General features: G+C 55.8%; 48 protein-coding genes, 2 tRNA genes and 1 pseudogene (1 of these 51 running past the window's edge). 31 read left to right on the top strand and 20 right to left on the bottom strand.

Translation table 11 applies throughout. The annotated features are described in order from the left end of the window. A protein-coding gene (locus tag AC2FI8_RS15600) for an arylsulfatase (protein WP_496780021.1) crosses the window boundary here: on the bottom strand, positions 1–1,356 show its 5' portion. The gene continues 255 nt to the left of window position 1, outside the view; only the first 1,356 of its 1,611 coding nucleotides appear in the window; the start codon lies at positions 1,354–1,356; its stop codon lies beyond the left edge, outside the window. A 194-nt stretch (positions 1,357–1,550) separates the two neighbouring features. Between AC2FI8_RS15600 and AC2FI8_RS15595 the strand changes: the two genes are divergently transcribed. After that, complete coding sequence (locus AC2FI8_RS15595) at positions 1,551–2,231, top strand: Crp/Fnr family transcriptional regulator (RefSeq protein ID WP_496780019.1); 681 nt, start codon at positions 1,551–1,553, stop codon at positions 2,229–2,231. 2 nt (positions 2,232–2,233) lie between these two features. On the opposite strand, the gene AC2FI8_RS15590 is transcribed toward AC2FI8_RS15595, so the two are convergent. The 8 genes from AC2FI8_RS15590 to AC2FI8_RS15555 all read right to left on the bottom strand — a co-directional run bounded on the left by AC2FI8_RS15590 (position 2,234) and on the right by AC2FI8_RS15555 (position 10,660). Then, a complete protein-coding gene (locus AC2FI8_RS15590) occupies positions 2,234–3,457 on the bottom strand; it encodes a hypothetical protein (RefSeq protein WP_496780018.1) in 1,224 nt (407 codons plus the stop codon). Beyond that, on the bottom strand, positions 3,454–4,959 hold the full coding sequence (locus tag AC2FI8_RS15585; protein WP_496780016.1) for a VWA domain-containing protein: 1,506 nt from the start codon (positions 4,957–4,959) through the stop codon (positions 3,454–3,456). Before AC2FI8_RS15585 ends, AC2FI8_RS15590 begins: the two co-directional genes overlap by 4 nt. After that, complete coding sequence (locus AC2FI8_RS15580) at positions 4,956–5,939, bottom strand: VWA domain-containing protein (RefSeq protein WP_496780014.1); 984 nt, start codon at positions 5,937–5,939, stop codon at positions 4,956–4,958. The genes AC2FI8_RS15585 and AC2FI8_RS15580 overlap by 4 nt, the downstream gene beginning before the upstream one ends. Further along, positions 5,939–6,412, bottom strand: a complete 474-nt coding sequence (locus AC2FI8_RS15575) for a DUF4381 domain-containing protein (protein WP_496780012.1) — start codon at positions 6,410–6,412, stop codon at positions 5,939–5,941. Before AC2FI8_RS15575 ends, AC2FI8_RS15580 begins: the two co-directional genes overlap by 1 nt. Continuing rightward, the gene (locus AC2FI8_RS15570; protein WP_496780010.1) at positions 6,409–7,356 is read right to left on the bottom strand and encodes a DUF58 domain-containing protein; all 948 of its coding nucleotides are present in this window, start codon (positions 7,354–7,356) and stop codon (positions 6,409–6,411) included. The genes AC2FI8_RS15575 and AC2FI8_RS15570 overlap by 4 nt, the downstream gene beginning before the upstream one ends. A 17-nt stretch (positions 7,357–7,373) precedes the next feature. Further along, positions 7,374–8,351, bottom strand: a complete 978-nt coding sequence (locus AC2FI8_RS15565) for an AAA family ATPase (RefSeq protein ID WP_496727110.1) — start codon at positions 8,349–8,351, stop codon at positions 7,374–7,376. A gap of 107 nt (positions 8,352–8,458) precedes the next feature. Continuing rightward, the gene (locus tag AC2FI8_RS15560) at positions 8,459–9,571 is read right to left on the bottom strand and encodes an acetoin utilization protein AcuC (protein ID WP_496780008.1); all 1,113 of its coding nucleotides are present in this window, start codon (positions 9,569–9,571) and stop codon (positions 8,459–8,461) included. A gap of 3 nt (positions 9,572–9,574) precedes the next feature. Beyond that, a complete protein-coding gene (locus AC2FI8_RS15555) occupies positions 9,575–10,660 on the bottom strand; it encodes an AI-2E family transporter (protein WP_496738546.1) in 1,086 nt (361 codons plus the stop codon). A 178-nt stretch (positions 10,661–10,838) separates the two neighbouring features. Between AC2FI8_RS15555 and AC2FI8_RS15550 the strand changes: the two genes are divergently transcribed. The 3 genes from AC2FI8_RS15550 (at position 10,839) to AC2FI8_RS15540 (ending at position 13,889) form a co-directional block, all read left to right on the top strand. Next, positions 10,839–11,705: a YihY/virulence factor BrkB family protein gene (locus AC2FI8_RS15550; protein WP_496764791.1), complete on the top strand. Its 867-nt coding sequence runs from the start codon at positions 10,839–10,841 to the stop codon at positions 11,703–11,705. Continuing rightward, the gene (locus tag AC2FI8_RS15545; RefSeq protein WP_496764793.1) at positions 11,702–13,603 is read left to right on the top strand and encodes a multiheme c-type cytochrome; all 1,902 of its coding nucleotides are present in this window, start codon (positions 11,702–11,704) and stop codon (positions 13,601–13,603) included. Before AC2FI8_RS15550 ends, AC2FI8_RS15545 begins: the two co-directional genes overlap by 4 nt. Positions 13,604–13,700: 97 nt before the next feature. Beyond that, positions 13,701–13,889, top strand: coding sequence for a hypothetical protein (locus AC2FI8_RS15540; RefSeq protein WP_058277992.1), 189 nt, complete (start codon positions 13,701–13,703; stop codon positions 13,887–13,889). Between the two features lies 1 nt (position 13,890). Here the strand turns inward: AC2FI8_RS15540 and AC2FI8_RS15535 are convergent, their stop codons facing one another. Both AC2FI8_RS15535 and AC2FI8_RS15530 read right to left on the bottom strand, forming a co-directional pair. Next, positions 13,891–14,607, bottom strand: coding sequence for an RlmE family RNA methyltransferase (locus tag AC2FI8_RS15535; protein ID WP_058271698.1), 717 nt, complete (start codon positions 14,605–14,607; stop codon positions 13,891–13,893). Next, positions 14,607–15,719: a Ppx/GppA phosphatase family protein gene (locus AC2FI8_RS15530; protein WP_108858582.1), complete on the bottom strand. Its 1,113-nt coding sequence runs from the start codon at positions 15,717–15,719 to the stop codon at positions 14,607–14,609. The genes AC2FI8_RS15535 and AC2FI8_RS15530 overlap by 1 nt, the downstream gene beginning before the upstream one ends. Positions 15,720–15,960: 241 nt before the next feature. On the opposite strand from AC2FI8_RS15530, the gene AC2FI8_RS15525 reads away from it, so the two are divergent. The 4 genes from AC2FI8_RS15525 to AC2FI8_RS15510 all read left to right on the top strand — a co-directional run bounded on the left by AC2FI8_RS15525 (position 15,961) and on the right by AC2FI8_RS15510 (position 18,740). Next, on the top strand, positions 15,961–16,257 hold the full coding sequence (locus AC2FI8_RS15525) for a virulence factor (protein ID WP_058271696.1): 297 nt from the start codon (positions 15,961–15,963) through the stop codon (positions 16,255–16,257). A gap of 26 nt (positions 16,258–16,283) precedes the next feature. After that, positions 16,284–17,210, top strand: coding sequence for a methylenetetrahydrofolate reductase (locus tag AC2FI8_RS15520; protein ID WP_496780099.1), 927 nt, complete (start codon positions 16,284–16,286; stop codon positions 17,208–17,210). 9 nt (positions 17,211–17,219) lie between these two features. After that, on the top strand, positions 17,220–18,281 hold the full coding sequence (locus AC2FI8_RS15515; RefSeq protein WP_496780006.1) for a methyltetrahydrofolate cobalamin methyltransferase: 1,062 nt from the start codon (positions 17,220–17,222) through the stop codon (positions 18,279–18,281). Between the two features lie 385 nt (positions 18,282–18,666). Next, positions 18,667–18,740: transfer RNA gene (locus AC2FI8_RS15510), tRNA-Gly, on the top strand. A 66-nt stretch (positions 18,741–18,806) separates the two neighbouring features. On the opposite strand, the gene AC2FI8_RS15505 is transcribed toward AC2FI8_RS15510, so the two are convergent. Together AC2FI8_RS15505 and AC2FI8_RS15500 are read right to left on the bottom strand one after the other, a co-directional pair. Then, positions 18,807–19,664 (bottom strand): class I SAM-dependent methyltransferase, encoded by an 858-nt coding sequence (locus tag AC2FI8_RS15505; protein ID WP_496780004.1) that lies wholly within the window; start codon positions 19,662–19,664, stop codon positions 18,807–18,809. A gap of 25 nt (positions 19,665–19,689) precedes the next feature. Further along, the gene (locus AC2FI8_RS15500) at positions 19,690–21,732 is read right to left on the bottom strand and encodes an ASKHA domain-containing protein (RefSeq protein WP_496780002.1); all 2,043 of its coding nucleotides are present in this window, start codon (positions 21,730–21,732) and stop codon (positions 19,690–19,692) included. A 218-nt stretch (positions 21,733–21,950) separates the two neighbouring features. Between AC2FI8_RS15500 and guaB the strand changes: the two genes are divergently transcribed. The 3 genes from guaB (at position 21,951) to AC2FI8_RS15485 (ending at position 27,038) form a co-directional block, all read left to right on the top strand. Beyond that, positions 21,951–23,399: an IMP dehydrogenase gene (guaB, locus tag AC2FI8_RS15495; RefSeq protein WP_496727102.1), complete on the top strand. Its 1,449-nt coding sequence runs from the start codon at positions 21,951–21,953 to the stop codon at positions 23,397–23,399. A gap of 82 nt (positions 23,400–23,481) precedes the next feature. After that, the gene (locus AC2FI8_RS15490; RefSeq protein WP_496780000.1) at positions 23,482–24,654 is read left to right on the top strand and encodes an RsmB/NOP family class I SAM-dependent RNA methyltransferase; all 1,173 of its coding nucleotides are present in this window, start codon (positions 23,482–23,484) and stop codon (positions 24,652–24,654) included. 89 nt (positions 24,655–24,743) lie between these two features. Next, entirely contained in the window at positions 24,744–27,038 is a 2,295-nt protein-coding gene (locus tag AC2FI8_RS15485) for an ATP-binding protein (RefSeq protein WP_496779998.1), read from the top strand. Here AC2FI8_RS15485 and AC2FI8_RS15480 read toward each other — a convergent pair whose 3' ends face one another. Then, positions 27,039–27,632: a sulfotransferase family 2 domain-containing protein gene (locus AC2FI8_RS15480; RefSeq protein WP_496779995.1), complete on the bottom strand. Its 594-nt coding sequence runs from the start codon at positions 27,630–27,632 to the stop codon at positions 27,039–27,041. Positions 27,633–27,824: 192 nt separating this feature from the next. On the opposite strand from AC2FI8_RS15480, the gene recA reads away from it, so the two are divergent. The 4 genes from recA to AC2FI8_RS15460 all read left to right on the top strand — a co-directional run bounded on the left by recA (position 27,825) and on the right by AC2FI8_RS15460 (position 33,086). After that, the gene (gene recA / locus AC2FI8_RS15475) at positions 27,825–28,892 is read left to right on the top strand and encodes a recombinase RecA (protein ID WP_108858591.1); all 1,068 of its coding nucleotides are present in this window, start codon (positions 27,825–27,827) and stop codon (positions 28,890–28,892) included. 245 nt (positions 28,893–29,137) lie between these two features. Then, positions 29,138–31,807, top strand: a complete 2,670-nt coding sequence (gene alaS, locus AC2FI8_RS15470; protein ID WP_496779994.1) for an alanine--tRNA ligase — start codon at positions 29,138–29,140, stop codon at positions 31,805–31,807. 1 nt (position 31,808) lies between these two features. Then, on the top strand, positions 31,809–32,096 hold the full coding sequence (locus tag AC2FI8_RS15465) for a DUF1330 domain-containing protein (protein ID WP_472723800.1): 288 nt from the start codon (positions 31,809–31,811) through the stop codon (positions 32,094–32,096). A 366-nt stretch (positions 32,097–32,462) separates the two neighbouring features. Next, positions 32,463–33,086 (top strand): transglutaminase-like cysteine peptidase, encoded by a 624-nt coding sequence (locus AC2FI8_RS15460; protein ID WP_496727097.1) that lies wholly within the window; start codon positions 32,463–32,465, stop codon positions 33,084–33,086. Between the two features lie 145 nt (positions 33,087–33,231). Here AC2FI8_RS15460 and AC2FI8_RS15455 read toward each other — a convergent pair whose 3' ends face one another. The 6 genes from AC2FI8_RS15455 to AC2FI8_RS15430 all read right to left on the bottom strand — a co-directional run bounded on the left by AC2FI8_RS15455 (position 33,232) and on the right by AC2FI8_RS15430 (position 39,115). Further along, on the bottom strand, positions 33,232–34,005 hold the full coding sequence (locus tag AC2FI8_RS15455) for a hypothetical protein (protein WP_496779992.1): 774 nt from the start codon (positions 34,003–34,005) through the stop codon (positions 33,232–33,234). A 437-nt stretch (positions 34,006–34,442) separates the two neighbouring features. Beyond that, complete coding sequence (gene typA, locus AC2FI8_RS15450) at positions 34,443–36,260, bottom strand: translational GTPase TypA (RefSeq protein ID WP_496779991.1); 1,818 nt, start codon at positions 36,258–36,260, stop codon at positions 34,443–34,445. A 76-nt stretch (positions 36,261–36,336) separates the two neighbouring features. Beyond that, the gene (locus AC2FI8_RS15445; protein WP_282151243.1) at positions 36,337–36,672 is read right to left on the bottom strand and encodes a DMT family transporter; all 336 of its coding nucleotides are present in this window, start codon (positions 36,670–36,672) and stop codon (positions 36,337–36,339) included. Between the two features lie 390 nt (positions 36,673–37,062). Then, on the bottom strand, positions 37,063–38,220 hold the full coding sequence (locus AC2FI8_RS15440; protein WP_496779989.1) for an HD domain-containing protein: 1,158 nt from the start codon (positions 38,218–38,220) through the stop codon (positions 37,063–37,065). After that, positions 38,217–38,462, bottom strand: coding sequence for a hypothetical protein (locus AC2FI8_RS15435; RefSeq protein ID WP_058271680.1), 246 nt, complete (start codon positions 38,460–38,462; stop codon positions 38,217–38,219). The genes AC2FI8_RS15440 and AC2FI8_RS15435 overlap by 4 nt, the downstream gene beginning before the upstream one ends. Then, positions 38,462–39,115 carry an alpha/beta hydrolase gene (locus tag AC2FI8_RS15430; protein WP_058271679.1) on the bottom strand — a complete coding sequence of 218 codons (654 nt, stop codon included), beginning with the start codon at positions 39,113–39,115 and terminating at the stop codon, positions 38,462–38,464. Before AC2FI8_RS15430 ends, AC2FI8_RS15435 begins: the two co-directional genes overlap by 1 nt. 177 nt (positions 39,116–39,292) lie before the next feature. On the opposite strand from AC2FI8_RS15430, the gene iscR reads away from it, so the two are divergent. From iscR to AC2FI8_RS15350, 16 genes and pseudogenes are all read left to right on the top strand, one after another. Next, a complete protein-coding gene (gene iscR / locus AC2FI8_RS15425; RefSeq protein ID WP_496764828.1) occupies positions 39,293–39,751 on the top strand; it encodes a Fe-S cluster assembly transcriptional regulator IscR in 459 nt (152 codons plus the stop codon). Between the two features lie 60 nt (positions 39,752–39,811). Then, positions 39,812–40,855 (top strand): cysteine desulfurase family protein, encoded by a 1,044-nt coding sequence (locus tag AC2FI8_RS15420; RefSeq protein ID WP_496764830.1) that lies wholly within the window; start codon positions 39,812–39,814, stop codon positions 40,853–40,855. Between the two features lie 17 nt (positions 40,856–40,872). Further along, positions 40,873–42,393 carry a Fe-S cluster assembly protein SufB gene (gene sufB / locus AC2FI8_RS15415; RefSeq protein ID WP_058271676.1) on the top strand — a complete coding sequence of 507 codons (1,521 nt, stop codon included), beginning with the start codon at positions 40,873–40,875 and terminating at the stop codon, positions 42,391–42,393. Between the two features lie 70 nt (positions 42,394–42,463). Next, a complete protein-coding gene (gene sufC / locus AC2FI8_RS15410) occupies positions 42,464–43,219 on the top strand; it encodes a Fe-S cluster assembly ATPase SufC (RefSeq protein WP_113790584.1) in 756 nt (251 codons plus the stop codon). After that, positions 43,219–44,499: a SufB/SufD family protein gene (locus AC2FI8_RS15405; RefSeq protein ID WP_496779987.1), complete on the top strand. Its 1,281-nt coding sequence runs from the start codon at positions 43,219–43,221 to the stop codon at positions 44,497–44,499. The genes sufC and AC2FI8_RS15405 overlap by 1 nt, the downstream gene beginning before the upstream one ends. Continuing rightward, positions 44,499–44,984 carry a YIP1 family protein gene (locus AC2FI8_RS15400; protein WP_058271673.1) on the top strand — a complete coding sequence of 162 codons (486 nt, stop codon included), beginning with the start codon at positions 44,499–44,501 and terminating at the stop codon, positions 44,982–44,984. Before AC2FI8_RS15405 ends, AC2FI8_RS15400 begins: the two co-directional genes overlap by 1 nt. Next, complete coding sequence (locus tag AC2FI8_RS15395) at positions 44,981–45,547, top strand: Yip1 family protein (RefSeq protein WP_496764834.1); 567 nt, start codon at positions 44,981–44,983, stop codon at positions 45,545–45,547. Before AC2FI8_RS15400 ends, AC2FI8_RS15395 begins: the two co-directional genes overlap by 4 nt. 13 nt (positions 45,548–45,560) lie before the next feature. Then, complete coding sequence (locus tag AC2FI8_RS15390; RefSeq protein ID WP_496764836.1) at positions 45,561–46,781, top strand: cysteine desulfurase; 1,221 nt, start codon at positions 45,561–45,563, stop codon at positions 46,779–46,781. 66 nt (positions 46,782–46,847) lie between these two features. Continuing rightward, a tRNA-Arg gene (locus AC2FI8_RS15385) sits at positions 46,848–46,924 on the top strand. A 77-nt stretch (positions 46,925–47,001) separates the two neighbouring features. Beyond that, a complete protein-coding gene (locus AC2FI8_RS15380) occupies positions 47,002–48,396 on the top strand; it encodes a tyrosine-type recombinase/integrase (protein WP_496779985.1) in 1,395 nt (464 codons plus the stop codon). 19 nt (positions 48,397–48,415) lie between these two features. Then, on the top strand, positions 48,416–49,708 hold the full coding sequence (locus AC2FI8_RS15375; protein ID WP_496779983.1) for a hypothetical protein: 1,293 nt from the start codon (positions 48,416–48,418) through the stop codon (positions 49,706–49,708). A 1,062-nt stretch (positions 49,709–50,770) separates the two neighbouring features. Continuing rightward, positions 50,771–51,982, top strand: a complete 1,212-nt coding sequence (gene gltS / locus AC2FI8_RS15370) for a sodium/glutamate symporter (RefSeq protein WP_282170908.1) — start codon at positions 50,771–50,773, stop codon at positions 51,980–51,982. Between the two features lie 323 nt (positions 51,983–52,305). Next, positions 52,306–53,025 carry an NYN domain-containing protein gene (locus AC2FI8_RS15365; RefSeq protein ID WP_282170906.1) on the top strand — a complete coding sequence of 240 codons (720 nt, stop codon included), beginning with the start codon at positions 52,306–52,308 and terminating at the stop codon, positions 53,023–53,025. 289 nt (positions 53,026–53,314) lie between these two features. Then, the gene (locus AC2FI8_RS15360) at positions 53,315–55,051 is read left to right on the top strand and encodes an adenylate/guanylate cyclase domain-containing protein (protein WP_282168737.1); all 1,737 of its coding nucleotides are present in this window, start codon (positions 53,315–53,317) and stop codon (positions 55,049–55,051) included. A gap of 300 nt (positions 55,052–55,351) precedes the next feature. Next, on the top strand, positions 55,352–56,944 hold the full coding sequence (locus tag AC2FI8_RS15355; RefSeq protein WP_496779980.1) for an adenylate/guanylate cyclase domain-containing protein: 1,593 nt from the start codon (positions 55,352–55,354) through the stop codon (positions 56,942–56,944). Positions 56,945–57,405: 461 nt separating this feature from the next. After that, positions 57,406–57,594 (top strand): annotated as a pseudogene (locus tag AC2FI8_RS15350) (recombinase family protein); the annotation flags it as partial. Positions 57,595–57,671 lie beyond the last annotated feature (77 nt).

The raw sequence follows: 57,671 nt of genomic DNA, 5'->3' as shown, positions 1-57,671 counted from the left end.
ACGCAGGGTCGCCCATGCTTTCTGCTCAAGGAAGATCAGCTTCCAGTCGTCATAGCGCAGAGCCGTCAGGTCACCATCATCCGAGAAATAGAAAATCTCGGCGCGTGGGCTTTCGGTTGTTTCGCCGGTCAGCATGGGCAGGATGTTATATCCATCCAGATGCACCTTGTAGTCACGGCCCATGCCGGACGAGCTATAGCCAGTTTTCAGCTTTTCCTTGATGTCCGGGTCGCCAGCAACCGCCAGGTATGTCGGCAGCCAGTCCATGTGGTGCACGATCTCATTGGTGATCGAGCCCGCTTCGATCTGACCAGGCCAGCGAACCATTGACGGAACGCGCCAACCGCCTTCCCAGTTGGTGTTCTTTTCACCCCAGAACGGCGTCGCAGCAGCATCCGGCCATGTGTTCATGTGCGGACCATTGTCGGTCGAATAGTGCACGATGGTGTTGTCCGCGATGCCAAGCTCGTCCAGCAGGTCCAGCAATTGCCCGACATGCATGTCATGTTCGATCATGCCAGCGGTGTATTCGTCAGCAACGCCACCAAAGATCTCGTTGGCCTGTTGGCGCATTTCATCTTTGACGTGGGTACGGAAGTGCATACGCGTGCCGTTCCACCAGACATAGAAAGGTTGACCTTGCTCGTGTGCCCGCTTGATGAAGTCAATCGCGGCTGCGACGGTTTCATCGTCAACGGTCTCCATGCGCTTCTTGGTCAGCGGGCCGGTGTCTTCGATGGTTCCGTCCGCTTTGGATTTGATCACGCCCCGCGGGCCATAGGCTTCACGGAAGGTGCGACCATCGGCCAGAACCGCATCGCCCGGATAGTCTTCATTCTCTGGTTCTTCTTCGGCGTTCAGGTGGTAGAGATTTCCGAAAAACTCATCAAAACCGTGGTTTGTCGGTAAATGCTCATCTTTGTCGCCAAGGTGGTTCTTACCAAACTGACCGGTCACATAGCCGTGGTCCTTCAGCAATCCCGGAATGGTCGGGTCTTCGACCTGCATTCCCAGATCAGCACCCGGCAGGCCAACTTTCGACAGGCCCGTACGGAAAACAGACTGGCCCATAATGTAAGATGAACGACCGGCGGTGCAGGATTGTTCACCATAATAGTCGGTAAAGATCATGCCTTCTTTCGCGACACGGTCGATGTTCGGCGTCTGGTATCCCATCAGGCCCATCGTATAGGCCGAGATATTGGATTGTCCGATGTCGTCGCCCCAGATCACAAGAATATTGGGCTTTTGATCCTGTGCCCAGGCGGGCAGGGCCAGCGCAACCGCGACGGTAGCTACGGCGAATTTGCGCAATGTGCCGCGCCAACTATCTGCAATCAATAGGGGTGGTGACATGGTCTACTCCTGAATTGGCCGGATCTTAATGATCCGTTGATCTAAAAGAAATTGATGGCGGCGATTATCTTTTCCGCCAACAACGTATTGATTCCCGGTAGGAAAAATTCACATTACGTCGAGAATCGAATAGCCTTACCTTAGGCTATGACAATGCTCGGAAACCTATCATATGATGAGATTGATGAATACTAATGTTTGAAAACCCACGTGACCGACAGATGCTGCTTGCCTCAGGGTGGTTCGGGGCGCGAGGCGCAAGGTTTCAATCGGATTTACTTGCATGCGGGGTCGCAAAATCTTTCGATGAGGGTGAGGCGCTGTATAACTACGGAGATCCCGCCAACGGGGTCTTTGCGGTTCTAGAGGGTTCCGTTCAAATCACTGCACCTGCGGATGATGGACAGGACTTCGTTGTCCACAGACAGGGTGGCGGGTTCTGGATCGGTGATCTTGCGTTGTTAGCCGAGTCCAACCGACTGGTAAGTGTTGTTGCGACACAGAAAACGCGGGCATTGTTTTTTCCATCTCGGCGGCTGGACCGACTTGTTCGTAACAACCCCGAATATGTTCGTGATTTCTATGCTTTATCGCATGAGAACATGCAAACTGCGCTGCGTATCATGGCAAATCTGGCGGTGACCGGGGCGGAAAAACGGTTGGTTCTGCGCCTTTTGCACTTGGATGAAGGGGCCTCAAAATCCGATGGGTGGATCGTCGTGTCACAGGATGAACTGGCCGAAATGGTGGCAGTGTCGTTGCCTACGCTACACCGTAAATTGCACAACTTGGTAGAGCTGGGATTGATCGAACTTGGGTATGGCCGCGTACGGCTTAAGGATAGGCGCAAGTTGATCGCCGCCTGCCAGTGCTGACCCTACGGGTTAAGCGGCGGTAGCGGGTTCCGAGCGCGGTGTTCCGCTCGTTTCATAACCTTGAGTTCGGACAATGCCGCAGCCCAAGCCTCAGGTATTGAGCCGGTGCGGGATGAGTATCTTGCGGCCCCAATCCTAGCCAGTTGCTCTTCCAGGCCAATTGCTTTTTCGGGGGTATCGCTGCGCAGTTTCCACAACTCCAAGGCGGAATAAGACATTGAGATATCATGCGCTTGCAAGGCTTTCCTCAATGCATCTAGCGCAAAGTCCGAAGATTTCTGATATCTGTCCCGCCGCGCTTTTTTCCATTTTTTGACACGCGGACCAAGGAACCGTACCAAGCCCCAAATAACCAGCGTCAACGTGGCCGCCAAGGCGAGCAGCCTGAAAATCGTATCTGCATCCGGCGGTTGCCACTCCGGTGGCGCAAGCGTTAGTTCAACTGCACCGATATCAATGTTCTCAACCTGATTGGTATCCAGATTGTACCACTGGATCGTGACAGGCGGCAGTTGGGTCTGGCCACCTTGCTGCGCAAGGTAGACGATCTCATCAACGCGCTGCCCGGACAGAACGCCCCGGTCTTCGCTTTCGGTAAAACGCGGCTCTTTCGGATAGGCGCTCAGCAGCGGGTCCTTCATGTCGGGGATCAATTCAGGCACCAGAAGGGGCGTCGTGCCGGCAATTTTTGCGGTCAGGCGTCGGGTGATGGCACCCCCGTTTTCCATATCGGTTGATCCGTCGATCTGCTGGTCGACCGTGAATCCCGTTGCTAGGATCAGCGGGTCCAGATCGCGTGCGCCCTCGGGCACCACGGCATTTAACGCGACGTCGGGCAGGGCGATGGTGGCCTTCGTCGGCGCATTCGTATCGGGATCTGCAAAGGTCACAACTACGTCTTGCGTGCCGAATTCGACTGTCCCAACCTGAAGCGGATACAGACGATAACTGCGTTGGACACCGGACCAGGTCTCGCCATCCACAGTTTCACTAATTGGGCCAGAAGCACGCTCAGGCAGGCGCACAAGCAGGTTTTCTTGTTCGAGCGACGGAAACACCGGAGGAGACGGCATGAACGTCGGGACTAGGACTTTGATCCGTACGATTGCTGGTTGTCCGACAGTGACGGGATCCGTGGGTGCCTCGACTGTGACTTGCGGCTGAATGCCAGTTTGCGCCAAAAGCTGCGTTGGAAGGAAAAGAATGAGGAATATGAGGTATCTCATTGCTGTTGTTCCTGATTTTCCAAAAGGAAGCGATTACGCAGAAAGTCCTGCATGTCCGTGTCAATCGTGCTGATCCATTGATCGGCAGACATCGCCTGCGCGTCCTCGGCGGGGGCCTGAATGGTTGTGTCCTCGCCGCGCCCGGCCTCATTGTCAAAGACTGTGTCGTCAGCGCCGATGCCCGCTTCTTCGCCTGTGTCCGACTGCTCTCGGGTTGTTTCAACGAAGTCGAGGATCGCTTTGGAAACGTCCAAGTTGTGTTGCGCTTCGGGCCAATTTGGCCGACGCTCTAAGGCCGTTTCAAATGCTGCTATGGCTGGCCTATACTCGCGGTTTCGAATGCGCGCCATTCCCTCGGAAAATGCAGCCTCGGGCGTGTCCAGTTCGGCAAAGACTGCTGCGGCTTCGGGGTACTGACCTGCTTTCAGTTGCGCATAGCCCTTGTGATACGGGTCTTCAAACAGCTCTGCCGCCTGAGCGTAGCGTTTCTGGTTCATGGCAATTTGGCCCTGTTGATCCGGGGTCAGGAACCAATCCCTCCAACCATCGGCTTTTGCGGGTCCTGATGGAGCTGCAAAAATCACAGCCAGCAACAACAAACGGATCACCCAACCGCGCCGGAACCAAAGCAACGACAATAGCGCGGCGGGCCAGGCCAACATCCACCCTCTGTCCTGCCAGTCCAATCTATCATCGTCGTCCAGCGCCGCAGCGTAGGCAGATTGAATTTGACGCTCTAAGCGGTTGATATCACGCTCGTCGTTTGAGAACGGAACAATCGTTGCGGTCCTCAGGTCGTTTAACTGAGCGATGTTTTGACCGTTCGGCAGCATGGTCAGAAAAAACACGGGCACGGTCGTGTTCTCAAAAGCAGCAAGTTGAGACGGGTCGAGGTCGTCCAGAACGAACAGGACTGCACCGGGTGTATCACTGTCGTTCAGGATCGTTTCGGCAAGGGCCAGTGCGTCTGCGGCTGCGTCCCCCTGTTTTGGCATGATTGCTGGCGCGAGGCCCTCCAAAAGCGGGCGCAGGATGTTGGCGTCTTCAGTCAGGGGCGCGACGCGGTGCGGGGTTCCGGCGTAAGCGATCAATGCTGTCCGAGCACCGACGCGCGCATTGATCAGATCAGTCACCTTAAATTTAGCCCGGTCCAGACGGGATGGCGGCAGGTCCGGTTCTTCCATACTGTCCGTGACCTTCAACGCAATGACCAGCGGTGCCGTGTCCGCGACCAATGGGTTCGGGGCCCGTGACCATGTCGGTCCAGCCGCTGCCAAGGTCACAAGGATTGCAGCGATCATCGCGAAGTCTATCGGGAACACACGCTTCTTGTCCTCAGCCCCAAGGGTCAGAGCGGCAGCAAGGTGCGGCGCGATGCCGGTTATGGATTGGGAGTGCGAATTGGGTTTGGGCCGCATCACCCACCAGAGTATCGCAATAGGGATGAGGAACAGCAGCCAAGAGGCTCGCAAAAAATGGAAATCTGCCAACGCGCCGCTCATGCTGCACCTCGGCGCCGCTGGATTACAAGTTGGCCAGCCATGGAGATGAGCATGGTCAGCAATGCCAACGCAAGCGGGTAATGGGCAAGGCTTTCACGTGGTCTGTAGCTTTGCGTTTCCACGACCCGGGGGTTGAGTTCGTCAATGCGTGCGTATGTGTCAGCCAATGCTTCTTCGTCATCTGCAAAGAAGTATTCACCGCCCGTACGGTCTGCGATGTCCTTTAAGGCATCCAGATCCACCCGGTCCTCGCCCGAGGCGTCAGGATCACCAACGCCGATTGTGTAGATGACGACGCCTTTCTCGGCCGCGATTGCTGCGGCGTTTACCGGCGTCATGCGGCTGGACGTATCCGCCCCGTCGCTTAGAACGATCATCAGGCGCTGGTTGACCTCGCTGGAGTCAAAGATGCGTATGCCCAGACCAATTGCATCCCCCAACGCGGTATTGGGCCCGGCCATACCAACTTGAGTTTGATCCAGGAACCCATTCAAACTGTTCAGATCTTCGGTGAAAGGGGCTTGAACAAATGCACGAGTGCCAAAGATAATCAAAGCCATCCGGTCGCCTTGGCGTTCGGCAATAAATTGACGCAGCACATCCTTTACTGCGGCCAGCCGTTGCTTTGGGGTGCCGTCCGTTGTCGTGAAGTCCCGCTGGTCCATCGATCCTGAAATGTCCAAGGCAATCACCACGTCGCGCGCCGACTTTTCGATAACCAAAGGTTCACCAAGTTTTTCGGGGCGGGCCATGGCAGCCACTAGAAAAAGCCAGATCAATGCGATCGCCGCGGTCTGAAATCGCGCGCGGTTTAGAATGACGGAACCTGACTTGGGTTCAACCCCAGCGGCCTGTGCGACATGGCGAAAGAATGGGATGCGGATCGAGCTACTTTTTTCGCGATACGGTGGGGCAAGCCGATACACTAAAAATGGCAACGGGAGCAGGAGGAAAACCCAAGGCGCGGCGAAGGAGAACATCACGCTGTCCTTTCCCGCTTATGGGACTTGATCCAATTTCGCGCGAGGATTTCCAGATCAGGATCGGCTTTTACATCTCTGTATGGTGCTTCCAAAAGTTGGCGGCCAGCGTCATCAGTAAAGGCAACATTATCAGAGGTTTGGTTTAGGAAGTTTGTCCATTCGTCTCCATGCAATGCAGCGACTTTCCGACGTGGATATGCAGCCAGAGCCGTGCGGCGGAGTATCTCGGCTATCTTTGCGGCGTCATTGTCTGACGCGGCCAATTCGATCAACGCTTCACGTCGGTATGCATTAAACTGTCGGTGGCGAAGAAAGGCATAAACGCTAAGGATGATAAGCCCAGCAAGGATTAAGGCCAAAACACTCCACCCCCAGGTTTGGGGCACCATGGAAATAGGCTCGGGCACCGGGGCAGGTTCCAGCATGTCCAGCAGGTCAACCAGTGATTTGCCTTCGACATCGACGCTCATCTTCGGCCTCCGGGATGACCAAATAGCTTGAGCAACTGGTCGAGCGTCGGCTCCGCCGTGGTCAGAGGCACGACCGGAAACCCATAGCGGCGCGACCACGTCTGCAGTTGAGCAAGTCGATCTTCCAGCGCTGTTCTTATTCGGTTCGACAAGTCGGGGTCCGAGCTGTCGAGTTCAATCTGACGGTCGCCATCGGACACCGTAAGCTGAAGGTTCGGGGCAAGTTCACGCGAACTGGGGTCAGAAATATTGAACAATATTAGGTCATTCGAGGCAGAAAGTCTGCTAAGTAGTTTCTCTGACACCTCGTTCAGCCCATCGAAATCGGAAAAGACACACACCAAAGTATTGGTATGCGCGATCCGCGCGGCCTGTTTCAGTACATCATTCAACGCCACGGTTGGTTCATCCCGCAGCGTTGCACGTAGGTTTGAATTCAGCGCGCCCACCGATGACAGGAACCGCGTCAGTGCAGCGGGTCGGCGTTGGGGTCGGTGCTCGGCCACATCAGTATCGCCAAAGACGATCCCACCGACCCGGTCGCCTTGCCCCAGCACCCGGTGTGCAGCGATCGCTGCGGCTTCGGCTGCGATGACCGATTTCATGTAGACTTGCGTGCCGAAAAACATCGAAACGCGCTGGTCCGCAAGCAAAAGGGCGGGGCGGTCGCGTTCCTCGGTATAGACCCTAACATGGGGCTCTCCGGTGCGCGCGGTCACTTTCCAGTCGATGGTACGGATGTCATCCCCGGGCAAGTAGTTTCGCAGTTCTTCAAAGTTCAGGCCGCGCCCCCGCAAGCGTGAGGCATGCCGGCCGTTTAGGATCGAACGGGCAGGTTGGCGAGGCAACAGGCTGATCGCGCGGGACTTTGGACCCAGCCTTAACAGGTGGTCCGCATCAACGTATATGCGTGGGTCGTCGGGATATGCGGCGGTCTGGGACACGCGGCGTTCCTTTGGTTTCAGGGCAGCGCAACAAGCTGCAGGATTTCCGAAATCACATCATCCGCCGATTTGGCGCTTCCTTGTGCCTCGAAGCTCAGGGTGATGCGGTGGCGGAATACATCATGTGCGATGGCGCGAATATCGGCGGGGTCGACATAGTCGCGTTGGTTCATCCAGGCATGCGCGCGACCGCATTTGTCCAATGCCAGCGAGGCGCGTGGGCTTGCTCCTATGTCGATCCAGCTGGCCAGCTCGTCACTGAGCGCGCCGGGCGTTCGCGTGGCCTGCACCAGATCGGCCATGTAGCGGTCCATTGCGTCGGATACGTGGATCTGGCCGATTTCGGCCCGTGCAGCAAAAACAGCGTCCCGAGGGATTGCTGGTGGTGTATCTTTGGATGCGCCCTTGCCCGCAGAAATCTCTTCCCCGCGAACCAAGCGGATCACCTCAACCTCATCCTCGACCGGAGGGTAAGTGATCTGAACGTGCATCAGGAACCGGTCCATCTGCGCTTCGGGCAAGGGATAGGTGCCTTCCTGTTCAATCGGGTTCTGGGTCGCCATCACAATAAACAGCGGTTCCATTTTATGCGTAGTTCCCGAGACGGTTACCTGCCGTTCCTCCATCGCTTCGAGCAACGCAGCCTGAACTTTGGCGGGGGCGCGGTTGATCTCGTCCGCGAGAACGATATTGGCGAAGATGGGGCCTGGCTCGAAACGGAATGTGCCACCGTCATCGGTCTGCTGAAACACCTCGGTCCCCGTAACGTCGGATGGCAGCAGATCCGGAGTGAACTGAATCCGGCTGAAACGTGCGTCTAGGTTACGTGCCATTGCCTTGACCGCGCGGGTCTTGGCCAGACCGGGAAGCCCCTCAATCAGCAAGTTTCCGTTGGCCAACATCCCGATCAGCAATCGGTCGATCACGTCAGTCTGCCCGATGATCGATTGTCCCATGCGGGCTTTAAGATCATTTATCTGATTAAGTGCATTCATTTGGCGGGTCCAATCGGCGTCAGTTATTGAAACTGAATTTTTACTTTGTGCGGTGATTAGAAAATGTCCTGTAACAGCGGAATGTTAGCAGCCTTTGTGTCGCCGATCTACTGTGAAATCCGCGCCGTCAGCCGGTGCAAGTCCTCATTCAGTTCTGGCCGGATAGGACCGTTGTTTGGTGTGTCACGCAGGGTTTGAAGCCAATGGATCGGAGGGTTTCGACCGGCCGCCCGGCTCCAGTTCAGGGCTTTAAGGATGGCCTGTGCGTCCGCGCCCAGCGCATTGGGGATATCAAAGTCATTCAATGTGGCCCAAACACCGGTCCACAAGCGACCAACCGACCATGGGTTATACCCGCCGCCGCCCAGAACCAGAACCCGGGGCGCAATGCCCTTCAGCGCGACAACGGCCTTCCAGTGAGAGTTGTTTGACAGCGCCAGTCGAGACAACGGATCCTCGGCAACCGCGTCGGCACCACATTGAAGAACAAGGGCCTGCGGTTTGAAGGCCTCGGTGGCAGGTAGGATCAGTTGGTCGAGAATGACGTCAAATTCATCATCGTTGAGGTTTCTGGACACCGGAAGGTTAAACGCCGCGCCACCCGCGTCATCATCAAGCCTGCCGGTGAACGGCCAACGGCGGGTTTCATGAATGGAAATCATCCGAACCGTGTCCGAACCCTGAAAGGCGGCCTCGACCCCGTCGCAGTGATGGGCGTCGATATCGACGTAGACAATCCGGTCCAGGCCCATTCGCAACAGTGTCAGGATCGCCAGCACCGGGTCGTTCAGATAGCAAAAGCCATTGGCACGGTCGGGCAAGCCGTGGTGTGTTCCGCCGGCAGGATTAAACACGATGCCGCCGTCGCGGATCAGTTCAGCGCCCAGCATCGATCCTCCGGCCGCTGTAGCCGGTCGTCGGTACATCTCGGGGAAAACCGGGTTGGACAGAGTGCCCAGCGCATAGGTCGTGCGTACGTCATCCGAGACGCTTTGAGCTCTTTCCGCGGCCTGCAACGCCTCTATGTAGTCCGGCGTGTGAAAGCGGTGCAGCGCGTCGGGTTTTGCGCGTGGGCTGACCCTGTAATTTTTCGAATTGATCCAGCCCAGCGCGCGGCACAGGTCCATGACGGTGGAGACGCGCGGGATAACCAGCGGGTGTTTTGAGCCATAAGTCGAATGGCGATAGATCTCGGACCCTATGAAGATCGGGTTTTGCACAGACTATTGGGTCCGTGCAGGCACGTTGTCATCACCAAGGCGGCCATCAAGAGACATCAGAATTGCCACAGGCCTAAGCGCAGGGATATGGCTGAAGATGATCAGAATGCAGACGGTCAACGGAACACTCAGGAACGCACCGATCAGCCCCCAGACGGTGGTCCAGAACGTCAGCGCGAGGATCACCAGAAACGTAGACATATTCAGTGACCGGCCCAGCAAGGCGGGGTCAACAAAATTGCCGATCAGAAACTGGATGGTGCCGCAGCCAAGCACGATGATCAGGAAAGGTCCGATCGTTTCATATTGAACCAGGGCGATCATGGACGGAAAAATCACGGCAATGATCGACCCGATGGACGGGATGAAGTTCAGCGCAAATGTCAGCACGGCCCATGTCTCGGCGTATTCAAGTCCAAGGGCCTTGAAGACCGAGTAACTGATGCCCGCGGTGACCAGACTGATGAAGGTTTTTACCCCGACATAGCGCTGCAGGCTGAATGTGATCGCATCCAAAATTGTGGTGAATTCGGCCCCGGTTTCGGGATTGCCCGCAGCCAGTTGTATCTTTTTGCGAAAGGCCAGACGCTCGGCCATCAGGAAGGCCACGTACAGGCTGATCAGGAAAAACTGGTTCAGCAGCGATGTTGCACTGCTGAGCAACACACGCGCGACATAGGACATGTCGATACTGACCAGGTTGTCACGGATAAACGTGGTGACGTCATTGCCAACCAGCCCCGTGACCCGGTTCACGGCGCCGTCGAATTGGGTTTCATACGTGCTGATGGATCGGGCGAACTGCGTCGCCTGGCTGCCGAGGATGTACATGATCACGAACAAACCAGCCAAAACAACTGTGACTGCGGCGATGTTGGCCAGCCAGACGGGCACCCGCGCCATTGAGATTACCCGGTCGCTCAGAGCGATAATCAAAACGTTGATCAACAAAGCCATGGTCAGCGGGATCAAAAAAGCCGAGCCGGCGTAAAGTCCCAGCACAATCAGCGTGGCAACAATTGTCGTATCGCGGACAACCGACAGCCTTAGCCGCGGGCCGCCCGTGTTCTGATCAGGTTCCAAAGTCATCGCTTAGCCCGCCTGTGATGCCGCGTGGCACGTTACAACGATTGGTGGTCGCTCTGGAAGATGATCCTGCACCGCTGGTCGAGATTCTGCAATGTGCCCAAACATTTGGGCCAGATAATTTACGTTCTGAAGGGATTTGCCATTTCAGAGCAAAGCCGAGGCGGGTTAGGCTGAGCGCATGAATGCACGTGTGATTCCTTTCGTTGGTAAACCGTTTCAAGCCCTGTGGCTGGCCGTAGGGCGGTTCAACAACAAAAACGGGTTCGTGATGAGCAGCCACGTCGCCATGTCTCTGATGATGGCCTTGTTTCCATTTGTGTTGTTCACTGTGGCTTTGGCGGGGTCGTTGTCTCAGGGTTATGTCACCGACGAACTGATCGAGCTTGTGTTTGGGGCGTGGCCCAAAGACGTCGCGGGGCCGATCGTGGCTGAATTGCGGGCCGTTCTGCAGGAATCCGGCTCGGGCGTTATAACGCTGGGTGGTCTTTTGGCGATCTTCTTCGCCTCGAACGGCGTGATGGCGGTGCGGGCGGCGATGAACCAGGCTTATCACGACAGCGACGTTTGGCCGTTCTGGAAAACCCGGTTGCTGTGCCTGGGGCTGGTGATTGTTGGTGGTGTTGCCATTCTAGGCATTGCAGCGGTCGAAGTCGTTTTGCCTGCATACACCCAATTGGTGAGCGAGAAGACTGATGTGAATGTCTCGGACTGGTTGTCGGTGGACAGGTTGCGCTGGACCTTCACCGTCGCGGTTCCGGCGGGCACTGTCCTGTTGGCGCATCTGATCCTGCCAACGCGGCGGCACAGGCTGATGCAAATACTGCCGGGTGTTGTTCTGACGTTGGCCTTGTGGGCGGCCGGCGGGTGGGGGTTCTCGATCTATATCGCGCAATTCGCCAGCTACAGCGCCACGTATGCGGGTTTGGCGGGCGTCATGGCGGCGCTGATCTTTTTGTACCTGTGCGCGGCAATTCTGATCCTTGGTGCCGAATACAACGGCGCTTTGATGGATCTGGAAGACAATCAGGATCGGGGTTCTCAGTGAAATTTCTGACGTTGTGCGTCGGGCTGTTTGTGCCTGTGGCCGCCTTTGGCCAGTCTCCGGCCTATGTCGGGTCGGATCAATGTGCCGAATGCCACAAGGACGAGGCGGCGGCATGGTCCAAATCCCACCACGCACTGTCCTGGACAGAGGTTGAAGACGGGGCTGTAGTTGCCGATTTTGACGGAACGCAATTCGACCATGACGGGATGTCGGTTGAATTCAACGACACCGAAGGCGCGTTGAGTGCGAAAGTCACGGAAAAGGACGGGGTGACCACCGAATACGGCGTACATTCCGTCGTCGGCATTGAACCGTTGCAGCAATACTTGTTCGAAACAGAACCCGGCCGGTTGCAGAGTTTCGATGTTGTTTGGGATACCGAGAACAAGCAGTGGTTTCACCTCTATCCCGATCAGGATTTACCCCCTGATGACGGGTTGCACTGGACCGGACCTTACAAGAACTGGAATGCGCGGTGTGCGGAATGTCACGCGACCGGTTTTGAGAAAAAGTACAACGCTGAAACCAGAACATACGACTCGGTTCAGGCCGAGATCGGGGTAGGGTGCGAAAGCTGCCATGGCCCGGGTTCTGCGCATATCGATTGGGTCGGGGGACAAAGTCTGCCGCAGGGTCTGGGCGATACCGGGTTCCTGATGGATTGGGGTAAAGGGCAGACCGAGGCTGAGATCCAGCAATGTGCCGGCTGTCATTCCCGCCGTGAGGCGCATGGAGACGGCAATCCGCTGCCCGGAACGCCTTATCATGACGCGTATAATCTGGCAGTCCTGCGTCCCGGGCTGTACCACCCGGACGGTCAGATTTTGGATGAAGTCTATGTTTATGGCTCGTTCCTGCAATCCAAGATGTATGACCGCGGCGTAGGTTGCATGGATTGTCACGAGCCGCATAGCGCAAGTCTGAGGGCAGATGGAAACGGGGTGTGTACGCAGTGTCACTCGCCTGCCGCGAATCCCAAGTTTCCAACTCTGGCTGCCAAAGAGTACGATGTGCCGGAACATCACAATCACCCAGCGAATAGCGAGGGTGCGCAGTGCAAGTCCTGCCATATGATCGAGCGTGTCTATATGGGTGTCGACGGTAGGCGCGATCACAGTTTCCGTGTTCCTCGTCCCGATTTGGGGCTTGGGCAGGACGCCTGCACCGATTGCCATTCGGATCAGGATCAGACATGGGCCGCCCAGCAGATCGAAGGCTGGTTCCCCGACAGCGCGCATCGAAAGCCGCATTTCGGGACGGCCTTTCAGGCGGCAGCGTTGGGTCGCGCGGATGGGCCGGAGGAACTTCTGGACATTGCGACCGACCGTGATCAACCCGGTATCGTGCGCGCCACGGCCACCTATCTGCTTCAACCTTTTGGGTCCGTTGATATAGCGGCCAGAACGGCTGGGCTTTTGGAGGACGAGGACGCTCTGGTTCGCGCAAACGCAGCGCCGTTGCAGCGTCAGGCCAGCTTGCCCGATCAAATCCAACGGCTTGAGCCGCTGCTGTCCGACCCGTTGCGAAACGTCCGCATTTCGGCGGCAAAAGAGTTTCTGAACATTCCGCCGCAGGCCCTGACTGCGGAACAACAGCAATTGTCGGGGCAGGGCATGTCCGAGTGGCAGTCGGCGATTTCCAACCGTCTGGATTTTCCTGAAACGCATCTCGTGCTTGGCGGTATGGCCCTGACGTTCCGCAATGCTCCAGCTGCCGAGCGGGCGTTTCAAGAGGTCGTTGCGCTGGACCCGCAACGCGCCGAAGCCTGGCCAATGCTGGTGCAACTGGCGCAGATCAATCGTGGGCCTCAGGCCGCACGCGATGTTCTGGAGCAGGGGTTAGGGATCATCCCAGAGGACCCGAACCTTTTGCAGTTGAAACAACAACTGGGCCGCTGAAACGGCACGGCTTGGCCCGGTTTCCGTCATTTTCCCGGCAAATTTCATAGTTACCGATCAAGCTGAGGCAAGAATTGCCCCAGCTTATAGGTGACACATGTTTCTCAAACCGGTCCACACGTCCAAGCTGAAAAAGCCACTGGCTTTGTCGCAACGGATCGAGGAATTGCGGGCCCGACCACCGGAATACATCAATCACGGCGAAGCGTTGTTGATACAAGGTATTGCCGCCGCTTCACTGCGCGAACAGGTGCTGACAGAGGATCGGATTTCGCTGGACGACTGATCTAGCCCCGGAACCCGGTTGCGACAACGAACTTCTCGGAACTGTCCGAACGCGACGCGGGTGGTTTCACATTCGCAACCTTGTCGAATTTCTGCTTCAGCAGCTTTTGCAGATCGCCTTCGGCGCCACCGGCCAGAACCTTGGCAACAAACGTGCCGCCTTCTTCCAGTACGTCAAAGGCGAAATAGGCCGCCGTTTCGCACAGAGCCATGATGCGCATGTGGTCGGTTTGCTTGTGCCCAGATGACGACGCGGCCATGTCCGACATCACCACGTCAGCCTTGCCGCCCAGCCACTCTTTGACCTTGTCGTCGGCATCGTCTTCCATGAAGTCCAGCACATGTGCCTCGGCACCTGCGACCGGTTCGACCTCTTGCAGGTCGACACCCAGAACTGTGCCTATCCGTTTGCCGGAACGTTCGCCCAGCGCATTCACTCGTTTGACCGCGACTTGCAACCATCCACCCGGCGCACAGCCAAGGTCGACGACACGTGCACCCGGCACGAGGAACCGGTACTTTTCGTCCAGCTCCAATATCTTAAACGCTGCGCGCCCACGGTACCCTTCGACCTGCGCACGTTTCACATAGGGGTCGTTCAGCTGCCGCTCGAGCCAACGGGTCGAGCTGAGCTTACGCCCGCGTGCAGTCTTTACCTTGACCTTCAGGTCACGCTGCCCGCGCCCCGAGTTGTTTTTGCCACTTGGTGTCTTCGCCATCAGAACGGTCCGTCTTCCAGTACGCCGTCCGCACTCATCTGCGCATAAAGCAGGCCTTCGCGCAGCCCCCGGTCTGCCACTGAAAGGCGATCGGTGGGCCAGCATCTTAACAGCGCCTGCAAAATGGCCGAGCCGGACATGATCAGCGCCTGCCGGTCATCCCCAATCCGGGGATCACGTCGGCGGCCCTGAGGGCCGAGTTCTAGATACCCTCGTATGACTTTGTCAATCTGATCGCTGGTCATGCGCAAACCATCGACCTTGGTCCGGTCATAGCGCTTGAGTCCAAGGTGAGAAGCCGCAACGGTTGTAACCGTGCCACTGGTACCGACGATCTGGAACCCGAGGCGGGCTTGCTCGTCCTTGTAAGGTGCGAAATCGGCAAGGTTTTCTTCGAAAAACCAGCTCATCAGGGCAAAGCGAGCGGAGTCATCTTCGACGTCGTTGAACTGATCGCGCAGGGTTGCAACACCCAGGGGTACGCTGATCCAGTCGACGACTTTTGCCGCAGGGAAGGGGCTGTCAGTCGTGTGAAACCCATGGTGCAGCCGCATGATCGCGGCGGGGCGGTCCCGGCGCGGTACGGATGAGATGTCGATCCACACCAGTTCGGTTGATCCGCCACCAATATCCACGACCAGCAACTGCTCGGTCTTGGTGGATACCAGAGGTGCACAAGAGATCACGGCCAAGCGTGCCTCTTCCTCGGGCTGGATGATCTCAAGCGTCAGTCCGGTTTCGCGTTTGACCTGTCGGATAAATTCGCGTGAGTTTTTGGCACGCCTGCACGCCTCGGTCGCGACCAGACGCATGCGCCTGACCTTGTTGCGTTTCAGCTTTTGCTGACAGATGCGCAGCGCCTGAATGGTGCGCGCCATCGAAGACCGAGACAACCGTCCGGTCCGTTCCAAACCCGCGCCCAATTGCACGGATTTGGAAAAGCTGTCGACCACATGGAAGCCGCTGCCCTTGGGCTGGGCTATCAACATGCGGCAACTATTTGTCCCCAAATCCAGCGCCGCATACAACGCATCTGGATCGGGTCTTGCCGGCGCGGGGCTTTCGACCGCCTTCGGGAACGCGCCCGCACCTTTGGGACGCTTGGGCGCCATATTAAACGCCCTCCGATTTTCGAGTTACCCCGACCATAGGTCGGGCGTGTGCGTCGTGCAAGACGCTCATTAAAGTGATGAGAATTTTGATATGCGCGTTTGGTTCAGTCTTCGTTACAACCCCGGTATCCCATCGCGGGCAAAAACGTCGCTGGAAATGCGCCTTGTGTCGAAAATCGACCGACTTGCCCCCACATAGACGTTTAGAACCGGTCCATCTGGTTAGGAGGAATCAAACGCAATGCCTGACGTCACCATTGTTTACTGGCGCGATATTCCCGCCCAAGTCATCGTCGGCAAAGGCCGTCGTGGCGCAAAGCGGCAATTAGAGGAACGGTTCGAACAAGCCATCGACCGCGCGGCCATGAAGGTGAACGCCAAGGATAGCGATGCCTATCTGGCCGAATGGCGCAAGGCGGCCCCCTTTGCAGTCGACGGCGACCCGTCCGAGATTGCCGAGGCCGAAGCCACGCGTTTGGAAACGGAATACGATCAGGACCGCATCAAAGCCCTGATCGCCAATGACGGTTGGGCATGAGCCCAAGACATCTATGGGAGGCCGCGATGGCTTTGCTGAACTTCAAGAAACGTGATGCGGTCGAAAACGGCCCTGTAAACCCGACCGTCGAAGCCTTTTTGCAAGGCTATTCGATCGAGGTGATGCCGCGCACCGCTGAAAAGGTCGAAGATTTCCGCGTGTTGCTGCCTGAAGGTACGCGCGTTTACATCGCCCATATCGAAGGCACTCCGATCGAGGATATGGTCAAGACCGCCAAGCGGATCGCTGACGAAGGTTATCCGGTGATGCCGCACTTCCCTGCGCGGATCATCAAGGACGCCGCCACGCTGGAAAACTGGATTTCCATGTATCAGGGCGAAGCGGGCGTAGATCAGGCATTGCTGCTGGCCGGTGGCGTTGCCAACCCACACGGCGATTTCGACAGCTCGATGCAGTTGCTGGAAAGTGGTCTGTTCGACAAGGCGGGTTTCAAGCGTCTGCACGTTGCGGGTCACCCAGAGGGCAACAAAGATATCGACCCAGACGGCTCGACCAAGAATGTCGACGACGCGCTGCGCTGGAAGCAGAAATTCAGCGAGACCACGGATGCTGAAATGGCGCTGGCAACGCAGTTTGCGTTTGAAGCCAAGCCGATCATCGAATGGGCCGACAGTCTGAAAGAAGCTAGTATCGATATTCCGATCCATATCGGTATCGCCGGTCCGGCCAAGCTGCAGACGCTGATCAAGTTCGCCATCGCCTGCGGTGTTGGCCCGTCGCTGAAGGTCCTGCAAAAGCGTGCGATGGATGTGTCCAAGCTGCTGCTGCCCTATGAGCCGACCGATGTGATCACCGAACTGGCCAACCACAAAGCGGCCAACCCGGATTTCAACATCACCAATGTACACTTCTTCCCGCTTGGCGGCATCAAGACCAACGCCAACTGGGCCATCAATAACGGCGGCGCTTCGGCAAAGCCTGCAAACTCCTAAGGAACGGACATGACGCGTACAGTCGTAGAATCAAAAACAAAAACTGCCGTTCTGGGCTTTGACGAACCGTTCTGCGTGATCGGTGAGCGGATCAATCCGACGGGCCGTAAGAAACTGGCGGCCGAGCTGGAAGCCGGCGATTTCTCAACCGTTGAGAAGGACGCCATTGCGCAGGTTGCGGCCGGAGCAACCGTTCTGGATATTAACGCGGGCGTTGTCTACAACTCGAACCCCAACCCGAACGAGACCGAACCGCCACTGATGCGAAAGATCGTGGAACTGGTGCAGGGTCTGGTTGACGTTCCGCTATGTGTCGACTCGTCCGTTCCCGGCGCTCTGGAAGCTGGTCTTGAAGCTGCCGAGGGCCGTCCGTTGCTGAACTCGGTCACCGGCGAAGAAGATCGTCTGGAACTGGTTTTGCCGCTGGTCAAAAAATACAACGTGCCGGTTGTTGCGATCTCTAACGATGACACCGGTATTTCCGAAGATCCCGATGTGCGATTCGAAGTGGCCAAGAAGATTGTTGAGCGGGCTGCCGATTTCGGTATCCCGGCGCATGACATCGTCGTTGACCCGCTGGTGATGCCCATCGGCGCGATGGCAACCGCTGGTCAGCAAGTTTTTGCGCTGGTCCGTCGCCTGCGCGAAGAACTGGGCGTAAACACCACTTGTGGTGCTTCGAACGTGTCCTTTGGTCTGCCAAACCGCCACGGCATCAACAATGCGTTCCTGCCGATGGCAATGGGCGCAGGTATGACGTCGGCAATCATGAACCCGGTGGCGCTGCCTGTGGGTCCCAAAAAGCTGGCCGAGAAAAAGGCCGAGGTCGAAGCCAAGGGGATCATTCTGCCTGGGGACATGGATGACGAAACCTTCTGTCAGCTGTTCGGTCTGGGTTCGACCAAACCGCGTGCCGGTAAGGAAATGGAAGCCATCCGTGCCGCCAACCTGCTGACCAATAATGACCCGCACGGTGGTGAGTGGATTCGGTTTAACAAATCCCCTGAAGAGGCCGGCGCAGCGGGCGCTGTTGGTGGCCGTCGTGGTGGCGGGCGTCGTCGTCGCGCCTGACCCAATCGCTGTTCCAGTGAACAAAGGCCGGACCACGTGTCCGGCCTTTTTTCGTATTGATGCTGATCGCCGCTGGAACCTGACAAGATCGCTGTGTTAGTGGCGATATCGCGATACTGTCATGTACGAAGATGAGCCAACATCGTCGCCCAACACAGGCAGACGCTGACCTAAGCAAGCGTTTGGGAAAAAGGAACGTTTCGAGGAACTGGTCGATCTGCAAGCGCAACTGGTGTTGAGGCAGAAGGAATTTCTTTTTCACGGAACCAGGTGCGTTGCCCTGTTCGAAGGTTGGGGTGTGTCAAGACGGAACAAGGCGGTGCCGCTTTTCCGATGATGGGTTCTTGAAGTCGATAAGCCTCTGGTGATATCGGTGAATAACGCGGCGGGTATGATGTAATGGTAGCCTGTCAGCTTCCCAAGCTGAACGCGCGGGTTCGATTCCCGCTACCCGCTCCAAAACTCAATTCGTCACCGGAAAAGCTTAGAAATTAGCGCTTTGGGCATGGGTGCGTCTGTGGTCATTTACTCCGGGCGACGCGCTTGAAACAGATTGATTTCAGCCGGGATATGCACCGAGCTATTTTTGGCAAAGGGGTGAAACGCTTCGGCGACGGCGCGTTGGATCGCAGTCACGTCTTCGGGTTTGCCGTCGAAATGGGTAATAACACGGGCAGCGGGGCCAACGCGGGTGCACAGGCCGGCGCAATCCAGCAAAGAGCCTTGAAAGTGCAACATCAGGTCAACAGAATCGGCGCGAACATTGCTCAGACCTGCCTTTTCCAGCAACCCGGTAACCCGTTCACGATCATGAAACGCCAAGGGGCCCGGTGCATTCCGGTCGACCTTTGGCGGCGTGCCCAGCCGTTCAGTGGCCGCGATGTGGGGCACTTTGAACCATGGGTTTCCATGCAATGGTCCCCAGGCGGCAAGGGTCATCGTGCCGCCGGGCTTTAGCGCGCGGGTCATGTTGGCAAAGGCGGCAACCGTATCCTCAAAAAACATGACCCCAAATCGCGAGATCATGGCATCTCGGTCCGCTGCTTCAAAGGCGTGGGTCTGGGCGTCGGCGAATTGGAAGGTGATGTTTTGCGATCCGTCATCGGATGCCCGTGCCGATGCGCGGTTCAGAAATGGCTGCGAGACATCGGCCGCCAGAACGTGGCCATCTGGCCCCACGGCATGTGCGGCGGCGATCGCGCTTGCGCCCGTACCGCAGCCGATATCCAGAACACGCATGCCGGGTTTTAACCCGGCACGTTCCAGCACTAGATCAAGGACCGGCGCCATCAGTTGATCCAGCTGGTCCTCATAGGTCAGCCATTTGGCACCGGACGAAGATTTTCCCCAGTATTCAGCCTGTTCCTCGTTTGCGATCTGCATGTCGCCTCCCTTGTGTCAGAGGTGACTATGACCGCCTGCGCCGTCTGCGACCAGAGCCTTCTTCTCCGCCACCGGCATTGAAGGAGGGCGAGGGCAGAGTGACCACCTGCGCCAATTCCGGGAACGGGTCCGTCTTGTGCGGGATGGCATTTGCGGCGACGAAATGGTCCTGAAATTTCGGCTCGATGGCCGTTTCGACCTTAGTGATCTCACGCACAACACGCTCAATCTCGGACCGGGCACCAATGTTGCACAAGGCAATCCGCGCGCCGGTGCCAGCCGCGTTGCCTGCACTTGAGACTTTGTTCAAGGGCGCATCGGGGATCATACCCAGAACCATCGCGTGCTTGGTCGAGATATGCGCGCCGAACGCCCCGGCCAGCACAACGCGATCCACCGTGTCGACGTTCATTTCATCCATCAACAGGCGTGCACCGGCATAGAGCGCGGATTTGGCCAGCTGGATGGCGCGGATATCGCCCTGCGTGACCGTGATGCGCGGACCGCCCTCGGCGCTGGCGTCGTGGATCAGATAGGCGTGGGTGCGGCCTTCGGGTACACAACGGGGCGTGCCGGTCTGGTCTGCAGACCCGATCAGGCCGCTTTCGTCCAGCAATCCGGCGATGCGCATTTCGGCGACCGCTTCGATAATGCCCGAGCCACAGATGCCGGTAATGCCGCTTGTGGCAATCTCTTGATCAAAGCCTTCCTCGTCGGACCATTTTTCGGACCCGATCACGCGAAAGCGCGGTTCCTTTGTGACAGGGTCGATTTCAATGCGCTCAATCGCCCCGGGCGCGGCACGCTGGCCGGAACTGATCTGCGCGCCTTCGAATGCCGGGCCGGTGGGTGAGGAACACGCCAAGACGCGGCTGGTATTGCCCAGCAGGATTTCAGCGTTGGTGCCCACGTCCACGATAAGCACAAGGTCTTCGGATTTTCCCGGTTCCTCCGACAGTGCCACCGCGGCGCAGTCGGCGCCGACGTGGCCCGCAATGCACGGCAAGATGTAGACCTGTGCGCGCGGGTTCATATTTGTCAGGTCCATCTCACGCGCAGGCAGGGACATGCTTTCCGAGGTTGCTAAGGCAAAGGGGGCCTGACCCAACTCAACCGGGTCCAGACCCAGCAGCAGATGGTGCATCACAGGGTTACAGACGAAAACCGTTTCCACGATCAGCTCGGAACTAATCCCGGCTTCCTCAGAAATTGAGGTGGTCAAATCGTTGATCGCCTCTCGTACGGCTTTGGTCATCTCCTGATCACCGCCGGGGTTCATCATCGAGTATGAAACGCGGCTCATGAGGTCTTCGCCAAAGCGGATCTGCGGGTTCATCAGGCCCGAGGACGCTTTGACCTCGCCGGTCTCCATATCGGTCAGGTGAGCCGCGATTGTGGTCGAGCCAAGGTCGATGGCCAGACCATAAAGCCCATGTTCATGCAATCCGGGCCAGATTTCGACCACGCGCGCCACTTCATCCTTGTGGCCTTTGTGGAGGGCAACAGTGACCTCCCATTTGCCCTTGCGCAGGACGGGCTGCAGCTTGGACATCAGCGAAAGATCAGCGGTGATGGCGTCAATGTTCCATTGCTCGTGCAGCGCGCGTTCCAGCCGTTCCAGATCGCCTGTTGGCGAATGCATGTCGGGCTCTTCTACCACCACGAAATACAGCCGGGTTGCCGGGTCCATCGTAATGGCCCGCGCGGTGGCGGCCTTGCGAACAACTTGACGGTGGACCTGGCTTTCGGGTGGGACATCGATCACGATGTCGCCTTGAACTGTCGCCTGACAGCCCAGACGACGGCCCGACTTCAAGCCGCGTTTGTCATCGTAACGCTGTTCGACCGCGTTCCATTCACTCAGCGCGTCCTCGGATACGGTTACGCCGTGTTTAGGAAACTCGCCATAGCTGGGCGTGATCTGACATTTCGAACAAATCCCACGGCCGCCACAGACCGAATCCAGATCCACACCCAACTGCCGTGCAGCGGTCAGAACCGGAGTGCCCACGGGGAAATGCCCGCGTTTGCCTGACGGAGTAAAGACAACAAGGGGGTCGGTGGTCATTTTTTGGCCTGCCTTTTGTATTCGCGCGTATGCCCGGCAAGATATGGGTTTGTGCGCAAAGGGAAAGGCCATTCAGCGGCACGTTTTGCACGTCTTACGTCGTTTTTTGTCGCGGTCTCGGCCAGCGAAGGGAAACTAGTTTAGGTCAGGGGCTTTTCCTTAGGTTAAATCCATGTAATAGGGTCACCGCCAAACGGGCTTTTGCATGGGGTTAACAGATGCAGATTCGTGAGGCACTTACCTTTGACGATGTTCTTTTGGTTCCGGCGTCCTCGTCGGTGCTGCCGGCGACGGCGGATACGACCACGCGCGTGACGCGTGAAATTACGATGAACATCCCGCTGCTCAGCTCAGCGATGGACACGGTGACCGAGGCGCGCATGGCCATCGCAATGGCGCAGGCAGGCGGTATAGGCGTTGTTCACAAAAACCTGACGGTCGAAGAACAAGCCCGAGAAATTCGGCGCGTGAAGCGGTTTGAGTCGGGCATCGTGTACAACCCGGTCACGCTGAGTGTGAACCAAACGTTGGCGGACGCAAAGGCGCTTGTGCAGCGCTATAACTTTACAGGCTTTCCGGTCGTCGATGAAAGCGGGCGCGTTGTGGGAATCTTGACCAACCGCGACATGCGGTTTGCAACGTCTGATGAGACGCCGGTTCACGTGATGATGACATCGGACAATCTGGCGATGCTGCAAGAGCCCGCAGATCTGGAAGAGGCCAAGAGCCTGATGAAAGCGCGCCGGATCGAAAAACTGCTGGTGGTCGATGGTGAGGGTAAGCTGACAGGCCTGCTGACCCTGAAAGATACCGAACAAGCTGTGCTGAACCCGACCGCCTGTAAGGACCGGTTGGGTCGCCTGCGGGTCGCTGCGGCAACATCCGTTGGAGATGCTGGCTTCGAACGGTCCGAGCAACTGGTGGATTCGGGCGTTGATATCATCGTGGTCGACACTGCTCATGGGCATTCGCAAGGGGTTTTAGACGCGGTGAAGCGGGTGAAGTCCCTGTCGAATGAGGTTCAGATCATTGCGGGAAATGTGGCAACAGGTGACGCCACCAAAGCGCTTATCGACGCGGGCGCAGATGCGATCAAAGTGGGCATCGGGCCAGGGTCAATCTGTACCACGCGGATGGTTGCGGGTGTGGGCGTGCCTCAGCTGACGGCGATCATGGACTGCGCCTCTGCCGCCGGTGAAGTTCCGGTAATCGCAGATGGCGGTATCAAGTTCTCGGGCGATTTTGCCAAAGCCATTGCAGCGGGCGCGTCCTGCGCGATGGTCGGTTCGATGATCGCAGGCACCGATGAAAGCCCCGGCGAGGTAATCCTGTATCAGGGCCGCTCGTTCAAATCATATCGCGGTATGGGCAGCCTGGGCGCGATGGCGCGCGGCTCGGCCGATCGCTATTTCCAGAAAGACGCAGCCAGCGACAAGCTGGTTCCCGAAGGGATCGAAGGGCAAGTGCCCTACAAAGGCTCGGCCAGTGCTGTGGTGCACCAACTGGTTGGCGGCCTGCGCGCGGCGATGGGCTATACCGGCTGCGCAACGGTCGAAGAAATGCGTAAGAACTGTAACTTCGTCAAAATCACCGGCGCTGGCCTGAAAGAAAGCCACGTGCATGACGTACAGATAACACGCGAAAGCCCGAACTACCGGGTAATGTGACGCAACTGAGTTTGCAGCACGGCGCCCTGACACGGGCGCCGTTTTGCGTTTTTTGGGCTTAGTAAAGAAATCGGAAAACCCTATGACCCCAGCAGCGCGCGTTCAGGCTTCGATAGAAATCCTTGATGATATCCTCGCAGGGGCACCGGTTGAAAAGGCTTTGACAGGATGGGCGCGCCGCAGCCGGTTTGCGGGCTCGAAAGACCGGGCCGCCGTGCGCGATCACGTGTTCGAAGCGCTGCGTTGCAAACGGTCCTTCTCGGCCTTGGGCGGGGCTGAAACCGGGCGCGGTTTGATGATCGGTTCGATCCGGTCAAACGGCGGTGATCCCGAAACGCTGTTTACGGGCGAACGATATACGCCAGAGCCGTTAACCGCCGCCGATGCGCCGCGCGCGTTCAGCTCGGATGCCGAGCGGCGCGACATCCCCGAATGGCTCTGGCCGCGTTTTCAAACCTCGCTCAGGGAACAGGCAGAGGCTGCGGCACAGGTATTGCAAACCCGTGCACCTGTTCATTTGCGGGCTAACCTTGCCAAAACCGAACGTGCTGGTGCGATTGCTGCTTTGACCGTTGATGGGATCACCGCGCAAGAACATCCGGCGTGTGAAACCGCCCTAGAGGTCACAGAAGGGGCTCGAAGAATTGCCCAAAGCCGCGCTTATTCCGAAGGTCTGGTCGAATTGCAGGACGCAGCCAGCCAAGCCGTGGTCGCAGCGCTCGACCTGCGGCCGGGTCTGCGTGTTCTGGATTATTGCGCAGGCGGTGGCGGGAAGTCCTTGGCTCTGGCGGCCCATTCGGGTGTCGAGGTCTTTGCGCATGATGTGAACGTAGGGCGCATGCGCGATCTGCCGACGCGGACGAAACGGGCCGGTGTGCGTGTTACCTGCCTGCAGCCGGAAGATGTGGCCCGTCAGGCTCCGTTCGATATTGTCCTGACGGATGCGCCATGCTCGGGCAGCGGCTCGTGGCGGCGTGCCCCGGCAGGTAAATGGTCACTGTCGGAAAAGGGGTTGCACGCGCTAAATGTACTTCAGTCCGACATCCTGAATTCCGCCGCTCAACTGGTTGGACCGGGTGGAATTTTGACCTATGCAACCTGTTCCATGTTGGATGACGAAAACGGCGATATTGTCGACGGATTTCTGAAACTGAATCCCGACTGGACCGAAACGCTGCGAAAGTCGTGGCTTGTGACACACGGTGTAGACGGGTTCTTTACGTCGCACTTGACGCGATATCACGTCATTGAATAACAACCTTGGGTAGAAGTTTCCGCTGTCCTTAAGGAGGCGTTAACCAAATTCGGGCTGAGTGTGACAAAGCCTTTTGACCTGAGTTGTTAATGTCCGACACTGCAGAGATCTTTTCTGAACCGACCTCGCGAAAAACGCCGGCCTTCTCGCGCCTTGTACCGCTCGTTGTTCTGGGCACATTGCTGAGCGTAACACCGTTGACAGACGTGTTACCGACCGCCTGGAATACGGGGCTTGTTGTTGCTGGCGTCTCGCTGTTATCCGCCGGTCTTCTTGTTGTTTTTCGGGGGTTCACGGCCGAACGGACGGCACGCAATTCGGCAGAAGTGATGGCCGTCTTCACCGAACAGGACTTGTGTCCGACGGTGATCGCCAACGCAAATGGCGATATTCTGAGCGCGAACACGCGGGCAAGGGCGCAGATAAATGCTTTTCCGGGTGCGCGATTGCAGCATTGCCTGAAATCCAAATTCGCTAACCCCGCAGCGATCCTGCTGCGCCTGCAATCCATCGCAGAAATCCACGAACGCGCCCGCGAAGATATCGTGACCGTTGGCTCGACAATCCCGATCTCGGTTTTCAGCGTGGGGCAGGATGTGTTCTGCTGGCGGTTTCATCTAATTGAAGGCGGGCAATGGGATGACGCCCCTGTTCCAGTGCTGACAGAGGGTCGCAATGGGGCAATTCTGCGCGTGAATGGAATGGCAGAGGCCATGATCGGTCACAGGCCCGACGTTATGGGTAAGATATTTCCCAATGACATCCCGCAACCGGGTGAAATCTCGCTGGCTGAAACTTCGGACGGGCGGGTGCCTGTGACCGTGTCTGAGCTGTCCCGCTCGGGCACTGTGCGCGATCTGCTTTTGTTGCCGATGAAATCTGCGGGTCCATCCGGGGGCGATGCCTCGTTCGCTGAGTTGCCAGTGCCGGTGATGTGTCTGTCACCCGAAGGCGAAATTCTGGATGCGAACCGGATGGCGATCAAGCTGATCGGAGAGATCCAGCCGGGCAAGTCGAATGTGGCCGAAATCATGCACGGGCTCGGCTATCCCATCCTGGATTGGTTGACCCGCACCGCGACCGAAGAGAATGCCGTTCCCCGGTCGGAATTTCTTCGCCTGTCACGTCAGGACAAAGAAGTTTTCGTGCAGGTCACACTGAACCGAGTGACGTGCAAGGGACAGATTTGTCTGATCGCCGTCCTAAATGATGCGACCGAGTTGAAGACACTGGAAGCTCAGTTCGTGCAGGGGCAAAAGATGCAGGCTGTCGGGCAATTGGCGGGCGGCGTGGCTCATGATTTTAACAACCTTCTGACTGCGATTTCGGGGCATTGCGATCTATTGCTGCTGCGGCATGATCAGAATGATCCGAACTATGGTGACCTGGTTCAGATCAACCAGAACGCCAACCGGGCCGCGGCGTTGGTCAGTCAACTTCTTGCATTCTCGCGAAAGCAGACTTTGCAGCCCGAGGTTCTGGACCTGCGCGACACAATTTCCGACCTGATCCATCTTTTGAACCGCTTGGTGGGCGAAAAGGTTCGCCTGACGTTAAGCCATGATCCCGTGCTGAAGCCTGTGCGCGCAGACAAAAGGCAGCTCGAACAGGTGTTTATGAACCTGGTTGTGAACGCACGGGACGCGATGCCCGAAGGTGGCGAGGTGCGCATCGAGACTGAGGTTATTTCTCTGACCGAACCGTTCCGGCGGGATCGTGCAACGGTTCAACCCGGCGAATACGTCACCGTGAAAGTGATCGACAGCGGCACAGGCATTCCCGCAGACAAGCTGCAAAAAGTGTTTGAGCCATTCTATACGACCAAGCGCACCGGTGAGGGGACCGGTCTTGGATTGTCGACGGTCTACGGCATCGTCAAGCAGACCGGAGGGTTCATCTTTGTCGATAGCATTCAGGGCAAGGGAACCGAATTTACCGTGTATCTGCCGGTTTCAACCGTACCGCAGAAAATTGATCAGGACATCGCCAGCCTTCCGGAAAACCCAACGTCCCGGCAGGGTGAAGGCGTAGTTCTGCTGGTCGAGGATGAGGCCCCGGTTCGGGCCTTTGCCACACGTGCATTGCGATTGAAGGGCTACACCGTGCTCGAAGCCGGATCCGCCGAAGAGGCGCTGCACCTGCTGGAGGATGGGTCGGTGCATGTGGATGCCTTTGTGACAGATGTGGTTATGCCCGGCATGGACGGGCCAACCTGGGTGCGCAAAGCGATGGAGACCCGACCGAACGTGCGGGTGATCTTTATGTCTGGCTATACCGAAGGCGCCTTTGGTGATTCAGGCCCCGAGGTTGCGAATTCCACCTTTTTGCCCAAGCCGTTCTCTCTGACGCAGTTGACCCAGGCTGTGTTTAACCAACTAAACTGACTAAAGCGCCGTTTCGTGGCAGGAAAATTCGGCGGCGTGGTGTTTGCGGAACTTCTTTTCCGTTTCCGGCGACAAGAATAGGTCGCGCTTTGGTGAGACATTCTCGCGCTGCAGGGTGATTTCCATGTTCAACCGGTCCTGCAGAAAGCTCAGGATCTTATCCTGGTTTTCGTACTTGAAAACATGCGTCGCACCGAAACCGTTGTTTCGGGTGCGGAAAAACTGGCTCTGACTGCCGACATCTGCGAATTCCGGGCGGGGGTTTTGCATGTAACCTTGCACAAAATCATCAAAGTTCAGGTCGCGGGTTGAATGCGGATGCCCGATGCGGTCGTCCCGGCTGCGGTATTTGTACCAACTGCCGAGCCAGTCGATAGGTTCGCGCACGACGGCCATGATTTCCATTTCGGTGTCATGCATTTTGCGAAAAATGTTTTGAAAAAACCTGTCATAACGGCGAACAGGCGCATGTTTCAATTCGGGCGGGCCGGTGACGACAAAGTCGGCCCGCGCGCTAAGGGCAGTGTGATAGGCTGTGCTGCCTGTTTTTGGAACTGCCAGAAACGCAAGGCGTTCCTTATAGAAAACAAGCATTTATTCGCCCTTCGCCGCCTAATTTAGTAGTCGCAGATTGGCGTAAACGACTCTTTAACACAATTGCCGAACAGTAAGTATTGTAAGTTTTAGTTGAAATGTTCTCTTTTTGGTCCCATAAGGAACAAGAGGCGAACAAAGCAGTGATTGCCGCCCGATCATGGGTATGACAAAAGAGAAGGCGACAGGACAATGGCGGATCTTCTGACAATGAGCGACAAGAAAAACGCAGACAAGCAAAAGGCGCTTGATAGCGCGCTGGCGCAAATCGAACGGCAGTTCGGCAAGGGCTCGATCATGAAGCTGGGCGAGGATGCCAAGCAGGACATCGATGCAAGCTCGACCGGGTCTTTGGGCCTGGATATCGCGCTGGGTATTGGTGGTCTGCCGATGGGTCGGATTGTTGAGATTTATGGCCCGGAAAGCTCGGGTAAGACCACGCTGACGCTGCATTGCATTGCAGAACAGCAAAAACGCGGTGGTGTGTGCGCATTCGTGGATGCCGAACACGCGTTGGATCCTCAATATGCCCGCAAACTGGGTGTTGATCTGGATGAGCTTCTGATCTCGCAGCCTGACACAGGTGAACAGGCGCTAGAGATCACCGACACGCTTGTTCGTTCGGGCGCGGTGAACATGGTTGTCGTCGACTCAGTTGCGGCTTTGACGCCGAAATCGGAGCTCGAAGGCGACATGGGCGACAGCAGCGTTGGCGTGCAGGCCCGATTGATGAGCCAGGCGATGCGTAAACTGACGGGCTCGATCAGCCGCTCGAATTGCATGGTGATCTTTATCAACCAAATCCGGATGAAGATCGGCGTAATGTTCGGTAGCCCCGAAACCACGACCGGTGGTAACGCGCTGAAATTCTACAGCTCGGTTCGTTTGGATATTCGCCGGATTGGCGCGATCAAAGATCGTGATGAGGTTGTCGGCAACCAGACGCGTGTCAAGGTGGTCAAGAACAAGGTGGCGCCGCCCTTCAAGCAAGTGGAATTCGACATCATGTATGGCGAAGGTATCAGCAAGATGGGTGAGTTGCTGGATCTGGGCGTCAAGGCTGGAGTGGTCGAGAAATCGGGCTCGTGGTTCAGCTATGGCGACGAACGGATCGGGCAGGGGCGTGAGAATGCCAAGCAATACCTGCGCGACAACAGCCGCATTGCGCTGGATATCGAAGACAAGATTCGGGCCGCGCACGGCCTGGAGTTCGACATGCCACCCGGTTCTGCCGAGGAAGATGACATCCTCGAGGCGTAACAGCCCAATTGGGGGCCGCAAAAATCCCCCGGTTTTGCAAGAATTGAGAATACTCGAAACTAGGCGGTCCGCGTGGCCGCCTTAACTCGTTCTGCATACGGTGATCTTGTACTATTGGTGTGTACGGATCTTGTCGACGGGTTTTCTAGCCCTTCAAAAATAAGGCCGGTTTATCTTTGTGGACTATCCTTTGGGACGGGGATAAACCATTTCAGAACACTGAGATTGCGCGCCGAGAGAGCCATATGCCCACGCTGAATGATATCCGCTCAACCTTTCTGAATTATTTTGCCAAACAGGGGCATGAAATTGTCGCGTCCAGCCCGCTGGTTCCGCGCAATGACCCGACATTGATGTTCGTGAACTCGGGCATGGTGCAGTTCAAGAACCTGTTTACCGGCGTTGAAACCCGAGATTATCAGCGCGCCACGACGGCGCAGAAATGCGTGCGCGCCGGCGGTAAGCACAATGACCTCGATAACGTTGGCTATACTGCACGTCACCACACTTTCTTTGAAATGCTGGGCAATTTTTCGTTCGGCAACTACTTCAAACACGAGGCGATCCCTTTTGCGTGGGAGTTGATCACCAAGGAATTCGGTATCGACAAGAACCGCCTGCTGGCAACGGTGTATCACACGGATGACGAGGCGTTTGAAATCTGGAAAAAGGTCGGCGTGCCCGAAGACCGGATTATCCGCATCGCCACCAGCGACAATTTCTGGCAGATGGGTCCGACTGGTCCGTGTGGACCGTGTACGGAAATTTTCTACGACCATGGCGATCACATCTGGGGTGGGCCTCCGGGATCGCCCGACGAAGACGGCGATCGGTTCATCGAAATCTGGAACATCGTTTTCATGCAGAACGAGCAGTTCGAAGACGGCTCGATGGTCGAACTCGACATGCAGTCGATCGATACTGGCATGGGGCTGGAACGGATTGGCGCGCTGCTGCAGGGCAGCCATGACAACTATGACACCGACCTGTTCAAGACATTGATCGAAGCGTCTGCTCATGCCACCGGGGTTGATCCCTATGGCGACCAGAATGTGCACCACCGGGTAATTGCGGACCACCTGCGCGCGACATCCTTCCTGATCGCGGATGGCGTGATGCCTTCCAATGACGGGCGTGGCTATGTGCTGCGCCGGATCATGCGTCGCGCAATGCGTCATGCGCATCTTCTGGGGGCGAAAGATCCGGTTATGTATCAGCTGGTGCCAAGTCTGGTGCAGCTGATGGGCGCGCAATACACCGAGTTGGGACAGGCGCAGCCGTTGATCGAAGAGACGCTGCTGTTGGAGGAAACGCGGTTCAAGCAAACCCTGGATCGTGGTCTGAAACTCCTGGATGATGAAGTTGCAGGCCTGCCCGAGGGCGCGGCACTTCCGGGTAATGCGGCATTCAAATTGTACGACACGTATGGGTTTCCGCTGGACCTGACGCAGGACGCCCTGCGCGAAAAGGGTCGTTCCGTGGACACGGACGGGTTCGACGCTGCCATGGCCGAACAAAAAGCCAAGGCGCGTGCTGCATGGGCTGGTTCGGGTGAAGCTGCAGATCAGGCAGTGTGGTTTGATGTGCTGGATACTGCCGGAGCTACGGATTTTCTGGGCTATGACACGGAAAAGGCCGAAGGGCAGATTGCCGCTTTGGTGGTTGACGGTGCGTTGGTCGACACAATTGAAAAAGGGGGATCCGGCTGGGTGATTGTCAACCAGACACCGTTCTATGGCGAAGCTGGCGGTCAGATCGGTGATACTGGTGAAATCCGGCGTTTGGAAGAACGCGATGACATGGCGCGGGTCGAAGACACCAGAAAATTCGCTGATGGCAAAATCTATGCCCACAAAGTGACCGTTGATCAGGGCGCTTTGTCCAAAGGTGACGCGGTCGAGCTTGAGGTCGACCATGCGCGGCGCACGGCAATTCGCGCAAACCACTCGGCCACGCACCTGCTCCACGAGGCGTTGCGTGAAACGTTGGGCGATCATGTTGCACAGCGCGGCTCGCTGAACGCGGCTGACCGGTTGAGGTTTGACTTCAGCCATTCCAAGGCGCTGAGCGCGGATGAGATCCAAAAGGTCGAACGCGATGTAAATGACTTCATCCGTCAGAACTCGACTGTCGAAACGCGGATCATGACCCCTGATGATGCGCGCGAACTGGGTGCACAGGCGCTGTTTGGCGAGAAATACGGCGACGAAGTCCGTGTCGTGTCCATGGGCAAAGCTCCGACCGGTAAAGGTCAGGATGGCGAGACCTGGTCGATTGAACTGTGCGGCGGCACCCATGTACGTCAGACTGGTGACATCGGTACTTTTGTGGTTCTGGGCGACAGCGCCAGCAGCGCGGGCGTACGCCGGATCGAGGCTCTGACCGGTGACGAGGCGCTGCGGCATCTGTCCCAGCAGGATCAGCGTCTGGGTCAGATCGCATCAGAACTCAAGGCGCAGCCAGATGACGTTGTTGGCCGCGTCAAAGCACTGTTGGACGAACGCAAATCGCTGCAAAACGAAGTGGCGCAGCTGCGCCGCGATCTGGCCATGGCCGGCGGGGCCGGGCAGAGTGGCGGCGAAGCGCGTGAGGTGAACGGGGTCGCTTTCCTTGCGCAGGCGCTGAACGGCGTATCGGGCAAGGACTTGCCGGCGTTGATTGATGAGCACAAAAGCCGTCTGGGGTCCGGCGCCGTTCTGCTGATCGCGGATGCGGGCGGTAAGGCTGCTGTTGCGGCCGGTGTGACGGCCGATCTGACCGACAAGGTTTCGGCAGTCGATCTGGTTCGTGCGGCCGTCTCAGAACTGGGCGGCAAGGGCGGCGGTGGACGCCCCGACATGGCGCAGGGCGGTGGCAAGGACGCGTCGAACGCAGATGCGGCGATCAAGGCCGCAGAACAGGTTTTGGGAGGATAAGATGGCAGCACTCTGGATTGCTCACGTCACCGTGACGGATGCGGACGCATATGCGAAATACGCAGAACTCGCAGGGCCTGCGATTGCCAAGCACGGCGGGGCGTTTATTGCCCGCGCTGCACGTTATGTCCAACTGGAAGGCAAAGAGCGTCCGCGCAATGTGGTCGCCAAGTTTCCGTCCGTCGAGGCCGCGGTCGAGTGCTATAATTCACCGGAGTACCAGCAGGCCCTGGACCACGCGCGCGGCGCAAGTGAGCGTGAACTGGTGGTTGTAGAAATTACCGAATAAGAATAAGCCAAGTCTGATCGGCGGGTTTTCTGCCAATCAGATCCATTCATGGGCGAAATTCAGCCGAACTGTTCACAAGTGAAGTGAACCGTATTGTGGCAGTTTTCCACCCAATCGGAATCTTCGTGATTCCAGTATCTTATTTTATTGGAATGAGAGTTATTAGGTATCTTCCCGCCTAGATTGTGGCGCTTTTTTCTCAATTCCTGCGCGAAATGGTCATATTGAGTGACGAATTTCCGCCTTTTTTCCCCTTCACTTTCGCCAAAGATTGTACAAGCGCTACCGTTTACCATTAGGTTTTTCTAATCGAATACGGTCCTGCTTGTCGTCAATCGTTGCGTAGACAGGGATCGAGGTACGGGCATGAAATCGGAAGATATCGGACTCAAGGCCGCTCTCGGGCGGTTGAAGACATTTTCAGGTCGGGCAGTGGGGATTGCTGCTTTGGTTTACGGGGCCGCGGTTTTCGCGTCTCAGGCGGATGCGAGCGAGGGCAACTTCATCCGTACTCTTGCGGCGTCCCCTCCGCCTTCCGGTGCGCAGCAGTTGTGCCGACAGTACGCTTGGGCGTGCTCAAGCAAGACGTCAGTACGCATGACGTCCCAACAGGAAATGCAGATCATTGAGCGGATCAACCGTCAGGTCAACGCAACGACGCGCGCGGTTACGGATCAGACGCAATACCGCACCACCGAGCGGTGGGCTTTGCCGACAACGCGCGGCGGGGATTGCGAGGATTTTGCTCTTTTGAAGAAAAGAGATCTGATCAGGGCAGGCGTTGATCCAAACAAATTGCTGATTGCGACGGTGTTGGATACGCGCCGAAATGCACATGCAGTTCTTGTCTATCGCTCCGCTCAGGGCGATTTGGTGCTGGACAATTTGACCAACCGGATCAAACCCTGGTCGGCCACGCGGTATTTGTTCCTTCGGATGCAGGATCCGGCGAAACCCAGCCATTGGGTTGGTGTGTACGGAAGAAGTTAAAAATATCGACTGATCTATCAGGCTATGCTTGGCAAAAGGGGCGACACGATAGTCGCCCCTTTGTTTGTCAGGCCGAACGTCGAGACGTTTTCGGCGTTTTTCAAGGCGTCGCCAAAAATTTCAGGCTGCTTTGCGGTTGATCGCGTCAGAGGGTGCCGCCGCTGCCATCGGCGCCGCCGCCACCGGCACCGCCGCCGCTTCCGTCGCTGCCACCGCCGCCGTCGCCGCCACCGCTGCCGTCGCTGCCACCGCCGCCGTCGCCGCCACCGCTGCCATCGGCACCGCCACCACCGGCACCGCCACCGCTTCCGTCGCTGCCACCGCCATCGTTGCCGTCGCCATTGCCGCCGCCATTGCCGTCGCCGCTATTGGAGTTTCCACCGTCATTGCTGCCGCCATTACCGCTGCCGCTGTCGGAGTTACCGCCGCCATTGCTGCCACCGTTACCATCGCCGCTGCTGGAGTTTCCGCCGCCATTACTGCCGCCGTTGCCGTCGCCGCTGCCGGAGTTACCGCCGCCGTTGCTACCGCCATTGCCATCACCGCTGCCGGAGTTTTCGCCGCCATTGCTGTCGCCGTTGCCGTCACCGCTGCCGGAATTACCGCCACCGTTGCCACCGTCGTTGCTACCACCGTTGCCGCCGCCATTGCCTCCGCCGTTTCCGCCGCCATTGCCGCTGCCGCCATCACCACCATCGCCGGATTCACCACTTGTGCCGGATACTCCGGCACCGCCGCTGCTTTCGGACGAACCGTTGTTACCACTTGAAGAGCTTCTGTCATCGCCGTCGCTGGTGCGGTTCCTTGCAACGGTTGCCGTCGGGATATCAGTCAAAATCGCTGCGAACAGAGGACAGGCTTGCGATGTGCGGGCCAAGATATCCTCAAAGTCGGCCCGGCGCTGAATGTAGCGCAGCATCCGCTTGTCGACGACTTTGCAACTACAAAGCGTTTCGGTGGATACAGACTGCCGGGCTGTTTTAACTTTGCAAACTTCAGCCGCATGAGCCGCGCTTGTTGCCATCAGTGGGAATGTCGCGGATAAAAATACAAACGAATATAAACGGGATCTTACGCGCATAGCGCTACTCCTTTAAACTCATTACCAACACCTATTAACAAAGTAATTGTGCCACAGTTTGGACAAAAATACTTCCGTAAATTGCCTCAATTGTTGGTCGAGTAACAGCGATAAACGCCGGTAGATTTGCAACCTATTGGTGAAACTGTATGAAAAATATAAGAAAAAGCCCGTCAGTACGACGGGCTTTCTTTTGATTTAGATGGTAATTCTAGAAGTAATTTTACCACGAACGGAACATTGTTTAGATTATGTAAACAATGTCACAGACCGGTTCAGGCCGATCTTGCCATCCGTTTCCGCTCGTGCGGGTCAAGGAAACGCTTGCGCAACCGAATGGCGTTTGGAGTGACCTCAACCAGTTCGTCATCATCGATATAGGCAATCGCCTCTTCCAGAGAATACTGGATATGGGGTGTCAGGCGAACGGCGTCATCGGAACCGCTGGCGCGCACGTTGGTCAGTTTCTTGCCTTTGAGCGGGTTCACCTCAAGGTCGTTATCGCGTGAGTGTTCGCCGATGACCATGCCCTGATACACGTCGGTTTGCGGGGCAACGAACATCCGGCCGCGCTCTTCCAGGTTCCACAGCGCATAAGCCACGGCCTGTCCGTTTTCCATCGAGATCAGAACCCCCGCACGACGACCCGGGATCGGGCCTTTGTGGGCCGCCCAGCCGTGGAACACACGGTTCAGAACACCGGTGCCGCGTGTGTCGGTCAGGAACTCGCCGTGATATCCGATCAATCCGCGCGACGGTACATGCGCGATAATACGGGTCTTGCCCGCGCCAGCCGGGCGCATTTCGGCCAGTTCACCTTTGCGCGCGCCAGTGATCTTTTCGATCACCGAGCCTGAATATTCATCGTCGACGTCAATAGTGACTTCTTCGATGGGCTCCATGCGCTGGCCGTCTTCCTCGCGGAACAGAACCTGCGGGCGCGAGATGCTGAGCTCAAACCCTTCGCGGCGCATGTTCTCGATCAGAACGCCCATTTGCAATTCGCCGCGACCAGCGACCTCGAAGGCCTCGCCGCCGGGTGTGTCGGTGATGCGGATGGCAACGTTCGACTCGGCCTCTTTCATCAGGCGGTCGCGGATAACACGCGACTGAACTTTCTTGCCGTCCCGACCGGCCAGCGGCGAGTCGTTGATGCCGAAGGTCACGGTGATGGTTGGCGGATCGATGGGCTGTGCGGGCAGGGCTTCGTCAACCTGCGGCGAAACCAGCGAGTCGGCTACGGTTGCCTTGCTCATGCCTGCGATGGTGACGATATCGCCTGCTTCGGCCACGTCGATGGGCTGTTGGGCCAGTCCGCGGAACGCCAGGATTTTCGACGCGCGGAAGTTTTCGATCAGCGTGCCATCACGGCTCAGCGCCTTGAGGTTGTCGCCCGCTTTCAAAGTGCCGCTTTCCACACGACCGGTTAGGATGCGACCGATGAACGGATCGCTGCCCAGTGTCGTGGCCAGCATACGGAAAGGCTCATCTTTGTTTTCGACCTGCTTTGGGGCAGGGACGTGATCGACGATCAGATCGAACAGGGCGGTCAGGTCCTTGCGTGGCCCGTCCAGCTCCATATCCGCCCAGCCCGAGCGGCCCGAGGCATACATGGACGGAAAGTCCAGCTGGTCATCGTCAGCGCCGAGGTTGGCGAACAGGTCAAAGCATTCATCAAGTGCGCGGTCTGGTTCAGCGTCGGGTTTGTCTACCTTGTTCAGAACCACGATGGGACGCAGGCCCAGCGCCAACGCCTTGGACGTCACGAATTTGGTCTGCGGCATCGGGCCTTCGGCGGCGTCCACCAACAGGACAACACCGTCGACCATGCTGAGGATCCGCTCAACCTCGCCACCGAAATCGGCGTGGCCGGGGGTGTCAACGATGTTGACCCGGGTGCCTTTCCATTCGACCGAGGTCGCTTTGGCAAGGATGGTGATGCCGCGTTCGCGCTCCAGATCATTGCTATCCATGGCGCGTTCGGCCACCGCCTGGTTTTCCCGGAACGCACCGGATTGTTTGAGCAGCTCATCCACCAGGGTCGTTTTACCGTGGTCCACGTGAGCGATGATTGCGATATTGCGCAGGTCCATGAGAGGTCAGCCTTTGAACGGGAAGTTGCCGCGCGCATAACGCGGATTGACTGAATAGGCCAGCCCTAACCGGTCGTCAGTGGCCCGCTGTGCTGGAAAACAGGTGAATGATCAGGATTCCGGCCAATATCATCGCCAAACCGAGCACCGCAGGCCAGTCCAGGCGCTGACCAAAAACAATGAAGCCTATGATGGCGATTAGAACGATCCCCAAGCCTGACCAAATGGCATAGACGATGCCGACCGGCATAAATTTCAGGGTGAGGCCCAGTAAGTAAAAAGCAACTCCGTAACCCACGACAACCAAAACAGAGGGCCAAAACCGGCTGAACTGCTGGCTGGCCTGCAGCGCCGTTGTGCCAATTGTTTCGGCGAAAACCGCCAGCAATAGGATGAGATAGGCTTTGGGCACGGCAGGTCTCGATTCAGTTGCAGTTGGGGAGGTTGACCACAAAATCCCAATTCACGACAAGGGGAATGTGAATGGATATTGGGAAAAGTTCTGTGTCGGAAGAACCGGGACTGCCCACCGAAGAGGTCAGGATAACCATACTATTTCAAAGAGAAAAATTCTGATAGGAAATGGGTGGTTTTTAGTTTTCTTTTATGAGTTTTCAATGACGAAATTTGCGATATCCGTGATCGTTGCTTCGGCATTCATAGTGGCGCTTGGGTGGCTTGCGGGCGGGGGGTCCGTCGACATAAACGCAGCCAGTGGTGTTGAGCGGTTTGAAAGTTTTCAGGTTTAAGTGCCTGCCGGAACGATTGGAAAAGGGGCTTTTGCGCCCCTTTTTCTATTGGCTCAACCGACAGTGTTTTCTGAAAAATACGTGCTCAGTTTCGGTCGCAACCATGACCACAGCGCTGGTGCACCGCGATTGATCGGGATTCCCACACGGCGTTCGATCTGGGCAAACGTCACGTTGTAATCGACCCAGGACCCGCCACCTGTTTCAAGGTTCCCGATCGGGGTTTGAAACCGATCGATCGCCTTGGCAAATCGCGCGTCTGGCGACTCGGCGGCTTCGAACTCCTCCCATAGCGTCCGGAAGGCGTGCTGCGGTGCCTCGGGCAACAACCCGAACAACCTGTCGGCTGCTGCCTTTTCCTCGGCTTCTTGTGCGGCGTGGTCGACTTGTCCGTGGATGGGATGATCTCCGGCATCAATTTCGACGATGTCATGCAGTAGAAGCATTTTCAGGACTTGGTCCAGCGATACACCGGGCTGCGCGTATTCCGCCAAAACCCAAGCAAACAGCATGATGTGCCAGGAATGTTCGGCCGAGTTCTCAAACCGATCGTCAGACAACAGGCGCGAGGCGCGGTAAACGGACTTGAGGCGGTCTGCCTCAATCAGAAAAGCCAGCCGTTCAGAAAACGCAGTTTCGGGCGTTGACTGCGCGTGCAGCATGGCGCTGGCCAGAGCGTGTGCTTGGGGGAATTCCCGTGCCAAATACGCGGCGCGACCACTGCAGAGGTTTTCCCGCGCTACTTCAACATGATCCGGGTTGGGGGTTGGCGAACACAAGACTTGAAACAGCGGTTGGCATCGGTCCAGATACTTGGCGAATTTCGCGTCCGGCGTCGTGTAGGCCTCGAACTCTTCCCACAGGGCTTGAAACGCAGACGTCTGATCGTCCGGCAAGAGACTAAACAACTCGTCCGCCGCCGCGCGCTCGGCGCGTTCCACGGCGTTCCAATCGGTTTCCAGGTGAATGGGGTGATCGCCGACGATGATCTCGACCAGATCGTGCAACAGCAGCATGCGTATGACGCGGTTAATGTTAACGTCGTCACCCGCCAACGGCTCCATCGTCAATGCCCATAAGGCCAGGTGCCAGCTGTGTTCTGCAGAGTTTTCAGGGCGGGACCGATCCAGGAGCGCATTGGCGCGATCGACCGACTTCAGCCTGTCCGCGCGTTTCAGGAATTCAAGTTGCGCGGACAGTCTTTCAGTCATTTCTTTTCAATCGCTTTCACCTGGGATCGATGTTTGGTCAGTGCGTCGATGACAAACTTGCGCGCTTTGCGTTCAGCAATGCGTACACGCATTTCGGTCAAAAAGGCCTCTTCCAAGGTCTGGGAGGAGGCGCCCAAAAGCTCTCCCACCTCGACAAAGAAACGATCATTGCCGGTTTCGTCCATCACCTTCATTGTGTCCTCGGCCAGTTTGGCCGCAAGTGTTGTGATGGTATTCGACATTAGCGCGTGTTCTCGGTCAGGCGACGCTTCACATAGTCACTGACATCGGTGATCAGCGTGTCCATGTGACGGTCCTGGAAGAAGTGATCAGCACCCTCAACCTCGTTATGGGTGATGGTGATGCCCTTTTGTTCGTGCAGTTTGTTGACCAGCGACGTGGTGTCGGCGGGCGGGGCCACACGGTCGGACGAGCCGTTGATGATCAGGCCGGACGAAGGGCAGGGCGCCAAGAACGAGAAGTCATACATGTTGGCTGGGGGCGACACGCTGATAAAGCCCGTAATTTCGGGGCGGCGCATCAGCAGCTGCATTCCGATCCAGGCACCAAACGAGAAACCGGCAACCCAGCAGTGCTTGGAGTTGTTGTTCATCGACTGCAGATAGTCCAGCGCTGACGCTGCATCGCTCAGCTCACCGATGCCCTGATCGTATTCACCTTGGCTGCGGCCCACGCCGCGGAAGTTAAAGCGCAACACGGTAAAGCCCATGTTGTAAAACGCATAGTGCAGATTATAGACCACCTTGTTGTTCATGGTCCCGCCGAATTGTGGATGCGGGTGCAGCACGATGGCAATCGGTGCGTCTTTTTCCTTTTGCGGGTGGTAGCGGCCTTCCAGGCGGCCTTCGGGTCCGGGAAAAATCACCTCGGGCATGTGTGCTTTGGTCCTGTCTTTTTCTTCCTGATGCCACGATATACTTGACGGTAATCGTAAGGCACTTTAGAACGGTTCTAATTATGATGCTTTGCGCAAGGCGCTGCCTGTCGGAGATACGCACTGGCGGCGGCGGCGTCAATGTTTTCGCTTATAACCTGCCATGAGGGAAAGACAATGAAGCTTTCGACAAAGGGTCGTTACGCGATGGTTGCACTGGCTGATATTGCTCTACAGCCCTCGGACCGCTTGGTGACGCTTAGCGAAATTTCCGAACGTCAGGATATCTCGCTTCCTTATCTTGAACAGCTTTTCGTCAAATTGCGCCGGGCCGAACTGGTTTCGTCCGTACGTGGACCGGGCGGCGGGTATCGTTTGGCGCGGCCTGCTTCCGAGATTCGGGTGGTCGAAGTTCTGGCGGCGGTGGATGAAACCGTGGACGCGCTGCAAAAAGGTGCTGGTGCATCTGGGGCATCCTCGGGCAGCCGGGCGCAGTCATTGACCAACCGTCTTTGGGAAGGTCTTAGTGCGCACGTCTACGTCTTTTTGCACCAGACGCGCTTGTCAGATGTAATCAAGAACGATCTGGCACCGTGCCCGGCAGTTCCCAGTCTGTTTTCCATCGTTGATGTGTGATCTAATGCTGTTTGCCTCTTGGGTTTCTTCCCCGCTTTGCGACGACGAAAAGATGTATCCATGAATCGTATTTATCTGGATCATAACGCAACAACACCGCTGCGCCCCGAGGCGCGTGAGGCCATGGTGGCAGCGATGGATTTGTGCGGGAACCCCTCATCCGTTCACGCCGAAGGCCGCGCGGCCAAGGCTCTGATCGAACGGGCAAGGGCGCAGGTTGCAGCCGCATTTGGTGCGGATGGGGCAGACGTTGTATTTACATCAGGTTCGACCGAAGGGGCCGCGCTGACATTGGGCAATCGTGATTTGCACGGGTCCGCGATTGAGCATGACGCGATCAGATCATGGATTACCGAAGACTTGCCCACGTCGCAATCCGGTCAGGTGGATGTGTCAAACCCCGAGCAGTCGACCCTGCAATTGGCGAACTCCGAGACGGGGATTGTTCAATCTTTGCCAAACGGATTGGCCGTGACGGATGCGACACAGGCCTTTGGCAAGTTGCCGGTGGCCTTTAACTGGCTGGGCGTCCAGATGGCGTTGATTTCGGCCCACAAGATGGGCGGCCCGAAAGGGATTGGCGCGGTGGTGATGAAACGTGGCACCGAACTGCCTGCAATGATCAAAGGCGGTGGGCAAGAGATGGGCCGACGGTCAGGCACCGAAAATGTCATTGGAATCGCGGGGTTCGGGGCTGCAGCTGAAGCTGCGGCGCGGGATCTTTCAAATGGTATCTGGGAACAGGTTCGTGAATTTAGAAATATTCTAGAAAATGCCCTTGAGGCTGGTTCTAAATCTACTATTTTTGTCGGGAAAGGTCAGGACCGCCTTCCGAATACCTCGTGTTTCGCAATCCCCGGCTGGAAGGGCGAAACGCAGGTCATGCAGATGGATCTGGCAGGTTTTGCTATCAGTGCAGGTTCTGCCTGTTCCAGCGGCAAGGTCCGGGCAAGCGCGGTGCTGACCGCGATGGGTTTTGATGAGGTCACAGCAGCAAGCGCCATCCGCGTGTCTCTGGGACCTTTGACCACTGAAGAAGATGTGCTGCGTTTCGCCGAAACGTGGCTTGAAAAAGAAAAGAAGCATCGCGCGCGCGCCGCGTGATCTGACGGAGGTGTCATATGGCCGCTTTGGACCAGACCCAGGTAAAAGAGGGTGTCGATCAAGAAACCGTGGACGCGGTACGCGAGGTCAGTACCTACAAATACGGTTGGGATACCGATATCGAGATGGAGTACGCGCCCAAGGGCGTGAACCCGGATATCGTCCGGCTGATCTCGGAAAAGAATGAAGAGCCCGAATGGATGACCGAATGGCGTCTGGCGGCCTTCGAACGCTGGACCAAGATGGATGAGCCGAACTGGGCTATGGTCCACTATCCCAAGATCGATTTCCAGGACCAGTATTACTATGCCCGTCCCAAGTCGATGGAGGAGAAGCCGAAGTCGCTGGACGAGGTCGATCCAAAGCTGCTGGCTACTTACGAAAAGCTGGGTATCCCGCTGAAAGAACAGATGATTCTGGCCGGCGTTGAAGGTGCCGAGGATATGCCCGCCGAGGGTCGCAAGGTGGCCGTGGATGCGGTGTTCGACTCGGTTTCGGTTGGCACGACCTTTCAGGACGAACTGGCCAAACACGGTGTGATCTTCTGTTCGATCTCAGAGGCGATCAGGGAACACCCTGAACTGGTCAAAAAATACCTTGGCACAGTGGTCCCCGTCTCGGACAACTTTTACGCCACGCTGAACTCGGCCGTGTTCTCGGATGGCTCGTTTGTCTACATCCCGCCAGGTGTACGCTGCCCGATGGAGCTGAGCACCTATTTCCGCATCAACGCGGAAAATACGGGTCAGTTTGAACGCACGCTGATTATCGCGGACAAAGGTTCTTACGTTTCGTATCTGGAAGGCTGCACCGCACCGCAGCGCGATACAGCTCAGCTGCACGCCGCCGTTGTTGAGATCATCATCGAAGAAGATGCCGAGGTGAAATACTCGACCGTTCAAAACTGGTTCCCCGGGGATGAAAACGGCAAAGGCGGTATCTATAACTTCGTGACCAAGCGCGCCGATTGCCGGGGTGACCGGTCCAAGGTGATGTGGACCCAAGTGGAAACCGGATCCGCCGTGACCTGGAAGTACCCGTCCTGCATCCTGCGCGGTGATGAAAGCCAGGGTGAGTTTTACTCGATCGCCATTACCAACAACATGCAGCAAGCTGATACCGGCACCAAAATGGTGCATCTGGGCAAGAACACCAAGTCGCGCATCGTGTCCAAAGGGATCAGCGCGGGTAAAGCGCAGAACACCTATCGTGGTCTGGTTTCGATGCACCCGAAGGCGAAGGACAGCCGCAACTATACCCAGTGCGACAGCTTGCTGATCGGTGATAAATGCGGGGCTCACACGGTGCCGTATATCGAGGTTCGCAACAATTCATCGCGCGTGGAGCATGAGGCGACGACATCCAAAGTGGATGACGATCAACTGTTCTACTGCCGTCAGCGCGGCATGGACGAGGAAGAGGCCGTGGCCCTGGTCGTCAACGGGTTCTGCAAGGACGTCCTGCAGGCGTTGCCGATGGAGTTTGCCATGGAAGCGCAGCAGCTGGTGGCCATCAGCCTTGAAGGATCAGTGGGTTAACCCCGCATTTCTCTGAATTCAGAACATATCGGGGCCGGATGACCCCTTGCGGTACGCAAAAGGACAAAAAATGCTGGAAATCAAAAACCTGCACGTGAAACTTGAGGAAGAAGAAAAGCAAATCCTTAAAGGTGTCGACCTGACCGTCGAGGCCGGAAAGGTGCATGCGATCATGGGGCCGAACGGCTCGGGCAAGTCGACACTCAGCTATGTGCTGTCGGGCCGCGATGGGTACGAAGTGACCGAAGGCTCTGCCACGCTGGAAGGTGAGGACCTTTTGGAGATGGAGCCGGAAGAGCGCGCTGCGGCGGGTATCTTTTTGGCATTCCAGTACCCTGTGGAAATCCCGGGCGTTGGTAACATGACCTTCCTGCGCACGGCCGTGAACGCTCAGCGCAAGGCGCGCGGCGAAGACGAATTGTCAGCTGCTGATTTCCTGAAGGAAGTTCGGGCCAAGGCGAAATCGCTGAAAATCGACGCGGATATGCTGAAGCGCCCTGTGAACGTCGGCTTCTCGGGTGGTGAGAAGAAGCGTAACGAAATCCTGCAGATGGCGATGCTGGAACCCAAGATGTGCATTCTTGACGAAACGGATTCGGGTCTGGACGTCGATGCGATGAAACTGGTGGCCGAAGGCGTGAACGCGTTGCGTGATGAAGGCCGTGGTTTCCTGGTCATCACCCACTATCAGCGCCTGTTGGACCACATCAAACCCGATGTCGTGCACATAATGGCAGACGGTCGAATCGTTAAAACCGGCGGTCCCGAACTGGCATTGGAAGTTGAAAACAACGGTTATGCCGACATCCTGGCCGAGGTGAACTGATGGCTTTGCCCGAAGTAAAGCAAACCGCGACCGAGGCACGGCTGGCCACGCTGACCATGCCCGATGCCGGGTGCACCCGGGCCGCACGCGAAGACGCGCTGGCCCGTGTGTTGGAAATGGGACTGCCGGGTCGGCGCGACGAATATTGGAAGTACACGCGCCCCGACACGCTGATTTCGGCCGAACAGCCGCATGCCGCTTTATTCCACTCGGACGAGCCGCTGCTGTTTGGCAATCTCGACCGGTTGAAGATCGTGTTCATCGACGGTGTGTTCAGCGCCGAAGACTCGGATGATCTGGAACTGGAAGGTGTCAACATCGACCGGATCGAGGATATCTGCTGCAAGGATATCCACTGGGCGAAAGAGTTGTACGGCGTTCTGGAATCGCGCGGGCAATCCCCGGTTCAGCGGCCGTTGGCTGCTTTGAATACCGCATTTGCCGCAGATGGCGTTGCGATCCACGTCACCGGCAAGCCGTCCAAGCCGATCAGCCTGATCTATCGCCATGCATCCGAGACCTCGGACGCCATGCTGCACCACATCATCCGTGTTGAAAGCGGCGCTGAGGTTACGATTTTGGAAAACGGCCCGGCAGCGTCGCGGTTCAACAAATGCATCGAGATCGACATCGCCGATGGCGGTACGTTGCATCACGTGCGCGCGCAGGGCAGGGACCATGAACGTCGCGCCGCGACCCACATGTTCACGCGGCTAGGACAGAAATCTGTCTTTAAGTCCTTCACGCTGACAGTGAATGGAGTTTTGACACGTAACGAACAGGTGATCGAACTGACCGGCGACGACGCTATTGCTCATGTGGCAGGCGCCTGCGTAGGTGATGGTGATTTTCACCATGACGACACGGTTTTCGTTACCCATGACGCAGTGAACTGCGAAAGCCGTCAGGTCTTTAAGAAAGTTCTGCGCAACGGCGCGACCGGCGTGTTCCAGGGTAAGATCCTGGTCAAAGAAGGCGCACAGAAGACTGATGGATATCAGATCAGCCAGTCCTTGCTGCTGGATGATGACAGCCAGTTCCTCGCCAAGCCCGAACTTGAGATCTATGCCGATGATGTTGCGTGTTCACATGGCTCGACCTCGGGTGCGATTGATGAGACGGCGCTGTTCTACCTGCGTTCGCGTGGGGTTTCGGTTAAGGACGCCACCAATATGCTGACACTGGCATTTTTGGCCGAAGCCGTCGATGAAATCGAAGATGAGGCATTGGCAGAGGCCATCGTGAACCGCCTTGAAGGCTGGCTGTCGCGACACATCTGATGCCTTTGACCTCGGATATCGTGGCCACTTATCGGGGGCCGGGTCGTGTCGTGCGGCGGCTTCTTGACCTTGGCCCGCGCGAGGACCGGGCGTTGATGTTTGTCATGGCGTTCTGCGTCGTGGCATTCATCGCGCAATTGCCCAGCCTTGCGCGACGCGCGCATATCGAAGGGCTAGAACTGGATATGTTGATGGGCGGTGCCTTGATGGGCACCGTCATTATTCTGCCTCTGTTTTTCTACCTGCTGGCATTTGTCTCATACGGCGCGGCCCGGTTGGTCGGCGGTCAGGGGACGTCCTATGGCGCTAGATTGGCTCTGTTCTGGGCGCTATTGTCCTCAACACCTCTGGTTTTGTTGAATGGTTTGGTCGGTGGTTTCATAGGATCTGGCCCGGCCCTGACACTCGTCGGGATCGTCTGGTTCGCAGTTTTCCTGTGGTTCTGGCTGGCAGGTCTCAGTCAAGCGCAAAGGCGGCAAGAATGAATCCCACTGGCTTTGTCGATCTTGCGATCTTGACCCTGACACACCCCGCCCAAGCGGCCCGACGCCTTTTGGACATGCGGCCTGGGCGTGAATTCCTATGGCTGGCTTTCTTTTTGGCTGTGGTGCTGAATGGCCTTGTGCAACTGGGTATTGATCACTTGATTCCCGTCCCCAGTGGTGAATCCGTACCCCCACCTACGCCTGTGTTCCTGGGTCTGGTCCGATCTGCGGGCGCCATGTTGCTCAGCGTCGGGGCATTCCTGTTCGTGGGGCGGTTACTGGGTGGCCGTGCAACATTCGATGACATTCTGACGCTGACGATCTGGCTGCAATACCTTCAGATCGCTGCGATGGTGATCACGCTGGTCATCACCATCGTGCTGCCGTTTTTGATGCTTATGTTTTTGCTGGCCACGGCGATTATCAGCCTTTACGTCACGCTCCATTTTCTGAATGAAGCGCATCAGTTCGGTTCGCTTGCTAAATCCTTCGGGGTCATCGTGTTATCTGCCTTGATTGCAGTGCCCTTTGTCCTCGCATTAACGCCCGGCGGCCCCGTATAGGGAAAAAAAGACCATGTATGACGTGCAGAAAATCCGCTCAGACTTTCCAATCCTGTCTCGGGAAGTGAACGGCAAGCCGTTGACCTATCTGGACAATGGCGCATCGGCGCAGAAACCGCAGGTCGTGATTGATGCGGTGACACGGGCATATTCCGAAGAATACGCGAATGTTCACCGCGGCCTGCATTACCTGTCCAATCTGGCGACCGAAAAATACGAATCCGTTCGCGGAACCATCGCCCGTTTTCTGGGCGCGGCGGACGAGGATGAAATTGTCTTGAACTCAGGCACGACCGAAGGCATCAATCTGGTCGCCTATGGCTGGGCCATGCCGCGCATGCAGGCCGGGGATGAGATCGTGCTGAGCGTGATGGAACACCACGCCAATATCGTTCCCTGGCATTTCCTGCGCGAACGTCAGGGCGTCGTCCTGAAATGGGTCGACGTGGACGCTGACGGTGGCCTTGACCCGCAGGCCGTGATCGACGCGATCGGTCCCAAGACCAAGCTGGTTGCAGTGACCCAATGTTCGAACGTGTTGGGCACGGTGGTCGATGTCAAAGCGATCACAGAAGGCGCGCACGCAAAAGGCGTACCGGTGTTGGTCGATGGCAGCCAGGGTGCCGTGCACATGCCTGTCAATGTCGCTGATATCGGATGCGATTTCTATGCAATTACTGGCCACAAGCTTTATGGCCCTTCGGGGTCGGGTGCGATTTACATAAAATCCGAACGCATGGCCGAGATGCGCCCCTTTATCGGTGGCGGCGACATGATCAAAGAGGTCAGCAAGGACCAGGTGATCTACAACGACCCGCCAATGAAGTTTGAGGCCGGAACGCCCGGTATTGTCCAAACCATCGGTCTGGGTGTTGCGCTGGATTACATGATGGATCTGGGGATGGAAAATATCGCCGCTCATGAGGCCAGGTTGCGCGACTATGCTATGCAGAAACTGACCGGTCTGAATTGGTTGCAGGTTCAGGGCACACGCCCGGACAAGGCCGCGATCTTCAGCTTTACGATGGACGGGGCCGGGCACGCACATGATGTCTCGACCATTCTGGACAAGAAAGGCGTGGCTGTTCGTGCCGGGCACCACTGCGCTGGTCCGCTCATGGATTTCTACGGTGTCACGGCGACTTGCCGCGCAAGCTTTGGTCTGTACAACACCACGGACGAGGTCGACATACTGATCGACGCGCTGGAATTGGCACATGATTTGTTTGCGTGAAACCTGGCCGATCCGGAAAGATTTGCAGTTGCACCCGGATCGGAACAAGGTTAGCTAACGGCCAAGGCACCTGTAGCTCAGCTGGATAGAGCGCTGCCCTCCGAAGGCAGAGGCCAGAGGTTCGAATCCTCTCAGGTGCGCCATATCAATGAAGATAATAAAATAAATTCAATGAGTTAGATTGATATTGCGCTCTGTTAGGTGACACAATAGGTGACACATGACAGCAAGTTGGTTCAAAATCGGCCCAATCAGTATGAAGATAAAATACGTGGAGTGGCGTAGAGGTACGGCCTACTATCGCCGTCGAATTCCGTCCGACCTACAGAATAAATACAATGGAAAAGCCCATCTGTTTTCCTCACTCAAGACAGACAACCCTGCGTTGGCGGCAAAGCGGTCATTCGAGGAAACTAGGCGTATCGACAGGGAATGGAGCCTGTTGAGATCGAAGGAGCAATCAGACCTTCAGACTAGAGAGGAGGGAATGGCGGTACTTCGAAAGTATGGCCTGAAGCCGGGTCAAGCCGTCGAGTACGACAAATACGACATAGAGCCGGAAGAGTTTGTAGGCGAACTTCTCGCTCACTCTCACGACCCTTACGGATACAACCCTGGTATCGTGAAGGAACGACTACCAGCGGGCCTTAGGATGGCAGCTGAGTTATTTTACGCTGAAGGTGACGAACTGAACAAACTCACTTGCCCCAGCTTCTCCGAAGTTATCGAGAAACACCTGTACTTTCATCCAAGACGGTCATCAGATCCTCAGTTTGACCGAGCCACACAGAGGTTCATAAAGGTCAACGGAGACATGCCCATAGATCAATTTCGGCGGGAACACGGGAACGCGTACGTCAAGGACCTGCTTGAAAGCAGGGTGAAAAAATCGACGATAAAAAGGTATCTCGCTCAAGTGAGGCCAGTATTCAATACGGCTATCATCGAGCTTGAAGTGCCTATGAATAACCCTCTGGAAAAATTGCAAATACCGGAATCCGAAAGGGATACTGAACCGACAAAGAACCCATTTACAGTTGAACAGGTCATGGCCATTCAGAAACGGTGCATGAAGGTTAACGATGAGCGTAGGTGGTTGATTGCAGCCCTAAGCGATACTGGTGCGAGACTGTCTGAGATTGCAGGATTATTTCGGAGTGATGTCCATTTAGATGCACCGATACCGTATGTCTGCATCGCGGCAAATAGCGTTAGAGAAGTCAAAAACGACGGGTCCGCTAGGAAAATTCCCTTGGTTGGTGCAGCTCTATGGGGCGTGAAACAAGCGATGGCTGCTTCAGAAGAGGATTATCTTTTCCCCATGATCACTAGGCATGGTGACTACGACAAAAATGCAACCTCAGCCGCGTTGAACAAATGGCTAACTGAACAGGGGCTTAGAGGTGAAAAGCAAAGTATGCATAGCCTAAGGCATTCGATGAAAGACAGGCTAAGAAATACAGGCTGTCCAAAGGATATTCATGACAGGATCGGGGGTTGGAAGACTTACGGTGTGGGGGAATCCTACGGTTTAGGACATGAGCTCTCGGTTCTTCATAATCATCTACTGCATATGATCGAATGCGAGTCAGAAGGCGCTCTACGTCTGACGTAATTTGGTGAAGTGAAGAGAAATGAAAGACGACAGGAACATTACGCTTAAAGTCAGGCCAGACTTTGAACCTGAAGAACTCAGGGCAGCGAAAATGGCCCCCTTGGTTATGCTGCCTTTTTCTGAAGAGGCTCATAAGGCTGTTGATGCGATACTGGATCAGACCGTTTCATTTCAAAGAGGGCAGGGAAGTAGAAAAAGAGGGCTTAAAGCGGAAGTAGCCCTATCATTAAAAGCCACGATTGCCGCACTTATTGGCGACTTACTTGAAGCAGCTCTTAACAAAGAGTCGAATGGTTACTGCTGGAGATTGGGGGATAGAACCAAATTCAAAGGCACTTTGGCTACCAGCAGGCACTACGAAACCCTAAAGGAAGAGTGGCCTTTAATGGGGCTGATGGATGTCGCTGATGGCTTCAGGGGAAGTGATGATTGGGACGGGGAGATATATCACCCGAACACTCCGAATAAGAGATGGGCTACAAGACTTAGGGCGACACCCCTTTTGCTGACAAAGCTTGAGGAATTTGGAATCAGCCCAGCTACGTTGTCTCTGCATTTCAGGACAGAATTCAAAAAGTCCCAACCAATCAGTCTCAGAGCAACAAAGACTAGTGGTCAGGCTAAGGGCAGACTCATTTCTTACCAAAGAACACCAACGACTGATGCACTCGAAGCTGATGTTCGGGAAATCAATGGATTCTTGGCTGAATGGCAGTACAGCTTTGGTGCACCTCCTGTGCTGTATCGCTTGTTCAACAATGGCGATACTGAGGACTATCAATGGGATATGGGGGGTAGATTTTACGGTTCTGAGTCCACCTACATCAATTGGAAGTCTGAAGACCGTAAAGGTATCCAGATTGGCGGTGAAGCTACAGCCGAAATCGACATAAAGGCCTGTCAACTAACCATGCTTCATGGCTTCTTTGGTGCCGAGTATGAAGTTGGCGTCGACCTCTACGAGATAGAGGGAATTGATCGAGCCGAAGTCAAACAGGCAGTAAACACAATTGTCGGCAATGGAAGGGTAAGCAGAAGAAGCAATCCGGTCCAAACTAAGCTTCTAGAGTACTACCCCTTCTTGAATGATCTAGAAGCTCATGGATTTAACTCTCTGAAACTTCAGGCAATTGACTCAAACATAATGAATCAAACTCTCCTTATGCTGAAACGTGAACACAATGTGCCAGCACTTCCAATCCATGATTGTCTCATTGTTCGCGCAAAGGACATAGATGCTGCAAAAGAAGTGTTCACCGAAGCTTTTGTTGAGCATGCTGGAGTTAAGCCTACCTTAGAGGTGGAACTTTGATGAAGAAGAAATCTCAGTAGATACTGAGACAATTACCTTATCTGCTTCAATTACTTACTACTCATGTGTGTAAGATTTGGGTTTACCATACGATGTGTATTAGATTGCTTGTAGTCTACTTCTAAAATGCCAACAGTAGATACCATAATGTCCTACCTTGCGGGTTACTATGAACGCTAAGGGCGTCGTCGAATGGCTCCGAGTGTTTGTCAAGTTTGAGTAGCTTTAAGAGTCAGTAATTCATCAATACAATCAACGTGATGCTTGGCTTCATTGGATCAATCCAAAGGAGCAGTACGGGGCCGTTTGCTTCTTTCTGGCAGGGGAAGGCCAAGAGGTCGCAATGGACCGCCCAACGGGGCTCTGCGGGGCTCTCTCGGGGCTTCTGGTCAGTGGATACTGCGTCTAATTTAACTTGATATCAATTGGTTGGTAGTTGCCTTTGAAGCTTGGTTTCAACCCCCGACTTTTAAGGCGTCAATAAGAGCTCTTGAGATTTCAACAGACAACTTCCCAGTCCTTTGTGTACTTGTCGGATTGCTGCTCGACCGAAATAGGATTGTGCGGCCATTACTGTTCGCACAAAGGGGCATTAGCAGCAGGGTTCATCAAGGTCTGCTTTGCGAATGACAAACCAGCCGTTCGCCGCACGATGCCCGAACTGGCAGGAAGGGCCACCAAGCAGACCTTCGCTGCAAGCACGAAAAACCTGCCACATGCACGAAGTGACCTGCCGGGACGGCGTAAACCAGTCCTTCGCTGGGGCGAGCACCAAGGTCCGTTGACCGGGATAAGGCTGTTTTAGATGGCTCGCCCGTACTTTGGCGGGCAACCGATTGTAATTCGAGTCATTGTCCTTGTTTTTCTCAAACTTAGCCAACATAGACATCTCTATTGACTTGGAATAATCCCGATATTCATATTGGGGTCTATGGGGCGACCCAAAACAAGTTGAACGAGGCTCGTCTATGGGTATCGAGAACTGCGCGCACTCGCACAGAACTGATGTGCTGCGCACGTTTGACACCGGTGTAGCACCCAGCCTTACTAAAGGAGTTCGTAGTGGATCCGATAGCTATAGATGGCCGACAAACTATAATTATAGCTATTCTTGCTTTGTATTTTGGAAAATTTGCAAACGCGAAAATTAGGTTCCTGCGAAAGCTTAACATACCCGACCCAATTGTTGGGGGCCTCTCGGTTTCGATCTTGTTTAGTGTGATCCATTTCGCTCTAGGTATTGAGTTCAGGTTTGATATGGATTTGCGAGATGAGCTTCTCATTGTGTTTTTCGCGGCGCTTGGCTTGTCCACAACATTCGAAACCATGCGCAAGGGTGGAAAACTATTCGCCATCTTTGCAGTTGCGGCGGTGGCGTTCATGATCCTTCAAAATGTGGTCGGTGGACTCGTCGCATATGCTGCGGGCCTGGACCCACTTATCGGTTTGCTTGGTGGGTCGATTTCGATGGCTGGAGGGCCGGGGACAGCAGCGGCATGGGCATCAGTTTTCGAGAGCGACTATGGTGTTGCCTCGGCCAGCGAGGTCGGCATCGCTTTTGCCACCGTTGGTATGGTGCTTGGCGGGGTTTTGGGCGGGCCAGTTGCCGCCCGTTTGGTAGCGCACCACAAATTGACACCTGAGACAGATGCAATTTTGAGTATTGGCGTCGCGCATTCTGAAACTGAGGTGGAAATATCTTACGACAGTATGCTTCGCACCATTCTTACGGTGGCTCTTACAATCGGTATCGGTACAGGAATTCACTATCTGTTAGATCAGATCAACTTCAATCTTCCGACCTTTGCCGCGTGTCTTATTGGTGGAATACTGGTCATTAATTTGGGGCCACTTGTGTTTCGTAAATTGAAGTTCCCAAAACCAAACCAATCAAGAAGTCTGGCCCTGATTTCCGAGCTCTCTATCGGCCTTGCTTTGGTAATGTCTTTGATGACAATGCAATTGTGGACTTTGGCCGCAGTCGGACCTGCAATCTTTACGATTCTGGCGGTTCAGACATTGCTGGCCGTCGCTTTTGCGGGGATTATCCTGTTCCGGCTAATGGGATCTGATTATGAAAGTGCGGTGATGGCGTCCGGGTTTGTAGGCGTGTTTCTTGGCGTCACATCAACGGGGTTGGCCAATATTTCGGCCGCTGAAAAATCCTATGGTGCCGCACCTCGTGCACTACTGATAATCCCGTTGATAGGTGCCTTTGTTGTAGAATTGACAAACCCGATCATAACGCAAGTTTTCCTTCAATTATTTAGCTGAGTGAGACCCTGATACTGAGAGATCGTTAACGAACTGAAATGTCGGGTTGGATTCAATCCGGACTTTCGACGCAAAGGCCATTAAGGTCGGCTATGGGCCGCCAGCCATGCCGCGTTTGCAAACGCGTGAAATCAGAACAATGGCGGCTTAGGGCTCATACTACCAATTCGGGCTTGTCGCAGAGAAGGGCAGATGCGAGCCTATCGCTGACCGCTAAGTAAACTCCAGGTCTCTGTTTTTGTGAGTGTTCTGGTTTTCGTGTCGGCAGTTCGATAAGTAGCGACAAGTTAAGACAAGAGTAGACAAAACATGGTGCCAACCAGATGACCGAACGCGCTCAACCGTTATTGGCGACGCTGATTGATGCCGACAACGTACCAGCCAAATTTGCGGAAGCAATTCTCAAGGAGGTCGCTTCAATAGGCGAACCCGCGCTTAGACGAGTTTATGGCGATTGGACCAGTAGTCGGCTGAAAGGTTGGTCCGAGGTAATCCTATCGCTGGGTCTTGTTGCACACCAGCAGACCGCCAATACGTCGGGTAAGAACGCATCCGATATTGGTCTTGTGATAGATGCGATGGACATCCTACATGGAGGTCGGTTCGACGGGTTTGTCTTGGTTTCTTCCGACAGTGATTTCACCAGTTTAGCCAATCGTCTCAGAGAGGATGGCTTAATGGTGATTGGCATCGGAGAGAAAAAAACTCCGGAGCCACTTCGGAACGTGTGCAACCGGTTCATTTTTATTGAAAACCTTGTAGCAGACGAAGGCGAAGCCAAGAAACTGGCTTCTGCAAAGGAGCAGCCCCAAAAAGCTGCAAAGTTACTCTTGGATGCTATGGCTCGTATCCAACAAGATGACGAGTGGTTTCATCTTGGGCAACTTGGCCAGTCAGTAGTCGCTGCACGTCCAGATTTTGATGCTCGGACCTACGGAAAGGGAAAACTGAGCGATCTTGTAGCTGCGATCAAAGGCTTCGAAACGAAGAGACAGGGCAACAGCCTCTTCGTTCGTTACGTCCAGCCAAGGGCAAAGTCCTGAGAATATTCACTTACCTTCAACCTGACTGACCGTTTTGTCCCGCTCACCTGTCTTTGCTCACAGGCGACCCCAATGACCGGTTTGCGCGGTTCGCACCTTGCCGCAAATGCAAAGGACAGAAGCTTAATCGACGGCGGCTTTGGGGCTCTGACCGCCAGTTGGTGCGAGCCGCAGAGGACGGCGGGACAGAGCCCAAAGTCGACACTTTTCATGAGGCTCGAACCGACTCTTCTTGGAGAAACAACGCGTTTGCACTACCCTCGGTGTTGCCCAGGAGAGGAGCATAACGTTGGACCGAAAATTGGCAACGATCATGGTTGGCGATTATGTCGGCTCGACTAGCGCAATGGAACGAAACGAGGAAAGCGCCCTCTCCCAAGTTCTGAGCGGACTAGACCTCGTTACACGTTGTGTGAGCAAGCATCACGGAAGAGTTTTCAATACAGCTGGCGATGCCTTGCTTGCTGAATTTGAAAGCCCCGTCAATGGCCTCAAAGCCGCGATAGAAGCTCGTTCAGAGCTTGCAACAGCACCAGGTCTTACACCGCAGTCTATGCGCTTTGGCTTGCATTTGGCAGATGTCGTTCGGGTAGGGGAAGATTTGCGAGGTGATGGTGTCAACATCGCCGCTCGATTGCAGCAATTGGCCGAACCCGGTGAAATCGACGTATCGGAAGCCTTATTCGACCATGTCCGTAGAGTGTCGCCCTGTGCATTTGAAGACCGGGGGGAACATCGGCTCAAAGGGCTGGACGAAGCCATGCGCATCATGCGCGTCGGTGCCTCTTCGGATCGCCATGTTTTCCAACTTGCTCCGACCGTTGAAGCACCAAAATCCGCCATCAAGCCGAATTCAATCGCCGTTTTGCCATTCCTGACGAGAACTGGAGCAGACGAGGATCAAGATTTTCTCGCCGAAGGATTAACGGAGGAATTGATCCACGATCTGAGCCTCATCCGTTCACTTTTTGTGAGTTCTCGAACAGCTTCCGTGGCGTTGCAAACAGATGATCCCAAACTAATCGGGGATACGCTTGGTGTGCGGTACGTATTGGCTGGAAAGGTTCGTAAGATGGGCTCACGTGTGAGTCTGAGCGTGACCCTAACTAGAACCAGCGACGGAGGGCTTGTCTGGTCAGATCGCATTCAGCGGCCTTTCGACGAAGTAATCGACGCGATGGAGGAGATAGTTGCGCGCGTGGCGGCCACGGTATCAGGCCGGATTGATCACGAAGCGATTAGCGCGGTCCGTATGAAACGGCCCGAGAATATGACCGCTTATGAATATTATCTGCGGGGTCTGGAACAACACCGTATGGGCACTGTGGCAGACTCGTTCTACCGCGAAGCACGAGAATGGTTTCGAAAGTCGCAGGAAGCCGATCCCAACTTTGCGCGCCCCATTGCAATGGACGTGTGTTCCTGGAGCGGTATGGCAGATTTCGATCTGGCATCTGCAGAAGAAAAACTCAACCGCGCGATGCAACTGGATTCTTCGGATCCCGAACTGCACCGCATTCTGGGTACTTTACAGATTAAGCTGAACAATGACTATGACGCCAGTCGTCGCCACCACGAGCGAGCGATGCAACTTGCTCCGAACGATGCCTACATTCTTGGGCGCTGCGCCGCTTTCTACACTTTCGATGGGCAGCCAGAGCGGGCCCTGGAGTTACTGGAGCACGCGGCGACACTTGACCCGTTTTTGCCGGTTTGGATTGTCGAGGAGCAGGTGGCGGCACTATACGCATTGGGGCGCTTCACAGAATCCAACGAAGAGGCCAGGAGCCTCAATTTCCAGACTCGTCGATCCCGGCTCTACAGAGCAGCAAGCCGAGTAGCTCGAGGCGACGTTGAGCGCGCACGTGAAATCGTGGCCGAAGCGTTGGCCGACGACCCCACTCTCAGTCTGGAATATGTGAAGTCACAGGAATTGCTACGCGACACAGAAAAGTTAAACGCCCTTTTTAACAATTTGCGCAAAGCAGGGTTGCCTGACCACCCTATCGCCAGTGCGAATTCGTAAAGATTTTGCACTGCAGAGGTGACACTGAGCAATTGTTTTTGTCCAACAGCGCTGAAAGGACCGCTTTGTCCGCAGGGCCGCCGTTCGTTCCTCATTGTGAACTTTCGAATGTCTGTTGTGAGCCCAAACTTTTACGTGGTTACGGCTTCGCAAAACCACTGTCCAAATGCGTGTCCGACTGCGATCAGAAGCAAACTGCTTGTTGGTTCGAGGCGTTTCACTATGTTTGGTGGCCGGAGGGCTCCGGTGCGTTCGCGAATTACAACTCTAATGGTCGTCGATATGGTCGGTTACTCATCTATGATGAACGCCAATCAGGATGCCGCAATCGAAGCAGTACGAGAGCTCAAGCGCGACCAATTGGAGCCAGTGCTCGCCGACTTCGGTGGCGAGGTCCTAAAACGCATGGGTGACGGCTGGATCGTTGCCTTTGCCTCAATCGGTGCAGCTTTGGACAGCGCCATTCAGGTGCAAAGCAATCTTTATGACCACCCGACCATAAAGCTAAGGATCGGTTGCCATCTGGGAGAAATAGTCGAAGACGATGATGATTTTTACGGCACTGGTGTGAACATCACTCAACGCATTCAAACTGAAGCACCGCCCGGTGGCGTGATGGTGTCGGAAGACTTTTACCGTCAGCTGTCAACCGAACAATCAGCAGTGCTTAGCGACGCTGGCACATTCAGCCTGAAAAATATCTCGCAGCCGGTCCGGCTATATCAATGGCGACTTGCGCCCGGTTCAACAGGCAAGTCGGGTGATGTACCATCAATTGCATTCCAGTCCTTTGATTACGCGCCGGTTGATCCAGAGACCAAAGCGCTCGCTGGTGACCTCCGTGATCAACTTATCGTAAGAGTATCGCGAAGAAAGGGCGTTTCCGTTTTCGATGCATCTGCCAAGTCTGTAGAAGCCGCGACCTATGATTTGCGCGGGCGCGTTCGGATCGCTGGGAGGCGCGGAAGGTTCACCATTACGTTGGTCTCACGTGCCAACGCGAGGCCTGTATGGTCACAGACATACGAAGCTCAGACTGAAGATGTATTCGATTTCTGCGACACTGTCCTGGAGCAGGCAGAGGGGGATTTACGTCTCCAAACCAATGCGTTCGATGGGGATAGACTTGCTGGGCTCCCAGTTGACGACTTGAGTGTATCTGAGCTCCGTGCACGTGCCGCCAATGAATTTTACAAGGTTACGATAGAAAGCTGGGAAGAGGCACTTTCACTTATAGAACGTGCCATCTCGCTCAATCCGCTGGACGGGATGTCGCTTTGCATGCGCGTGGAAGCACAACTCATGCTCCACGGTGCACGCTACAAGATTATGTCTGCCGAAATTAAGAAAAGATGTGAGGAAGTCCTAAACACCGCGGTGATGCAAGAGCCCAAGAGCGACTATGTCATTTGGGTCCGAGCGAATTTCCGGCTTGCAGTGCAAGACGATATTTCAGGAGCGCTCGCTGATCTTAAACGAGGACGGCAACTTAATCCCGCGTATTTGGAAAACCATGAACTTGAAGGTCAGATTTTGCTTCGTAGGTCTGAATTTGCGGGCGCTGATGCTGCATTTTCGCGTCTCGTAGAGCGTGGCGAGCAGGATCCACTGCAACCATATCGGCTGTTCATGCGTGGCATTGCAAGGTATTGTGGCGGAAATTTCGAAGGCAGTGTTGAGGATGCCTCTGCCGCCTATGACATGCGCCCAAATGAAGCTGGCCACCTAAAACTCCGCGCGATGGCGCTGACTGAGATGCAACTTCATGAACAAGCCCAGGCATGCTTGCAAGCGGCCCGGCAGCTATCACAAGCCCCAATGATGACGACAAAACCACCGGTCTTGCCACCTGACATGCGCTGGATGTTAGACAGGCTAAAACCTGTCTTCTGAAGTCAATTGGCCATGTTATTGATGCAAATCTTGTGTGCGGACATCGTCCGCTTTGTCCGCGTCACCGCCATCTGCGTACCACTCAGAGAATGTCCGGTTTAAGTAGTTCTCGACCTGCCGCATGAGCGAAAGACCGAGGTGTGATCAAGGTCCGGTAAGGGCTCAGAGCGGTCATCCGACAACTTCTGTCAGCCATCAAATGTCCGGTGCTCGAGTCTTTCAGATTCTGCACCACCAAGGAACCGTTTTTTCAGAGGTGATAATAAGAACAATAAACCCCCTCCTTTTTGAAGTCGGTTACTAAAACCCCCCACCCCTTTGTTTCCAGACAAAAATGCTGCCAATAGGCCAAGGTCCAGTGTCCATCCAGTGAGGGTGGCGGAAATGGTGGCAATGAAGTTGGTTTCTGCTTTTGGCAGGGAATTGACACAACGTCTTAGAACCTAATGGGAACCACCAAAATGATCATTGGATACGCAAGAACATCTACACTGGAACAACAAGCCGGACTTGAAGCCCAGCAGAAGACGCTCTTGGAGGTTGGGTGCGAGAAAATCTACTCCGAACAAGTCTCCTCTGTTGCACGTAGAGAGACGCTCAGTGAAGCTCTCAGCTTCTGCAGAGAAGGGGACGTCCTCATAGTCACCAAGTGTCCGTCGTCAGGGATTTTGGGACAGATGGCCGCCTGATCTAAGAGAGGGTCTGGCTCAACTGGTTGTTGTGATTA

It is taken from the genome of Ruegeria sp. CDSB029 (assembly GCF_059611125.1).
The sequence above is the reverse complement of the archived record's forward strand: the minus strand, read 5'-3'. Positions and strand labels throughout refer to the sequence as shown.

Bases quoted from the DNA above. Each gene is read 5' to 3' on its own strand.
- AC2FI8_RS15555 (WP_496738546.1), bottom strand. From the start codon at position 10,660: ATGACTTTGGAACCTGATCAGAACACGGGCGGCCCGCGGCTAAGGCTG.
- AC2FI8_RS15395 (WP_496764834.1), top strand. From the start codon at position 44,981: ATGAATCCCACTGGCTTTGTCGATCTTGCGATCTTGACCCTGACACAC.
- AC2FI8_RS15435 (WP_058271680.1), bottom strand. From the start codon at position 38,462: ATGTCGAATACCATCACAACACTTGCGGCCAAACTGGCCGAGGACACA.
- sufB (WP_058271676.1), top strand. From the start codon at position 40,873: ATGGCCGCTTTGGACCAGACCCAGGTAAAAGAGGGTGTCGATCAAGAA.
- AC2FI8_RS15585 (WP_496780016.1), bottom strand. From the start codon at position 4,959: ATGAGCGGCGCGTTGGCAGATTTCCATTTTTTGCGAGCCTCTTGGCTG.
- AC2FI8_RS15365 (WP_282170906.1), top strand. From the start codon at position 52,306: ATGACCGAACGCGCTCAACCGTTATTGGCGACGCTGATTGATGCCGAC.
- AC2FI8_RS15530 (WP_108858582.1), bottom strand. From the start codon at position 15,719: ATGGCGCCCAAGCGTCCCAAAGGTGCGGGCGCGTTCCCGAAGGCGGTC.
- AC2FI8_RS15550 (WP_496764791.1), top strand. From the start codon at position 10,839: ATGAATGCACGTGTGATTCCTTTCGTTGGTAAACCGTTTCAAGCCCTG.
- AC2FI8_RS15500 (WP_496780002.1), bottom strand. From the start codon at position 21,732: ATGACCACCGACCCCCTTGTTGTCTTTACTCCGTCAGGCAAACGCGGG.
- AC2FI8_RS15430 (WP_058271679.1), bottom strand. From the start codon at position 39,115: ATGCCCGAGGTGATTTTTCCCGGACCCGAAGGCCGCCTGGAAGGCCGC.
- guaB (WP_496727102.1), top strand. From the start codon at position 21,951: ATGCAGATTCGTGAGGCACTTACCTTTGACGATGTTCTTTTGGTTCCG.
- AC2FI8_RS15520 (WP_496780099.1), top strand. From the start codon at position 16,284: ATGGCTTTGCTGAACTTCAAGAAACGTGATGCGGTCGAAAACGGCCCT.
- AC2FI8_RS15460 (WP_496727097.1), top strand. From the start codon at position 32,463: ATGAAATCGGAAGATATCGGACTCAAGGCCGCTCTCGGGCGGTTGAAG.
- AC2FI8_RS15355 (WP_496779980.1), top strand. From the start codon at position 55,352: ATGATGAACGCCAATCAGGATGCCGCAATCGAAGCAGTACGAGAGCTC.
- AC2FI8_RS15595 (WP_496780019.1), top strand. From the start codon at position 1,551: ATGTTTGAAAACCCACGTGACCGACAGATGCTGCTTGCCTCAGGGTGG.
- AC2FI8_RS15400 (WP_058271673.1), top strand. From the start codon at position 44,499: ATGCCTTTGACCTCGGATATCGTGGCCACTTATCGGGGGCCGGGTCGT.
- AC2FI8_RS15590 (WP_496780018.1), bottom strand. From the start codon at position 3,457: ATGAGATACCTCATATTCCTCATTCTTTTCCTTCCAACGCAGCTTTTG.
- AC2FI8_RS15420 (WP_496764830.1), top strand. From the start codon at position 39,812: ATGAATCGTATTTATCTGGATCATAACGCAACAACACCGCTGCGCCCC.
- sufC (WP_113790584.1), top strand. From the start codon at position 42,464: ATGCTGGAAATCAAAAACCTGCACGTGAAACTTGAGGAAGAAGAAAAG.
- AC2FI8_RS15405 (WP_496779987.1), top strand. From the start codon at position 43,219: ATGGCTTTGCCCGAAGTAAAGCAAACCGCGACCGAGGCACGGCTGGCC.
- AC2FI8_RS15525 (WP_058271696.1), top strand. From the start codon at position 15,961: ATGCCTGACGTCACCATTGTTTACTGGCGCGATATTCCCGCCCAAGTC.
- AC2FI8_RS15485 (WP_496779998.1), top strand. From the start codon at position 24,744: ATGTCCGACACTGCAGAGATCTTTTCTGAACCGACCTCGCGAAAAACG.
- AC2FI8_RS15490 (WP_496780000.1), top strand. From the start codon at position 23,482: ATGACCCCAGCAGCGCGCGTTCAGGCTTCGATAGAAATCCTTGATGAT.
- AC2FI8_RS15390 (WP_496764836.1), top strand. From the start codon at position 45,561: ATGTATGACGTGCAGAAAATCCGCTCAGACTTTCCAATCCTGTCTCGG.
- recA (WP_108858591.1), top strand. From the start codon at position 27,825: ATGGCGGATCTTCTGACAATGAGCGACAAGAAAAACGCAGACAAGCAA.
- AC2FI8_RS15515 (WP_496780006.1), top strand. From the start codon at position 17,220: ATGACGCGTACAGTCGTAGAATCAAAAACAAAAACTGCCGTTCTGGGC.
- AC2FI8_RS15465 (WP_472723800.1), top strand. From the start codon at position 31,809: ATGGCAGCACTCTGGATTGCTCACGTCACCGTGACGGATGCGGACGCA.
- AC2FI8_RS15505 (WP_496780004.1), bottom strand. From the start codon at position 19,664: ATGCAGATCGCAAACGAGGAACAGGCTGAATACTGGGGAAAATCTTCG.
- AC2FI8_RS15480 (WP_496779995.1), bottom strand. From the start codon at position 27,632: ATGCTTGTTTTCTATAAGGAACGCCTTGCGTTTCTGGCAGTTCCAAAA.
- AC2FI8_RS15575 (WP_496780012.1), bottom strand. From the start codon at position 6,412: ATGAGCGTCGATGTCGAAGGCAAATCACTGGTTGACCTGCTGGACATG.
- AC2FI8_RS15380 (WP_496779985.1), top strand. From the start codon at position 47,002: ATGACAGCAAGTTGGTTCAAAATCGGCCCAATCAGTATGAAGATAAAA.
- AC2FI8_RS15535 (WP_058271698.1), bottom strand. From the start codon at position 14,607: ATGGCGAAGACACCAAGTGGCAAAAACAACTCGGGGCGCGGGCAGCGT.
- typA (WP_496779991.1), bottom strand. From the start codon at position 36,260: ATGGACCTGCGCAATATCGCAATCATCGCTCACGTGGACCACGGTAAA.
- AC2FI8_RS15540 (WP_058277992.1), top strand. From the start codon at position 13,701: ATGTTTCTCAAACCGGTCCACACGTCCAAGCTGAAAAAGCCACTGGCT.
- AC2FI8_RS15455 (WP_496779992.1), bottom strand. From the start codon at position 34,005: ATGCTGCGCTACATTCAGCGCCGGGCCGACTTTGAGGATATCTTGGCC.
- iscR (WP_496764828.1), top strand. From the start codon at position 39,293: ATGAAGCTTTCGACAAAGGGTCGTTACGCGATGGTTGCACTGGCTGAT.
- alaS (WP_496779994.1), top strand. From the start codon at position 29,138: ATGCCCACGCTGAATGATATCCGCTCAACCTTTCTGAATTATTTTGCC.
- AC2FI8_RS15375 (WP_496779983.1), top strand. From the start codon at position 48,416: ATGAAAGACGACAGGAACATTACGCTTAAAGTCAGGCCAGACTTTGAA.
- AC2FI8_RS15440 (WP_496779989.1), bottom strand. From the start codon at position 38,220: ATGACTGAAAGACTGTCCGCGCAACTTGAATTCCTGAAACGCGCGGAC.
- AC2FI8_RS15565 (WP_496727110.1), bottom strand. From the start codon at position 8,351: ATGAATGCACTTAATCAGATAAATGATCTTAAAGCCCGCATGGGACAA.
- AC2FI8_RS15580 (WP_496780014.1), bottom strand. From the start codon at position 5,939: ATGTTCTCCTTCGCCGCGCCTTGGGTTTTCCTCCTGCTCCCGTTGCCA.